The organism is Enterobacter sp. 01-M-02-SI-ECC (assembly GCF_047530595.1).
Lineage (GTDB): Bacteria > Pseudomonadota > Gammaproteobacteria > Enterobacterales > Enterobacteriaceae > Enterobacter > Enterobacter cloacae_M.
Genome location: NZ_JBLKCZ010000002.1, coordinates 344921 through 401360 on the forward strand (window position 1 = coordinate 344921; position 56440 = coordinate 401360).

Below are 56440 nucleotides of genomic sequence, written 5' to 3' on the forward strand. Positions count from 1 at the left end.
ACAACCCGGAACTGCTGCGTCGCTTCGTCGAAAACGCGCCGCAGGCAATTGAGTGGCTGGCAACGCGTGGCATCATGCTGAACGACATCACCACCACCGGCGGGATGAGCATCGACCGTACTCACCGTCCAAAAGACGGTTCTGCGGTGGGCGGCTATCTGATCAGCGGCCTGGTGCGTAACGTCAACAAACGCAACATCGAGGTGATGCTGGATACCTCCGTCAGCGACATTATCTTCGAGAACGGCGAAGTGACCGGCGTACGTCTGACCACCGAAGAGAACGAAACCGTCACCGTGGCAACCAAAAGCGTGATTGTCGCCACCGGTGGTTTCAGCGCCAACAGCCAGATGGTGGTGAAATACCGTCCGGATCTGGAAGGGTTCGTCACCACCAACCACAAAGGGGCAACCGGCGGCGGCATCGCGCTGCTGGAGCGCATCGGGGCGGGTACCGTGGATATGGGCGAAATTCAGATTCACCCAACCGTTGAGCAGAACACCTCGTACCTGATTTCCGAATCCATTCGCGGCGGTGGGGCGATTCTGGTCAATCAGAAAGGGGAACGCTTCTACAACGAAATGTCGACCCGCGATAAGGTCTCGGCGTCAATCATCGCGCTGCCGGAGAAATACGCATACATCGTCTTTGACGAGCACGTACGTGCCAAAAACAAAGCCGCGGATGAGTACATCGCAAAAGGTTTCGTGACCAGCGCCAGCTCGCCAAAAGCCCTGGCTGAAGCGCTGGGTATGGATTACCACGCTTTCCTCGCGACGCTGGAACGTTACAACGGCTTCGTTGAAAAACAGCATGATGACGATTTTGGTCGTACCACCGCGCTGCGCGCGCCTATCAATGAAGGGCCGTTCTACGCCATTCAGATTGCACCGGGCGTGCACCACACCATGGGCGGCGTGACCATAAACACCGAAACCTGCGTGCTGGACAGCAAGCACAACGTGCTGCCAGGCGCGTTTGCGGCCGGTGAAGTGGTCGGCGGGATCCACGGCGGTAACCGTATCGGCGGTAACGCAGTGGCAGATATCATTATTTTTGGTACGCTTGCAGGACATCAGGCGGCTATGCGTTCGAAAAAGCAGTAAGGCCCCTGTGTTGTAGGCCGGATACGTGCAGCGTTATCCGGCATTTTCCCCGGCGGCGCGGTGCCTGCCGGGGCTACATCTGAGGACTCCAGTCATGCCTGATGACCATCGCGTTTACAGTTATTCCGCCGTCCTGATGGGCTCACCCATTCTCCTGAAACTCTTCTCCCACGATGAAGCCCTCGCGTCCCGCGTGTTTCGCCTGATCAAACAGTACGAAGATCTGCTCACCGTTAATCGCGCGCACTCGCAGGTGATGGACATCAACCATGCGGCTGGCCAGCATCCGGTTACCGTCAGCCGGCCGGTGTTTGAGCTGATCCGCTGTGCAAAAGCGGCAAGCCTGTTCAGGGACAGCGCCTTTAACCTGGCGATAGGTCCGCTGGTGAAGCGCTGGAAAATTGGCTTTCAGGGGGACAGCGTTCCGCCTGCGGAGGAAATTGCGTCGCTGCTGGCGATAACCCGTCCTGAAGATGTCCTTCTTGATGAGGCCAGCAGCAGCGTGTTTCTGACCAGAGCGGGGATGGAGATCGATCTGGGGGCCATTGCCAAAGGCTATATCGCCGACAGGGTGCGTGATTACCTGCATAAAGAGGGCGCTGAGCTGGGGCTGATCAACCTCGGTGGAAACATTCAGACGTTAGGCTCGCCGGAAGGGGGCTGGAGCGTGGGGCTGAAAAAACCGTTCGCCGGGGATGCGCTGATCGGCACGATGACCGTAGAGAACCTGTCCGTCGTGACGTCTGGAACCTACGAGCGCTACTTTGAGCAAAACGGCAAGCGCTATCACCATATTCTCGATCCGCGCACCGGCTATCCGCTGGACAACGAGCTGGACAGCGTGACGATTGTTTCGAAAGACTCTATTGACGGCGATATCTGGACTACGCTGATGTACGGCATGGGGGTAGAGAAGGGCTGCGCTGTGCTGCGCTCTCGTCCTGATATCGAAGCGATTTTTGTGACCAAAACAAAAGAAGTGGTGATCTCATCGATGCACCACTTCCGTTTTACCCTGCTGGATAATGACTACCGCGTTACTGACAGTATTGCTTGAGCAGGCCGGTCTGCTCCGGCTGGAGACGATAGCGATACACCGGACGCCCGGTGGCACCGTAATGAATGCTGGTGAACAGAATGTTGATTTGCGCGAGCCAAATCAGGTATTTACGGCAGGATACGCGGGAGATATTGACGGCGTTAGCCAGGTCATCGGTAGAAAATTCCGTCTCCGGGTGAGCGTCAATCCACTGGCAAATCGTGCGCAGCGTTTGCGGCGTTAACCCCTTCGGCAGCTTTTTACTGTCCGCCAGTTCCGGCGCCCCACCGTGGATCAGCCGGTCGACGTCGGCCTGCTCATAATACTGGTGCGAACCCATCAGGCTGTGCTTTGCCTTCCAGCCGTTCAGCGCCTCTTCAAAGCGCGGGAACTGGAACGGCTTGATCAGATAATCCACCACCCCGTAATGGATAGAGGTCTGGATCGTGGCGGCGTCGGCAGCCGACGAGATCATAATCACATCGATTGGGCGCCCGGATGCGCGAATAACGGGCAGCAGATCCAGCCCGTTATCCTGCTGCATATAGACATCCAGCAGCACCAGATCGACAGGGTGCCCGGGGTTATTAATGATGGCCTCGGCCTGGTTTAGCGTGGAGGCGACGCCGCAGCAGCTAAAACCTTCAACACGGTTGACATACAGACGGTTGAGGTCGGCTACCATGGCGTCATCATCGACAATTAATACATTTATCACGCGATATTCCTCTCGCTATCCCAGGGGATGTGAACAAAAAATTGGGTAAAAACGCCGGGCTCAGACTCGACGGTGATATCACCGCCGAGGTTCTGGATTTGCTGGCGCGCAAGGAACAGCCCAACGCCGCGGTTTTCACCTTTTGTTGAGAAGCCCTTTGTAAAAATAGCCTCCAGCTGAGCGGGATCAATGCCGGGGCCATCGTCGCTCACTTCGCAGCTGAGCCAGCCGTTCTGATAATGCAGCAGCAGGCCGATCTCACCTTCCTGCTGTCCTTCCATCGCGTCGAGCGCGTTTTCAATGAGGTTACCCAGCACGGTGATCAGCACCGCGACCTGCTCTTCGCTCGCGGTATCCGGTATCTGGCATTCATCCGCCAGCGTCAGGGTGACGCCCGCTTCTTTCGCCCGATTGATTTTACCCAGCAGGAACCCGGCAATAACCGGGGATTTTACCTTGCTCTGTATCGTACCGATATCCGTCTGGTAATTATGTGCCGTCTGGATGATGTACTCTTCCAGCTTGTCGTAGCGCTTCATGTGCAGCAGGCCCAGGATCACATGCAGTTTATTCATAAACTCGTGCGTATGGCTGCGCAGGGCATCGACGTAGTTAACCATGCCATCAATACGCTGCATCAACTGGCTGATTTCCGTTTTATCACGGAAGGTGGTGATGGCGCCGATCACCCGATCCTGGCTTTTAACGGGCACCATATTGCACAGCAATAGACGCCCGTTACAGCTGATCTCCTGATCCTGGCGCGCGGCGCCCGTCTTTGAGACTTCGCGCAGGCTGGCCAGCAGGGGGGCGCTGGCGTTTTCGGTCTGCTTGCCGGAGGGGAGAAGCAATATTTCTCTGGCGGTCTGGTTGATCATCGTCACGCGCCCGTGAATATCGACGGCCAGCACCCCCTCGCGAAGCGACTGCAGCATCGCCTGACGCTGTTCGAACAAGGCGGAAATTTCGTAAGGTTCGAGCCCGAACAGGATGCGTTTCAGTACCCGCACCAGACCCCAAATCGCCATGGAGCTCATAAATATACTGAACAAAATGGTCCAGACGGCGTTGAGCCGTCCGCGGGCAATCTGATCTTCCACTTTTTTGAGGGAGATACCGACTACCACCACGCCGATCTGGTCGTGCTGGCTGTCGTAAACGGGGGTGAAGACGCGAAGCGCTTCGGCGAGGGCGCCACGGTTTACGGAGACATTCTCTTTACCTTCCAGCGCAGGTTCCAGGTCGTTGCCAATAAAGTGCAGGCCGATGAGGGCTTCGTTCGGGTGCGAGTAGCGAATTCCCCGCATGTCGGTCACCACGGTGAGCAGCAGATCGTTGCGTTGGGTGACGGCTTTGGCGATGGGCTGAATGATGTCCGCCTGGGGTGGCTGCATCAGGCCGCGCTGGATCTCCGGGCTGTTGGCCAGCGTTCTGGCGATACCCAGAGCCGTATCTTTAACATCATCGCGGGTCGCCCGGGTGATTTGTACGGAGTAGAGCGCAAAGACCACCAGCAGCACAGAGGCAATAATCGCGCACACCATCAGCGTGACCAGGGTGTTCAGCTTCATGGGTCGCTTGCGCGTCGTAAGGAAAGGCTGCAAATCGCTCATTAACACTCCGCGATAATTAAGAAAGGGGTAATTATCGCCGATGACGCGCTTTTCTTAAAGCCATGTAAAGGCGTGGATTTGGTCCCCTTTTCGTGACCCTCCTCGCAGGTCGTCTATATAAAACACTTTATAGTGTGTGGGTACTCATAATAAGGAGGCTGTTTATGAGCATTATGCTTACCGGTTCGGTCAAGGAAAGACGGCACGCCAGCACGATGAATATTGATAGATTGTCCACGCTGGACATGCTGAAAGTCATTCACCAGGATGATGCACTCATTTCTGCTGCTATTACCCCCTGTCTAGATGCTATTGCCCGCGTGGTGGACAACGCCGCCGCGACGCTCAGCCACGGCGGTCGCCTGATTGTTGTTGGCGCGGGGCCGTCAGGGCGCGTAGCGCAACAGGTTGCCGATGAATATGCGCCGGGCAAAACTCCTGTTATGGCCGTTACGGCACAAGATGGGGAAGGGAGCTACGAGCGCGGCGTTGCCGATCTGCAGGCCATCAAGTTTGGTGAACACGATATGATGCTGGCCGTGACCGTCAGCGGAAAAACGCCGTGGGTCTGGGGGGCAATGCGTCATGCGTGGTCGCTGGGTTCACCGGTCGCCATTGTTACCGGTGATGCGCAAAGCGAAGCCGCGCAGCTGGCAAGCATGGTTATCGCTCCGGAGCTGGGGGCCGATGTCGTCGCAGGCTATATCAACACTAAAGCGGGGATCGCGCAAAAAATGATCCTCGCGATGATCGCCACCGGGCTGGCCGTCCGCACCGGACGGGTTTACAGCAACCTGCGCGTGGATCTTGAGGCAAGCGCGACCAAATGGGCTGAACGGCAAATTGCGATTGTAATGGAAGCGGGGGGATGCACACGGGCCGAGGCAAAAGCCGCGCTGGCGAGCTGTAACCATAACTGTAAAACGGCGGTATTGATGGTGCTGACAGGGCTGGATGCATGGAAAGCCCATGAGCTGCTGGCGCAGAATAACGGGTTTATTCGCGTGGCGCTGCAGGAAGCGCCGTAATTTAAAGTGAAGATATAAAAAAGGCCGCAGTTGCGGCCTTTGGTATTTTGGGGATTAGAACTGGTAGGTCATGCCTACGCCAACGATGTCGTCGGTGGAAATACCGTATGCATCATATAGCGCTTCGTCCTGATCCAGCATGTTGATTTTGTAGTCAACATAGGTGGAGAAGTTCTTGTTGAAGCTGTACGTCATGCCCAGGTCGATGTAGTTAACCAGATCCGGATTGAATCCTTTACCGTCCAGGTCTTTACCTTTTGAGTAGACCCATGCCAGGGAAGGGCGCAGACCGAAGTCGAACTGGTACTGGGCTACCGCTTCAAAGTTCTGGGTCTGGTTGGCGATACCAAAGTTACCGATTGGCGTCATGTTGCGGGTTTCCGCATACATCATCGCCAGGTAAACGCTGTTTGCATCGTATTTTGCGCCCACGGTCCAGGCTTCAGCTTTATCGCCACCCGCATAACCTATGCCTTTCGCGGCTTTGCCGTAAGCAACCTGCTCGTTAGTACGGTCAGAAGACGAGTACGCCGCACCCAGACTCAGGCCTGAGAGATCGCCAGCAAAGTCATAGGAGGTAGACATACCGAAGCCGTCGCCGTTCTGGAAACGAACATCGTCATGGCCGTTTTTCGTGCCTTCCTGATCTTCTGTTGCATCCTGGCCTTCGTTCGTACCCTGATACTGCAGCGCGAAATTCAGACCCTCAACCAGACCGAAGAAATCCTGGTTACGGTAGGTGGCCAGACCGTTAGCACGACCGTTCATAAAGTTATCGGTCCAGGTGTAAGAGTCACCGCCAAATACAGGCAGCATATCGGTCCAGGCTTCTACGTCGTACATGACGCCGTAATTACGACCATAATCAAATGAGCCGTATTCGCCATATTTCAGGCCAGCATACGCCAGGCGGTTGAACGATTTGTTACCCGCGCCTTCGGTATCGTTAGCGAAGGTTTTGTATTCCCACTGACCGTAACCGATCAGGTCGTTAGCGATCCGGGTTTCGCCTTTGAAGCCAACCTGCACATAGGTTTCGTCGCCGTCGTCGCCGGGGTTGTCAGAGAAGGTATGACGCGCGTCGACTTTGCCGTACAGGTCAACTTTGTTGCCGTTTTTGTTGTACATTTCAGCCGCATTGGCTGCGCCTGCCATTAATAATGCGGGTACCAGAATTGCCAGAACTTTTCTTTTCATTATATATTCCCTTTAAATATAATTTACATGAATATATGTAATCAACCTCCGTAATTACAGGCTTGATACTATTCCAGGGAATGTTATTTAGTTTCGAAAATAAATGTAATTAAATTCTAATAAACATTTCCAGATATTTCTATTAATCTCTTTATTTTTCCTGTGAATTAATTCATTGAATTTATATGGTGTAATTATTATTAAGTATTTCGTGATTCTATTTTTAAATTGATTTAATTCGTCTATGTTATAATTCATGCACTTTTAAACAACAGGATATGACGATGGAACTTGTCCGGTGGCAGCAGCGATTTGAGCGCTGGCTCGAGGAAAACCACAGCACCGACGATACCGCACATGATATTTCGCATTTTCGTCGGGTCTGGATGACGGCGCAAAAAATCATGGCTGACCAGGCGGTGGAGCCGCTGGTGATCCTGACCGTATGCTATTTCCACGATATTGTCAGCCTGCCGAAAAACCATCCCGAACGCGGCCGGTCATCCCAGATGGCAGCGCGCAGGACGTGTGACATTCTGCGCCGCGACTTCCCTGATTTTCCGCCAGAGCACGCAGCCAGCGTCGCGCACGCGATTGAGGCGCACAGCTTCAGCGCCGGAATTGCGCCGCAGAGCATGGAAGCCAAAATTGCGCAGGACGCAGACCGGCTGGAAGCGTTAGGCGCTATAGGTCTGGCGCGCGTCTTTGCCGTCTCGGGCGCGCTGGGCGTGCCGCTTTTTGATGCTGACGATCCCTTTGCCGATGCGCGTATCCTTGACGATCGTGCGTTTGCCCTGGACCATTTTCAGACCAAGCTGCTGCGATTGCCTGATACAATGCAAACGGAAATGGGCCGCGAGCTGGCACGTCACAATGCCGATTTCCTGATCCAGTTTATGGCGAAACTCAGTGCCGAATTACACGGTGACTGCATCGGGCTGGATAGCCAGGTGTTGAGCCGCTTCCGTCGCAGTTTGCGCAACTGAACTGTGGTAATCTGTTCCCAGTCTTTACTCTCCGGTTAAAAGAATGCAGGAAAATCTATCAGTGACAGAGCCCGCGCCCGAGCAGGCTGAGAAATCAACGGCAACGGTGCAGGCGTTGCTGCACCAGCTGTTGGATATCTATGATGCTAAAACGCTGGCCAATATGCTGGTGGCGCACGGCGAGAGCCACTGGAGCCCGGCGATCCTTAAGCGTCTGCTGACCAGCGAACGCGCAGGGCGTCGCCTGAGTGAAGGCGAGTTTCGTTATCTGCAAAACCTGCTTCCGCGTCCTCCTGCCGCGCATCCGAACTATGCCTTCCGCTTTATCGATCTGTTTGCCGGTATCGGCGGTATCCGACACGGTTTTGAAGCTATCGGCGGACAGTGCGTGTTTACCAGCGAGTGGAACAAGCATGCCGTCCGGACCTACAAGGCCAACTGGTACTGCGATCCGCACGAGCATCATTTCAACGCGGATATCCGCGATGTGACCCTGAGCCATAAAAGCGGCGTGAGCGATGAACAGGCCGCCGAGCATATTCGCCAGACGATCCCGGCGCATGACGTGCTGCTGGCCGGCTTCCCTTGTCAGCCCTTCTCGCTGGCCGGTGTCTCCAAAAAGAATGCACTCGGACGCGCCCACGGTTTTGCCTGCGATACCCAGGGAACGCTGTTTTTTGATGTGGCGCGCATCATCGATGCCTGCCGCCCGGCCATCTTTGTGCTGGAAAACGTCAAAAATCTAAAGAGCCACGACGGCGGAAAAACCTTCCGCATTATCATGCAGACCCTGGATGAGCTGGGTTATGACGTGGCCGACTCGCAGGACATGGGCGCGGACGATCCCAAAATCATTGATGGGAAACATTTTCTGCCCCAGCATCGCGAACGTATCGTGCTGGTGGGGTTCCGCCGCGACCTCAATCTCAAGGGTGATTTCACCCTGCGGGATATCCCGTCTCTGTATCCAGAGCGTCGTCCTACCGTGGCCGACCTGCTGGAACCTGTCGTTGACGCGAAATTTATTCTTACCCCGGTGCTGTGGAAATACCTCTACCGCTATGCCAAGAAACATCAGGCGAAGGGCAACGGCTTCGGTTTTGGAATGGTAAACCCCAACGATCCGCACAGCGTGACCCGCACGTTGTCCGCTCGATACTATAAGGACGGGGCAGAGATCCTGATCGACCGAGGCTGGGACAAGGCGCTGGGTGAAAAAGATTTCGACGATCCGCACAACCAGCGTCACCGTCCGCGACGCTTAACGCCGCGGGAATGCGCCCGGTTAATGGGATTTGAGACCCCGCAGGGCTACCGCTTCCGCATTCCGGTTTCGGATACTCAGGCGTACCGCCAGTTTGGTAATTCGGTGGTGGTTCCCGCGTTCGCGGCCGTGGCAAAACTGCTGGCCTCGCGCATCAGACAGGCGGTGGCACTCCGTCAGGGTGAGGCCGTCAATGACGGATGTTCACGATAAGGCCACGCGCAGCAAAAATATGCGTGCCATCGGCACGCGTGACACCGCCATCGAAAAGCGCCTGGCCGGGCTGCTGACGCAGGCGGGGTTTGATTTCCGCGTGCAGGATCCCGCGCTTGCGGGTCGCCCCGATTTCGTCATCGACGCCTGGCAGGCATCATCTTTACCCACGGCTGTTTCTGGCATCACCACGACTGCTACCTGTTTAAAGTCCCCGCGACGCGCACCGATTTCTGGCTGGATAAAATTGGCAAGAACGTCGAGCGCGACCGCCGGGATCTCAGCGCGCTGATTGCGCAGGGCTGGCGGGTGCTGATCGTCTGGGAGTGCGCGCTGAGAGGCAGATTAAAACTGAACGATACCGATCTGACCGAACGGCTGGAAGAGTGGATCTGCGGCGGCGGCCAGACCGCGCAGATCGACACGCAGGGTATTCACCTGCTTACGGTTTCTCCACCTCGCAAGGCGTGACCACAGGTTTTGCGGGCAGTAAATATTTGCCCAGGGTGACCAGCACGACGGCAAACACGATGATCCCTAAAGCAATCCATTCCACAGGTGAGAGCGTTTCTCCCCCCAATCCCGTTCCGAGCAGCACGGCCACGACCGGGTTGACGTAGGCATAGCTGGTCGCGACAGCCGGGGAGACGTTGCGGATCAGGAACATATAGGCGTTAATGGCGATGATGGAACCAAACAGCGCCAGGTAGCCTACCGCCAGAAAGCCCGACAGAGGCGGCAGGGTCGTCAGCTTTTCTCCCGTCAGCGTGGAGGCGAGCAGCAGCACAATTCCGGCGGCAAGCATTTCAATCGCCCCCGCCATCATGCCGGTCGGCAGTTCGATACGCGAACCGTAGACGGAACCAAACGCCCAGCTCATCGAGCCAATCAGGATGATGATTGCGCCCCACGGATTCCCGCTCAGGTTACCGCCGCTGTTCAGCAGAATGATACCGGCAAGGCCAATACCAATCCCCAGCCATTCCAGCTTGCGGGTGCGGATACCAAAAAGGCGGCTAAAGCAGAGGGTAAATAGCGGTACGGTGGCAACGACCACGGCGGCGATCCCGGACGGTACGTTCTGGTGCTCGGCAATCGTTACAAACCCATTTCCCACCGCCAGCAGCAGCAGGCCGATCAGGGCGGCATTCATCATCGGGCGCAGCGGGGGAAGTTTATGCCCGCGCAGCAGCAGGAAGGCCAGCAGCAGCACGCCAGCCGAGAGAAAGCGGATGCCAGCCATCATCAGTGGCGGCCAGCTTTTCACGCCGATGCGAATGACAAAGTAGGTTGAGCCCCAGATGATGTACAGCGAAAAGAGTGCCCCAATGAGCGGTAGCAATTGCCGGAAACGCATAATCCCTCACGACGAAATAAAAAGGTCGCTGATAGTAAACGCGAAAACTATCGCGCTGGCGAGCCCTTTAATTGTGTAGCTGATGTGAATTTTTTGTTGACGCGAGGTGGGTGTTTCCGGGTTTGCGCTTTTGCTCCATACTATTCACTTAATTACCAAAAAATGAAGGATTAAGATTTTGGCAGGAAGTAGCTTATTAACATTGCTGGATGATATTGCGACCTTACTGGATGACATTTCAGTGATGGGTAAACTGGCGGCGAAAAAAACTGCAGGCGTGCTGGGAGATGATTTATCGCTTAACGCCCAACAGGTGAGTGGGGTAAGGGCTAACCGTGAACTCCCGGTGGTGTGGGGCGTGGCAAAAGGCTCCTTCCTGAATAAGGTGATTCTGGTGCCGCTGGCGCTGCTGATCAGCGCGTTTATTCCCTGGGCCATCACGCCGCTGCTGATGATTGGCGGGGCGTTTCTCTGCTTCGAGGGCGTAGAGAAGGTCCTGCACTCCTTTAGCGCGCGCAAGCAGAGCGATACGCCGGAGATGCGCCAGCAGCGTCTTGAAGCGCTGGCCGCTCAGGATCCGAAAACCTTCGAGCGCGATAAGGTCAAAGGCGCTATTCGGACCGACTTTATCCTCTCCGCGGAGATTGTCGCCATTACGCTGGGTATCGTGTCTGACGCGCCGCTCCTGAATCAGGTTCTGATCCTCTCCGGCATCGCCATTCTGGTCACCGTCGGCGTCTACGGCCTGGTGGGACTGATCGTCAAGCTGGACGATATTGGCTACTGGCTGGAAGAGAAAACGAGCGCGGTGGCAAGAGGCATCGGCAAAAGCCTGCTGGTGCTGGCCCCGTGGCTGATGAAGAGTTTGTCGGTGGTAGGCACGCTGGCGATGTTCCTCGTGGGTGGCGGGATCGTGGTTCACGGTATCGCGCCGCTGCACCATGCTATCGAACATTTTTCCTCGGCGCAGGGGGCCGTGGTCGCGGCAATTCTGCCCACGCTGCTGAATCTGGTGCTGGGCTTTATCATTGGCGCTATCGTGGTTGCGGCAGTTAAGCTGGTTGAAAAAATACGCGGCACGTCGCACTAATTGTTACCCGTTGTGGGATGCAAAAAGACCATTCCTCGTCTAAATTGAAACAGTTTCACCCTGATACAGGAGGCAGGTATGGTCTTTTTGGTCAGTGATGAAGTTAAGCCTAAGAAGGGCGGCCCACGTATGATTGTGACCGGCTATTCCAGCGGAATGGTGGAATGTCGGTGGCACGATGGCTATGGCATCAAGCGGGAAGCATTTCGTGAAGATGAGCTTCAGCCGGGGGACGGGCAGCACCAGCGGGACAAGGCTTAATCACATAACGCCCGGCTTTGCCGGGCGTTTTTATCTCCAGTACCGGGTGTAAGGCAGCGATCAGGGAGTGTGTGTGCAGCGCGATACCTTTGTTGTAAGAGAATCCTTTTTGCAATGGCTGCATAAGCGTAGCAATCCGGGGTTGATTGTTAATCTCTGTTTTCTGGTGGTTCTGGTATTTTCCACCCTACTGACCTGGCGTGAAGTGGTGGTACTGGAAGAGGCCTACATCTCCAGCCAGCGCAATCATCTGGATACGGTGGCCAGTTCTCTGGACCGGCAGCTGCAGAACAGCGTGGACAGGATGCTGTTTTTCCGTCAGGGCATGCATGATGCGATCGAGACGCCGCTGGCCTTTGAAGTCTTACAGGATGCGGTATCACGCTTTAATACCGTCCGCATGCTCCCAACCTGGCAGATTGCCGTTGATAAAAAGCGCACGCTTCCCATAAACGGGGTCTCGGATGTGTTCGTGGATAAAACCACGCTTCTGAATCGGGATGCTGAGCGCATCAGTCATGAAATTTCTGCCGCGCTCGAAGTGGGGTATCTGCTCAGGCTGGCGTCGTCGAGAGCGCAAACGGAAGCGCGCGTGATCTACGTCTCCCGCGCGGGATTTTTCATTTCCACGGATACGCCGGACCAGGCGGGCGACATTACCTCCCGCTATTACCATCTTGTCACGCAGTCCTGGTTTACCCAGCAGTCAGAGCGGAACAATCGCGCGCGCGCGGTGCGCTGGTTTATCTCTACCCCGTCATCCTGGACCAATGATGAACGTACGATTACCGCCAGCGTCCCCATCTATTTCGATCATTACTGGTATGGCGTTGTGGCGATGGATTTTACGTTGGGCACCATGCAGCGTCTGCTGGCCGATGCGACGGAAGACCGAACGGAAGGGGAGTATCAGCTGTACGATACCCGGCTCAATATGATTGCCACCTCTGCCCATACGGAAAACGCGGTTAACCATTTTGACGAACGCGAAACGGCGCAGATTGCGCAGGCGATTGAGCACGCTACCGGCGGCGGGATCCGCCTCGGAAGCCGTTTTGTGAGCTGGGAGCGGCTCGATCACTTCGACGGCGTTGTCCTGCGGATCCACACCCTGCACGAAGGGGTACAGGACGACTTCGGCAGCATCAGTATCGTGCTGGCGCTGATGTGGGCGCTCTTTACCGCCATGCTGTTGATCTCGTGGCTGGTGATCCGCCGCATGGTGAGTAACATGTACACGCTTCAGCACTCGCTCCAGTGGCAGGCCTGGCATGACCCGCTTACCCGGCTGAATAATCGCGGCGCGCTGTTCGACCGCGCAAAATTGCTGGCGGAAACCTGTCGCCAGCAGTCGCTGCCGTTCTCGGTGATTCAGATCGATCTCGACCATTTTAAAAACATCAACGACCGCTTCGGCCATCAGGCCGGGGATAAGGTGCTCTCCCACACGGCAGGGCTGATTGCCAGCGCGTTACGCAAGAATGATGTGGCAGGGCGCGTAGGCGGGGAAGAGTTTTGCGTCGTCCTGCCGGGGATCGGCCTGGAGGAGGCGAGAAGCGTCGCGGACCGTATTCGCTGCCGCATCAACAGTAAGGAGATCCTGGTGAAGAAGAGCACGACCCTGCGCGTCAGCGCGTCGCTGGGGGTCAGCAGCGCGGATGAAGCGGGAAACTACGAGTTTGAACAGCTGCAGTCCGTGGCGGACATCCGGCTGTATCAGGCCAAACAGAGCGGGCGTAACCGGGTCGTCTGGCGGGATTAAGAAAGGAAATGATCCAGCCCCTCCTGCCAGCCCTCCGGGCCGGGCTGTCGGGTGTGATAAACCCGGGCGGGGTTATCGTCCCGTAGCGTGATGCCCTCACGGTTAATGCCCTTAATCACTACCGCGAAGTCAACGCTGTCGAGCAGCGGCGCATCATTGGGACCGTCGCCGAGCCCCAGCGTGGTGGGTTCAATCTCTTCCAGCTCGCGGTATTGCTCAATTAGCCAGTTTACCGCAACGTCTTTGCCGCAGCGGGCGTCCAGCACATGCCAGAAGCGCGCGCCCTGCAGGCATTTCAGTCCGACATTCGCCAGCTCCTCTTCAAACTGAACCATTTTCTCGTCGGTATCGCGCCAGATGAGCGTGACGGACGCTTCATGCTTGCGGGCAAGCGCCGAACGGTAGCGCGTCAGTCCGGTCCACTCGCTGATAACGTGCTCATCCACGTCGTCAAAGGTAGTGAATTTATAGCCCGTCTGCAGGCGAATTTGCTCGATTCGCGGGCGAATATCCCGGTGCGTCATCCCCCTGATCTGGCGCTGAATCTTATCCCAGCGTACGTCAGGCTGAATCACCGCGCCGTTCTCGGCAATAAAAGGCAAGCCTTCAAGCCCCAGATCCAGCTGGAGATCCAGCATCTCTGCCGCGGTCTTGCTGCTGCAAAGAATGACCGGAACCTGATTATCCAGCAGCCTGTCCAGCCAGGGCATGGCGGGTTGCCACTCATAGGTGTGAATATCCAGCAGTGAACCATCCAGGTCAGAGAAAATCAGCAATGTATCCCGCAGTGAAGGCATAGCGACTCCTGGTAACAGATGCGTTTCGTCCTAAGAAAATTCCTAAAAAATGATTGAGGCGAAAACCGCAGATAAGAGGGATTCCCCTGGCAAACCCGCATTCGGCGTGTGTTATTGCTCATAACTAAAAGCATTATGTTAAAAATATTATATTCATCGTAAGAATATATGCTTGTCAGCCAAATTCGTTGGGGATAGTGTGGCATGTACATCAGATTTCCTGGTGTAACGAATTTTCAAGTGCTTCTTGCATAAGCAAGTTTTGATCCCGGTCATCCCCATGACCGGGATTTTTTTCGCCCTACCGATTGGCTTCAGACACGCTAAAGTCGTGAATATCAAGCTCGAAGGCCTCCGCCAGCTCGCGATAGGTGTGATAATCCCTTCCGTTGACAATGACGCGGTCCGAATTGTCGTCCGACCGGCGGACTTCTGACTCACTGATCTCATTGATGGCGGCCAGCAGGGCATCGACATCCACCTCGACTTCGCGCTTGATGGTGTCGCTGTACTCTTTATCGGTCTTCATTACGGGGTTCCTCATTCAACCGTGTCCAACGGTAAGTATAGACTGTGCATAAAAACGCCATTCACACCGGGCGGCGATGTGCGTTTTTGCGTTTTGTTCTACACTGGCTCAAAACCAGAGGAGGAATGTATGAAGGTCAACGATCGGGTAACCGTTAAAACGGACGGTGGGCCGCGCCGCCCGGGTGTGGTGCTGGCAATTGAAGAGTTTAGCGAAGGCACAATGTACCTGGTATCGCTTGAAGACTACCCGCTCGGCATCTGGTTTTTTAACGAACTGGGGCATCCGGACGGTATTTTTGTCGAGAAGGCGGAGTAGCACGGCGTCGGGTAGCACATCGCGTGCCCGACAACCTCTCCAGAAGCAAAAATCTCTGGCCAGGCCAGAGATCAAAGGTAGGGTGCACAGGTCTTAAGCGACTAACGCATGTTAACGAAAATCCCGTTCGTCACATTATCGGTCAGGCGTACCACGTGGTAAATCACTTGCTTATTATGCGTTTTAATTTTCCTTTTAATATTTCCTTTGTGTGACGAAACGGTTTTCGCTTTAATATTCATCTGGTCAGAGATCTGAATAGTTCCTTGTCCCGCCATCCACATTCGCAGCATACTTGATTCAGTCCTGCTTAATGATAGGGTGGGTAAGTTAACCGCTCCTACATTTTTAACTTCTTTATTCAAATAATCACCCAGAATGTCATCCAGCGACTCGGGTTTAATCGATTTAGAACTGATCAATAAATTTTTACGGACCAACAAATACTCATCGAAATGGATATTCGCGATCGCCATAAAAACAATAAACAGGGTTTTTGGATGCTGATTAATGATTTGCTTAATGTGCTGACTGTTGGCTGGATCGTGAATGAAACAGTCCTCATTAATAAACACCACGCCTGGTTTTAGTTCGTCACAAGCGGCTGCGAGTTCGTCAACGGTGTGTGCATCGTTGATGTCTCTCTTTCTTACCCCTCTGCTTGCCAGGTACCCGGTTAACCCTAGCCGGGTGTAGCTGCATAAATCCATAATGATCGTTGACATGGCATACCCTCACTCAATGCGTAACGATAATTCACCATCTGCCTGAGAGCTCAAAACAGCCATACGGGATGGAAAAAAATAATAAACCTGTGAGCATGACAAAGACTTTCAGGCGGACTCACTATCCCGTAAAGTTACGTATAATTTGCCAGGAATCTTCTTAAAGTAAAGTAAATATTAAGTATTGTGAGATGGTTAGAAACAATTAAACCGCGTCAGATATATCCTGGAAGATGTTTTACGTGTTTTATTTTAGGAATATCCTCAGAAAGACAATAGCAACAGTGAGGGCTATTATTTGCGTGGCAGCTCGCTGACAATATCCGCTAACAGGTTGAATATCTCGCCGAATAAATGTTCACAGAAGGGAGCGATAAGTGGCATCAGTAATGACATTAATAAAATCCCAACCGTCAGCGTCAGCGGAAAACCAATGACAAACACTGAAAGCTGCGGCGCCATTCGGTTGAGTAAACCTAACGCCAGGTTGACGGTCAGCAGCAGGGTGATGATCGGCAGCGCCAGCATCAGCCCGTTGAGGAAAATCAGCCCCGCAGCGCGAGTAAGCGCGAGAAAAGCGTTGCTGTTCACCGGATTTTCGCCAATCGGTAGCGTATGGAACGTATCTACCAGCATGGAGATAAGCCACAGATGGCCGTTGAACGACAGGAACAGCAGCATGGCGAGCAGATCGATAATGCGCGCCAGCACGGGCATGTTGAGATGACTGCCGGGATCGACAAACGTGGCGAACGATAGCCCCATCTGCAGGCCGATCAGTTCCCCAGCGGTACGCACCGCGGCAAAGGCGAGCTGCATGGTAAAGCCGACGGCGACGCCAATCATCACCTGCTGCAGGGCCACCCACACCGCATTCGCTGAGAAGATCGGAATATCCACGGGGGGAAGAGAGGGCGCAACGATAATGGAGATGATGATGCCCAGCCCCACCTTGACCCGCTTGGGTATCGATTTCTCACTGAGAATGGGGGCGGTGGATATCAGCGCCATGATGCGCAGCATCGGCCAGAAATAGACGCCGAGCCACTGAACCCACTGGTCGCTGGTGAAGTGCAGCATCGTCAGGTCAGCCGATGATGTACGGCAGATTGGTAAACAGGTTGCGCATATAGTCCAGCAACAGGTTCAGCATCCACGGCCCGGCCACGATAATCGCCACGAACACGGCGATGATTTTCGGGATGAACGACAGCGTCATTTCGTTAATCTGCGTGGCGGCCTGCAGGATACTGATAATCAGACCGGTAACCAGCGCAACAAGCAGCAGGGGCGCGGCAACGGCAATCGCGATTTTCATCGCTTCCGTGCCCATCATCATGACCGATTCGGGTGTCATTGCCGTTCCTTAACTGTAGAAACTCTGCGCCAGCGAACTGACCAGCAGCTGCCAGCCGTCGACCAGTACAAAGAGCATGATCTTAAAGGGCAGGGCAATGGTCGCGGGCGGCACCATCATCATCCCGAGCGCCATCAGGACGCTGGCGATCACCAGGTCGATAATCAGGAACGGAATAAAGATGGTAAAGCCGATCTGGAACGCGGTTTTCAGCTCGCTGGTGACATAGGCAGGCAGAAGAATACGCATTGGCACCGCTTCCGGTCCCTGCAGCTCGCCGGTGTTGGACAGGCGGGCAAAGAGGGCCAGGTCGGCTTCGCGCGTCTGGCGCAGCATAAACTCTCGCAGCGGCTGAGCGCCTTTATCCAGCGCCTCCTGCATGGAGATTTTGTCTTCGCTGAACGGCTGATAGGCGTCGGTATAAATCTTGTCGATAACCGGCGACATAATGAAAAAGGTCAAAAACAGCGCCAGCCCAAGCAGAACCTGGTTTGGCGGTGCGGAAGGAGTTCCAAGCGCGTTTCGCAGCAGACCAAAGACGATGATGATGCGGGTGAAGCTGGTCATCATCAGCAGGATGGCCGGAATAAACGTCAGCGAGGTGATGAACACCAGCGTCTGCACCGGAAGCGACCAGCTTTGTCCGCCGCCCGCGAGAGGGGTGGAGACCAGACCGGGCAGCTGTGCATAAACCGCGGGAGCAAACAGGCCAACGCCCGCAAGCGTCAGGGATAACAAACGGCGCATCAGGATCTCCCGGAACGCTTAAGCAAACTCTTCATGACGGACTGAAAATCCGCAGGGGCGTCTGCGCGCTCGTCCACCACAACAGGGGCGGGCGGCAGCTTGTGTAATACGCTGATGTTTGAGGCCGTGACGCCCAGGACCAGGCGCGCGTCATCCACCTCTACGATGACCACGCGCTCGCGTGGACCCAGCGTGGTGCTGGCGCTGACCTTCAGGCCGCGGGCACCGGCGGTTTTACCCGCCAGGCCAAAGCGCTTAGCCAGCCATGCGGCGATAAGAATAAAGGCAATAATACCGAACAATGCCCCGCTCACCTGGAGCAGAGGCGAGCCGGGAACGGCAGAAGGCTGTGATATTGTTGCCTGGGTTTTCATGCTTAACGGCTCAGACGACGCATACGTTCAGACGGGGTGATGATATCGGTGATGCGTACGCCGTATTTATCGGCAACCACCACCACTTCACCCTGGGCAATCAGATAACCGTTGATCAGAATATCCAGCGGCTCGCCGGCCAGACCGTCAAGAGCCACCACGGAACCCTGCGTCAGGCGCAGCAGTTCTTTGATGGTCATGCGGGTGCGTCCCAGCTCAACGGTCAGCTTAACCGGGATATCCATAATCAGGTCGATATCCTGCAGCGTGCCGCTGACGTCACCGCCGCCGAGCTGCTGGAATACGGCATCCGCTGCACTTTTGGCCGGGGGTGCTTTTTGCTCGTTTAACGCGTCAGCCCACAGATCGTCCAGTGCTCCGCTGTTCTCATCGGACGGATTGTTCATGTCACTCATTTGGGCTGTTCCTCATTCAGCGAATTCAAAATCGGGTTGATCAAGTGCTCAACGCGTAACGCATACTGACCGTTAATCGTGCCGTACTGGCTTGTCAGCACGGGGACACCATCCACATGGGCAATAATGCGGTCGGGTTTTTCTATCGGCAAAACATCACCGGGTTGTAATTTCAGGATCTGAGATAACCGCAGCGGGATATCGGCGAAGCTCGCTACCAGCTCAAGCTGCGAATGCTGGACCTGGCGGACCAGGTTTTCACGCCAGTTCTGGTCTTCGTTGCGGGAGTTCTCCAGCGGCGGGTTAACCAGCAGCTCGCGCAGCGGTTCGATCATGCTGAACGGCAGGCAGATGTTGAACTCGCCGGTCAGGTTACCGATCTCCACGTGGAACGGCGTGTTAACGACGATATCGTTCGGGGAGGTGGTGATATTGGTAAATTTCACCTGCATCTCAGAACGGACGTACTCCACTTCCAGCGGGTTAATCGCTTTCCACGCGTCGCTGTAAGATTCCAGCGCCAGCTTCAGCATGCGGTTAATGACGCGCTGTTCGGTGTGGGTGAATTCACGACCTTCTACTTTGGTCGGGAAACGCCCGTCGCCGCCGAACAGGTTATCCACCGCTATAAACACCAGGCTTGGCGAAAACACCACCAGGCCGGTGCCGCGCAGCGGCTTCAGATGAATCAGGTTAAGGTTGGTCGGCACCGGCAGGTTGCGGGCAAACTCATGATACGGCTGAATGCGGATCGCACCGACCGTGATATCCGGGCTACGACGCAGCAGGTTAAACAGCCCCATACGGAACTGACGTGCAAAACGTTCGTTAATGATCTCCAGCGCCTGCAGACGTTCACGTACCACGCGACGCTGGGTATTCGGGTCATAGGGACGAATATCGCTATCGCCGCCAATACCCGGTTGCGGATCATCATTGTTATCGCTGTCGCCGTTGAGCAGCGCATCGATTTCTGCCTGAGAAAGAATACTGTCGCCCATGTCGTTACCGCAGAATGAATGCTGTATACAGAACGTCAGTGACTTCCTGCTTAGGTTGGCCGTTTACCAGCGGGGCCGCCAGCGTTTGTTTAATGGCGTCGACCAGCTTTTGCTTACCCACATCGGTAGCCAGCGCCGAAGCGTCCTGACGAGAGAACAGCAGCAGAAGGCGGCTACGCACTTCAGGAAGGTAATCGTTCAGACGTGAACGGGTGGCTTCATCTTTCAGGCGCAGCGTAATGCCAACGTAAAGCACGCGATCCGCATCACCCAGATTGACGGTGAAGGTATCCAGCGGGAAGAACACTGGAGCCGGCGGAGGAGGTGCTTCAGCTTTGGCTGCAGCGGTGGTCGGTTCCTGCTGCATACGCCAGTAACTATAGCCCGCGGTAGCGCAGGCGGCGAGCGTGATCAACACCAGCAGCGGGATCCAGATGGAACGCTTACTTTTTTTGGTGATAGCGGAGTCAGTCATCTGATACGAGCTTCCTGTTTCGGTACAGCTTAATAAGGTGATTATCCCGTGTCCTGCTGTCGTCAAAGCGTGGAAAAGACGGGGATAATCACGCTACCTCTGGCGTTTAGGCGAAGATGTCTACGGCACTGTTACCGCGCGCTGCGGACTGCAGGGCGGCAGGAACAGGCAGTAACTCATCGCTCTCTTCATTAAAACTGCCGGTGTTGCCGGAACGCGAAGCCTGGTGCTGCTGCTGGGATGAGGACTGCTGCTGCCCGGCGAAGGTCTCGCTGCTGACGCTGCTCTGGGCAAGCTGAATGCCGTTTTCCGCCAGTGAGGTCCGCAGTACCGGCAGCGCGGCTTCCAGCGCCGCACGAACGTGGCTGTGTGCAGAGACCATCTGCAGCTGGGCCTGATTGTCATCCAGCTTAAGCGAAATTTGCACCTGACCCAGATCTTCCGGATGCAGGCGCAGCTCTGCCGTCTGCTGGCCCTGCTTAGTGAACAGGGTGATGTGCTGGCTCAGGGACTGCTGCCATTCGTGGGTCCCCAGAGGCTGGCTTAACACCGGCGCGGGGGCGACGGTGGCAGCCGTCTGACTGGTCGCATGGCTGGACATAATCGGTGCCAGGGTAGCCGTCGGCGATGATGATGAGGAGGCGCTGGCGAGCTCCTGCTTCTCTGCGGTTGCGGCCACGGCCGGTGTGGCCGGCGCGTTGCCCGACAGGGCAGGGTCGCTGTTTTTCGCCTGGCTCTGATAAGGCGTAGAACTTTGCGCTTTATCATGGCTACCCGGAGGCGCGTTCAGGGACGGTTGGCCCGCGCCGTTTTGCGAAAGCGTCGCGGAATTCAGCGTTGAGGTGGCGGATACGCTCTCGTTGCCTGCCACGCGAGAGGCGGTAGTTTGCTGCTGGTGCGGCAGCATCGCCATCAGCGCGCTTAATCCGGCCAGCTCTTCTTCGCTCAGGTCGCTCTTACCGTCATCTTTGCCGTTTGCCGCATTGAGCGTCTTCAGCGCGTCGCCCTTAGACAGCGGCACCAGCCCGGAAACCAGCGTATCAAGCGACGCGATCGGCGACGTTTCATCGCCTTTCAGCGCGGGCTGGCGCGAGAGCAGGTCGGCAATTTTTGCCTGCAGGGTGGTATCCCCTTTGGCGTCCTGAGCCACTTTCGACAGCTTACTGCCGGCGGCTTTCAGATCGGCCAGGGTCAGCGGCGCATCTTTGCCCTTGCCCGTTGCGTCCGAGAGGGCGCCCGCCAGCAGAGAAAGAAAATCCTGTGCACCGTCGGCGCCTTTCCCCGTTTGCGTGCCGCCTGACAGGTCGCTGTCGCTCATCAGCAGTTGTTGCAGTGTGATCATTCCGGTTTCCTCATTGATGCGCGCTGGGCAAACTCATCCATTTTCTTCTGATCCAGACGGTTTTCCGCCAGGGTCGTTGCCGCGATCTGTCGGTCCTGTAAAGTCTGCCAGGCCTGCAGCCGCTGCTTCTTCTCGCGCCAGAAATTGAGCGCGGTATCGACTTTCTGGGTCCACTGGTTAAGCTGCTGGCGATGCTGATCTATCGCCTTCTCCAGCGTCTGGATAAACTGCTGATAGTTAATCCAGCGCTGGCTGCCAATGCCCTGTGTCATATCGGTATTGAGGTTGGTGCGATATTCATGCTGATAGTCGATCAACATCTTCAACTGTTCTTCAGCCTGCTGGCACCCGCGTCGCATTGCGCCTAGCTGCAATGCGGCATCATCAACTTCTTTTTCAGCCAGATCTTTCAGCGTTGATAACGCGCTGTTTTGCGCCATGACCTTCGCCCTCCACCTGTGTTACACCTGCGGGAAAATCAGCTCCAGTGCCTGAATTGAATCTTCCCAGTCGGCGCGTTCAAAAATGCCTTGTTGCAAAAATGCCTCCAGCTGTGGCCACAGGCTAATCGCCTTGTCGAGCATCGGGTCGCTGCCTTTGGCATACGCCCCCACGCTGACCAGATCGCGGTTGCGCTGGAAGCTGGAAAGCAGTTGTTTGAAGTTACGCACGCGGGCGTAGTGCTTCTCGGTTATCAGCGCCGTCATTGCGCGGCTGATAGAGGCTTCAATATCGATGGCCGGATAGTGTCCGGCTTCGGCCAGACGACGCGACAGCACAATATGACCGTCAAGGATCGCGCGCGCGGAGTCGGCAATCGGGTCCTGCTGGTCATCGCCTTCCGTCAGTACCGTATAGAACGCGGTGATGGAGCCGCCGCCGCTGATGCCGTTCCCCGCGCGTTCCACCAGCGCAGGGAGTTTGGCGAAGACCGAAGGCGGGTAGCCTTTGGTCGCCGGTGGCTCACCGATGGCCAGCGCGATTTCACGCTGCGCCATCGCGTAACGGGTCAGGGAATCCATGATCAGCAGCACGTGCTTGCCGCGGTCTCGAAAATCTTCGGCGATACGGGTGGCATACGCGGCACCCTGCATGCGCAGCAGCGGCGACACGTCTGCCGGTGCGGCGATCACCACCGAGCGGGCGCGGCCTTCCGCACCCAGAATGTTTTCAATAAAGTCTTTTACTTCACGACCACGTTCGCCGATCAGCCCCACGACGATCACGTCGGCCTGGGTATAGCGCGCCATCATGCCGAGCAGGACGGATTTGCCTACGCCTGAGCCGGCGAACAGGCCCATACGCTGTCCACGTCCCACGGTCAGCAGGGCGTTAATCGGGCGCACGCCGGTGTCCAGCACATGCTCGATAGGGGTACGCTGCAGGGGGTTGAACGGCTGGGTGATCAGCGCGCCGGTTTCGGTGGTGTCCGGGGAGGGCAGTCCGTCGAGCGGTTTCCCGCTGCCGTCCAGCACGCGGCCCAGCAGGGCAGGGCCAAGCGGCAGCTGTTTCCCGCTTTGCAGCCCGTCGCCAGAAATATTTTTGGCATACACGCGCGCGCCGGGCAGAATGCCTTCCACCTCTTCAAGCGGCATCAGGAACAGGCGCTGGCCGTTAAATCCGACCACTTCGCTTTCAACTTCACGCGTTTCCAGACCATCCTGACGCTCAATGACGCAGGTCGCGCCCAGCGGAAGCTGCAGGCCGGTGGCTTCGAGAACCAGGCCGGTGGCGCGCGTCAGTCGCCCATAACGACGAACGGATGGCAGTAGCGCCATCTTCGTCTCAAAGTTGTCGAGCGTGGTGAGCCAGCGGGTGAGGCGCGCAGTCATCAGACGACTCCCGGTGCCGCCAGGCGGCACAGCTCCTGCCAGCGGGTGGCGACGCTGGCATCCAGATCGCCTTCATCGGCAGAGACTTTGCAGCCGCCGTGATGTAGCGACGGATCGCCGCGCAGACGCCAGCCGTGCAGGTTAAGCGTCGCGCCCAGGCTCTCTTCAACGCGCTGCAGGTCGTCCGGATGGACGCGCAGCTGAGGTTTCCCGCTGAACAGCGGCTCCTGCTGAAGCAGACCCTGAATTTGTTTGATAAGCGCGGTGTTATCCACCACGGGCGTCTGGCCGATGACCTGACGCGCGGCTTCCAGCGCCATCTGCATCAGTCGCGAGGCAATCACGCTGTCCAGCGCGTCCAGCGTGTGCTGAAACTCGCTGACCAGCTGCTGCATGCGGGCATGGATCGGCGCCTGCTGCTGGCGCGCCTGATCGATACCGTGCTCTAACCCTTTCGCCAGACCTTCCTGATACCCCTGCTCGTGGCCTTTCTGGCGGCCTTCGTTCAGACCGGCGTTATAGCCCTGCTCGTGCGCCTGCATTTGCAGCTGCGCCAGCATCTGGGCCTGCTGCTCCTCTTCGGTCAGCTCGGGCTGCTCGACGTCCGGGTCAAGCTCTTCGGTTGCGATGACGGCCGGCGTGAACTCGGAGAGGGGAGGCGCCAGATCGTCCGGCGTCCAGCGCTTCCAGGGCAGCTCATTAGACATAGGTGTCGTCTCCGCTGCCAATCACCATCTCGCCGGTTTCCGCCAGACGACGAACAATAAGCAGAATGGCTTTCTGTTCGTTTTCCACCTGAGACAGACGAACCGGGCCGCGGTTGGCAAGGTCGTCGCGCAGGATATCGGCCGCACGCTGAGACATGTTGCGCAGGAACTTCTCGCGCAGCGGCTGCTCGGCACCTTTGAGGGCGATAAGCAGCGACTCGGAATCCACTTCCTGGAGCAGGCGCTGGATGCTGCGGTCGTCCACTTCGACAAGGTTTTCGAACAGGAACATCTCGTCGATGATTTTCTGTGCCAGCTCGCCGTCGAATTCGCGAACCGCCGTAATGACGGCCTCTTCCTGCTGCGTTTTCATCAGGTTGATAATTTCCGCCGCCGTTCTCACGCCGCCCATTTTGCTGCGCTTGAGGTTCTGGCCGTCGAGCAGGTTGTTCAGCACTTCGGTCAGCTCCGCCAGCGCGGCCGGCTGGACGCCGCCGAAGGTCGCGATACGCAGCATCACATCGTGACGCAGGCGCTCTTCGAACAGTGCCAGAATATCGGCCGCCTGGCCACGCTTGAGGTGGACAAGGATGGTGGCGATAATCTGCGGGTGCTCGTCGCGGATAAGGTCGGCGGCACTCTGCGGTTCCATAAAGTTGAGCGTTTCGATACCGCTGGCGGTATCGCGCGTTTCCAGAATATCTTCCAGCAGGCTGGAGGCACGCTCTTCGCCCAGCGCCTTGACCAGCACGGAGCGCAGGTAGTCGTTGGCGTTGATGTTCAGCGCGGCAAACTGTTCAGCTTCCTGTTCAAACTCTGCCAGCACTTCGGTCAGCTGCTTGTTGGAGATCTGACGCACGTTGGCCATGGCCGCACTGAGAATTTGCACTTCTCGCTGGGAGAGGTGTTTAAACACCTCTGCCGCGCGATCTTCGCCAATGGTCATCAGCAGGATGACGCTTTTATCGGTGCCCGTAAGCGTATTACTCATGTTCGTTACCCATCCACTGGCGGATGACCAGCGCCACGACGCGCGGATCGTTATCTGACATTTCGCGAATGCGCTGGCTCATCACCTCAGCGCCCATGCGCTGGTTAGCACGGCGCTGCTGAATCTGTTCATCTTTGCTGAGGCGCACTTCAACCGCTTCTTCCGTTTCCTGACGCGCAGACATCTGCTCGCGAGCCGCTTTTTCGGCTTCAGCACGGCGCTGGAGCTGCGGACGAACGCCCTTACGCCACAGCAGCCATGCGACAATCAGCACCAGCAGCCAGCGTCCTGCGGACATCAGCTGGTCGATAAACGCCTGCTGTTGCCAGAACGGCAGTTCACCGCCGGTCTCATCAACCGAGTTGAACGGTGAGTTCACCACGTTGAGGGTATCGCCGCGCTTCTCGGAGTAACCCATCGCTTCACGGGTCAGGTTTTCAATCTGCTTCATCTGCTCGGCGGTCAACGGCAGCGGTTTGCCGTCCGCCAGCGTTTTGTAGTTCACCACTACCGCAACGGAAAGACGCTGAATATCGCCAACGTTCAGTTTAGTGTGGCGAATCGTTCTATCCACTTCGTAGTTCGTGGTTTCGTTACGGCTGCTGCTACGCGGACCGGCGTTACTGGTCGTTGAGGTGGTCTGCTGATTATTTTGCTGACCGTTCTGCTGATTGGCCGGCGGCGTAGAGATCGGTGCCGCGTTAGCCGGGGCAGGCTGGTTAGACAGCGCGCCCGGCACGCCGCCCGGGTAGGCACCGCCGATCTGTTCGTTCGAATTGATCTGGCGTGAACGCATCACCGCCTGAGCCGCATCGCCGTTCGGGCTGTATTGTTCTTCAGTTTGTTCTTTATTCGCGAAGTCGATCTGCGCGGTAACCTGCGCGTGCACGTTGCTGTTACCCACCACCGGGCCGAGGATGGCTTCAATACGCCGCTGGAGACGGTTTTCGACATCGGCGGCATACTTCAGCTGCGCATCATTCAGATCGCGACCGGCGGTATTGGATTGCGTCAGCAGGTGACCGCTCTGGTCAACCAGCGTCACGTTACCCGGCGGCAGGCCGGCGACGGCGCTGGAAACGAGGTGCGTCACCGCGCTGATTTGCCCTTCGTCCAGCGCGCGGCCGGGTTCGAGGTTCACGGTAACGGAAGCTGAAGGTGATTTCTGTTCGCGGACAAATAAGGAAGGCTTAGGCATCGCCAGATGCACGCGGGCACTCTTCACCGGGCCTAATGTTTCAATGGTGCGGGCCAGTTCACCTTCCAGCGCACGCTGGTAGTTCACCTGCTCGCTGAACTGGCTGATACCGAATTTTTCCTGATCCAGCAGCTCAAAGCCCACCGCGCCGCCTTTCGGCAACCCCTGCTGAGCCAGACGCAGACGCAGTTCGTGTACCTTATCTGCCGGTACCTCAAGCGCACCGCCATTATCGGCAAAGCGATAAGGGATGTTCATCTGGGTAAGCTGGGTGACGATGGCGCCGCCATCCTGATCGGAAAGGTTGCTGTAGAGCGTCCGGTAATCAGGGCTTTTCGCCCACAGGACCATCGCTACAAGGATCGCAATTGCGGCAGCGCCTGCCACGATCAACGGGATTTTAGGATTCGCGCGAAGGCGGTTCATCCACTCGAGTGATTTATTCTGCGGCGCTGTCGATGCTGTTGCACTCATTGCGCACCTCTTAAATCCTGGTGGTTTACGTTATTCGTGTAGAGAAACAAAACTGACTCCCGGGTCGGCAAACACGACAAAAGTTCCATATTGATGGCCCTGCCATTATTTGATGATTCGTGATTTTCTATGCGTCAAATAACCTGGTTTTTTCATGCTATTTACCGCCATTATCTTATTGACAAGCTGTTAGTCTTGACCGCGTAAAAAACCATCCAGGGGAGAGTCATGGCTATACAGGGCATTGAAGGGGTAATCAGTCAGTTGCAGGCAACGGCGATGACGGCCCGTAATCAGAATGTGGCAGATCAGCAGCCGAGCATCAGCTTCGCGGGGCAACTGCATGCCGCTCTTGACCGTATCAGTGATACCCAGACCGCCGCGCGCACTCAGGCCGAAAAGTTCACCCTCGGTGAGCCGGGCGTGGCGCTGAATGATGTGATGACCGATTTGCAAAAAGCCTCGGTTTCCCTGCAGATGGGGATCCAGGTGCGTAACAAGCTGGTGTCTGCGTATCAGGAAGTGATGGGGATGCAGGTTTAGGCAGTGAAATGTCTTACCGAGATTTCAGACGTAGTTTCTTTTTACAAAGAAAGTTTACAGGATTACTTATGTTACCAAGAGTTCACGTCGTTAACTCATCACAAGGTAGCTTTCTGACCTTTGGCAATGATGTCATTTCCAATCACCTCTTTACCCAGGACAACTGGGAAAACTGGCTTTTTGCTATTACAGGTGAATTCACCAGAGGTTTTGATAAGCCTATAGTGTTCGATCTCGGGGCAAATCTGGGGGCGTATACCATACCTACAGCACTCATGCTGAATGAGCAAAATGGCCATATTTATTCTTTCGAACCACAAAAGGTTGTGTATTATCAGCTCTGCGGAAATATTTTCCTCAATCGTCTCAATAATGTAACAGCCCTGAACAAAGGGGTTGGTGCGGCAAATGGGATACTTGAGTTGCCAGTACCTGACTACCATAAAATGTATAACGTTGGTGGTTTTTCCATGATTGAGCAATATCGTTCAAACACGGGAGTAGAGGCGGCGATGAGCGGAGAAAAAGATGTCGTTCAAATTATCAAACTTGATGATGTTCTGTTTGAACAGAAAACGCGATTTTTGAAGATTGATGTCGAAGGCCTGGAACTGGAAGTTTTAAAAGGTGCCGTCGGATTCCTTGAGCATAATAATTTCCCTCCCTTTTCTTTCGAAGCATGGGATTTACCCTGGTTTAAGGAACAGCGTGAGGCATTGATGACCTTTATTCTTGAGCTGGGATACACAGTAGAACATATTCAGTTTGATGATTATCTGGCTCACCATCCTAAAAATGAGGCGAAAGTTGATTTCCTTCGCGATCAAAATGATCAACTGACTCGCGTCGTACGTGTGGCATAAAGTCTATGAGTCATCTGCAATAGGTAATTCTTATTTCATAAAGGGTTCTGACTAGAGTTGCGCGCGTTTTAATGCCAAAATGAATTTTTTCATTAACCTGGATTTTTCATGAAAAAGTTAGCAGTCACAGGCGCTCTGATAATCCTTGCCGGGTGTGTCCAGGTGGATAACTATCAAGATGTGATCAAACATCCTGTCCCGGCAAATCTGGCCGGATACTGGCAGTCGAAAGGGCTGCAGAGCAACATGGTCAGCCCGAAGGCGATTGCCACGCTGGTGGTGACGGAAGAGGGCGATACGCTGGACTGCCGTCAGTGGCAGCGCGTGATTGCCGTGCCGGGTAAAATCATGCTGCGTTCAGACAGTTATTACAACGTGACGCGTAAGCTGGATATCTATCCGCTGGAGCGCGACGGCTCGACGCTTGAGTATGACGGGCTGGAGCTGCAGAAGGTCGACCGCCCAACGGTTGAGTGTGCCGATTACCTGAGCAAGAATCCGCTCGAGAGTAAACTACCGTAGCCGTTTGTTGCCGGGTGGCGCTGACGCTTACCCTGCGGTTAAAAGCAAAACGGCAACCTCGTTGCCGTTTTTGGTGTTTGCGCCCTCTCCCCATGGGAGAGGGACGGGGTGAGGGCATCAGGCCGCACTTTGCCAGTACTACAACGCATCCTCTATCACCCAAACGCTGACGCTTCCCCCATTACAGGTAAACGTCCCTTCGCCATCCGCCGCCGTGGTGATGGTTTCTTCGCGATTGCCGAGAAAATCCCGCCACGTTTTGTTGCCGTAGTTTTCCCCAAGACAAATCACTTTTTCACCATCATCCCCGTTCGACAGCACCACCACGCAGCCGGGATCGTCTTCCGTACCGCTGCGGCTGAAGGCGATGCAGTTTGGATGGTCGAAAAACAGCGTCTGCACGCCGTGGGCAAAACGCTGGCGTGCGAGGATCAGCTCGTGAAGCTGCTCAATGACCGGCATATCAATATGGTACGTTTCACCGTCTCCTCCCGCGTCGTCATAGCTGGCGCCGAAAAGATCCGGATAAAAGACGCTCGGCACGCCATTTTCCCGCAGCAGGATCAGCGCGTACGCCAGCGGTTTAAACCAGGCTTCGACCGGTGCTTCAAGCGCCTGCAGAGGCTGGGTGTCATGGTTCGCGACGAGGGTGACCGCATGAAACGGATCGGCTTCTACCAGGGTGCCGGTGAAGATTTGGCTCATGTCGTAATCCCGGCCCTGACGTGACGCCTCGTGGAATTTCATCTGCAGAGGGGCATCAAACAGCATGGTTTTGCCTTCGACCTGGTCAATATAGGCCTGAAGTTTATCCACCTCATGGGACCAGTATTCCGCCACGATAAACAGCGGCTGGTCGGCGACTTCCTGGACGTGCTCAATCCACTCTTTGTAAAACCAGGCGGGAATATGCTTAACGGCGTCCAGACGAAAACCGTCGCAGCGCGTCTGTTCCATGACCCAGCGGGCCCAGTATTTGATCTCCTCGGTCACGGCGTGGTTGCGAAAGTCGATATTTTCGCCCATCAGGTAATCGAAGTTGCCCATCTCATCATCAACCTGATCGTTCCAGCCTTCGCCGGTGTAGTCGTTGACGATTTTAAAGATGCCGTCTTCATCGGGGTTTTCAATATGGTCGACGCCGCTGAAGCATTTGTAGTCCCAGATAAACTGTGAGTACTGCCCGGCCCGGGCAGGGAAGGTGTAGCGAGTCCAGGCTTCGCATTCAATGACCTCGTCATCGATTTGCGTGCGGTCCTGTTCGTTCACGCGCTGAACGCGCACGGGCTCTTTTTCATCGGCGCCCATTTTGTGGTTGACCACCACGTCCAGCAGCACGGCAATGTCGTTGCTTTTGAGGGCATCAATGGCCTCCAGCAGCTGCGCCTTGTCGCCGTATTTCGTGGCGATACTGCCTTTCTGGTCAAACTCGCCAAGATCGAACAGGTCATAGGTGTCATAGCCGACAGAATACCCGCCGGATGCCCCTTTACAGGCGGGCGGCAGCCAGATCATGTTGATGCCGATTTCGTTAAGATTGGGAGCTAACGCCGTGACCTCTCGCCACAATTCACCGCCAGCAGGGTAGTACCAGTGAAAACATTGTAACAGGGTGGGGTTTTTCATCATCCTTGCTCCAGAAGCCATTGGCAGACTTCTGGAGTATGGATGAAGAAATCATAGTTGTGTGTCGCGGGTAAAACTTTCTGGATAAAGAATATTCCCTGACAGCTTTCCATAGGTAGACGTGATGGATTGCTGTTTGCCGGTTTGATCAATAAGAATGCGGAGCTCTTCCATACGCATAGCCAGTAACTCTTTGAGTTCGCTTTCATTTTTAAGCACATTTTCAAGCAACAATCTGGCCTGTTCGATGTGAGGCCGCGGAGCTGATGTTATTGGATTCTGCGATATATGTTCAATAAGTTGAACATAAGTAATTTCATGTGTGATTAGATCGTCCCATTGACCGGCTTTAGCCAGCTTAAGCATGGAAAGGCTGAGATTATGTAGCGCCTGCCAGGCGCTAAGTACAGAGTTGGGGGTGTTCATTAAAGATTATCCTGGTTAGAGGAGACATTAGAGCCAATTTGTTTCCACGCGTCAGCAATGTTATTCAATAATTCCTCAACTTCGAGGATAGCCCCTTCGTCATTACGTAAATTAGCATGTAACAGACGACGAATCATATAGTCATACAGTGCAGCAAGGTTCGCGGAAAGCGGACCTTCGATCTCCATATTCAAGCCAGCCTTTAAACCATTGTCGATGATATTTATTGCTTTCGACAGTGCTTCCCCTTTCTCGGCAATACGACCTTCGTTGAGGAAAAGCCGGGCACGGACAAGGGCACTGAGTGCCCCGTCAAATAGCATGGTCACAAGTTGATGCGGATTTGCACTCATTACCGCACTTTCAAGACCAATTTGTTGATATGCACGTGCACCAATTTGTGAGTACATGATTATTCCTTAACTGCTAGAGGAACTAAATTGCTGTTTCAGATAGGTGGATGTATTGTTCATTTTGCTCATCAACGTATCCAGATTCGTGAATTGCGCCTTATATCGCGCCATTGTGGCTTCTATATTGGCTTCCATCGCATCATAGCGTTTGTCAAGCGTTTTCAGTGTCGTGTTAATACCATCAGTAGCATTCTTGATAATCCCTTCTTTGCCCGCTGTTGTGCTCAACATATTCGTGAGCATCGTACCCATTTGTGTCGCGAGTCCGGTTGTCTTGCCATCACCGGCAAAATATTCCTGTACCGCTTCTGGATTATCCGTTAACGCCTTGCTCAATTTGCTGGAATCAACCTTAAGATTGCCTAATGAACCGTCTGCTCCCGTTGCGGTATCCTGCGTCACGCCAAGCTGAGCCAGGATTGCATAAGAGCCTGACTGCACCTCAGTTAATAATCCACGTAACTGCGACTGCACCGAACGTACCGTACTATCACCAATTAACGCGCCATTATTTGCGGACTGGCTCTCACCGGCATCAACCTTTACATATTTTGTGACGGACGTAATGGTGGACTGTAAAGCGTTGTAGGCCGTTACCCAGTCAGTAATGGCTTTCTGTGTGGTGTCAGCAGCACGGGTGATATTTAGATTTTCACTGCTCGTGCTTTCATTTTTAAGGCTCAGGGTAATACCCGGTAGGGCATCAGTAATCGTGTTAGTTGAACGCTCAATCGTAATGTCGTTGATAATGACTTGCGAATTTTGGGATGCCGTCTGTTGATTCATCACCCCTGTGTGAGTCGATGAATCATAGCCAATGACGTTTTGTAATGTGCTGTCACCTGAGACGCTCACCGTCATATCATTTGCTGTACCAGATGTTTTTGATGTCAGCATTAAAGTATAGTCACCGTCTTTCGCTTTAACGACGGTAGCAGTAACGTTACCGTTCGCTTTGTTAATCGCGCTGGCAATTCCATTTAATGAGGTATCGGAATCGCCGAGTGTAACGGTCAGCGGCGTTGTTGAGCCGGCTTGTGCAATGGTTATTGTACGGGTTGCACCCGTTGTCGCGCCTAACGGTGAAGTCGCGCTAGTCTGGCTGGCAGTGGTCAGTACCTGCGCTTTTGCCAGCGCTTTGACCTGAACGGTATAGCTACCGACGGTAGCGCCCGTGGCTGTGGTTGCCGTGAAGGAGTTATTGGTCGATCCTACGGCTGTTGCGTTCCATGTATCAGTTTTAGAAAGCGCTGCAGTGGCGGTATTGAGCGTTTGCATCGCACTTTGCAGCTTACTGAACGCACTGAGTTGCGCGTTATAAGAGGTTTGCTGATTCGTTATTGTCGTTAATTTTGTTTTTTCAGCATTTTCAAGATTCGTGTAGAGCGTCTGTAGATCCAAACCTGAGCCTACGCCAAGACTACTGATTGTTGCACTTGCCATTAGATTGTTTCCTTTAGTCAATGGTAGTTTCAGCTAGTTATCGGCGGCTTGAGAAAATAGTTTAACCATTAGCTAAGAAAATTATCGGTTGAATAAGCGGTATTCTCCTCGGCATATACCCTCTTCGTTAACGGTATGAAGGATGCAGCCCTAGGGTATTGCGTATAGCCCGACAAAGATGAACGCCATAAATAATTCTGTTTTTGGTATGGTGATTTAAATTTTTTCCTTACAAATTAACTCGTTAAAAAAAATTCAATGAAAATTCTAAAGTCTTCAAAACGTTCGTCGATAACCTTTTTGACGGTGAGAGACGCCGTGAGTGTTAAGCACCGACCCTAGAATCCAATTTGAAGGAATTAAATTATGTCAGTAATCAATACTAACCTGTTATCCCTGTCTACTCAGAACAACCTGAACAAATCTCAGTCTGCTCTGGGTACCGCGATTGAGCGTCTGTCTTCTGGCCTGCGTATCAACAGCGCTAAAGACGATGCTGCTGGTCAGGCGATTGCTAACCGCATGAATTCTCAGATCAAGGGCATGACTCAGGCTGCTCGTAATGCCAACGATGGCATCTCTATGATTCAGACTGCTGAAGGCAACCTGAACGAAATTAACACCAACTTGCAGCGTATCCGTGAACTGTCCGTACAGGCAGCAAACGGCACTAACCAAGACACTGACATGACCTCCATCAACACCGAGATCAACCAGCGTCTGTCTGAAATCGACCGTATCGCAGGTGCTGCAAACTTCAACGGTAAAAACCTGCTGGATGGTTCTCAGAGCGGCGGCGTAACCATTCAGGTTGGTGCAAACACCAAAGCTGGCGATACCATCAGCATCGGTTCTGACTCTCTGATCAATGCTAAGCTCAGCTCTCTGGCATCTGGTACTGCCCTGTCCGGCGGCACGGCATCTATCAGCGACAACACCACTGCAAAAGCGGTTATTGACGCAGTTGATACTGCACTTAAAGGTATCGACGGTGCGCGTAGCAACCTGGGTGCAATGCAGAACCGTTTCGAATCTACCGTTAACAACCTGAACAACTCAGTAACTAACTTGTCTGCAGCACAGTCTCGTATCCAGGATGCTGACTACGCAACCGAAGTGTCTAACATGTCACGTGCACAGATCCTGCAACAGGCTGGTACTTCTGTTCTGTCTCAGGCAAACCAGGTTCCACAGTCTATGCTGTCTCTGCTGCGTTAATTCTTACGTCCTTAATATTCAAAAACCCGGCGTTGCCGGGTTTTTGTTATATTCTCCAACTCCAATTAAATGTTGATAGACTTGAAAATATTATGCGCAAAATTTTACTTACCATTGACAGGTTTGAACACTATGGTCAACACGAGAGTATCTTTTTTGATTTGATAGAATATTTTCATCGTCACAACTGGCAGGTCGATGTTTTTGCCAAAACCACGGGTCGGTATTGGCTCAACAATTTGAATGTTATAAACGAAAATAAAACCATTCGCTTGTTGGAACAACCCGATGGTCAGTTGCACGCTTTCTATGACCTGATGTGGATATTTAACGGCTATATACCCGCCGAGCTGAACACGATTTTTATGCAAGGAGACTGGGTTTCCAGAGTCTTCTTCCATCACTTTTACAGTTACGCTGATTATGATTTACCCTACGGCGCTGATGTGGAAAATGCGCTTTCCTGCAACAGTTTTGCCTGCTCTACCGCTAGCTATGTCCGCTTAGTTGAAAAGGGAATTAAACAACCTCGAATCAAGATTTTCCCGCTCACCGTTAATAATCAATTTGCGTCTGCCTCAGGTGTATTCACTGATAAACTCGAAAAAGCACTGCTGATCTCCAGTGGGTATAATAAAAATTTAGTTGAGCTCACCGAGTCATTCCAGACCAGAAATATTGAACTGGATTACTATAATCTCGACTCTGCGCCAGGTCCTGTAACGCCAGCGTTGCTGTCACAATATCAGCTTATTATTGGTGATGAAGCCCGAGTTGTACTTGCCATGGGCATGGGTTTACCAGTTGTGATATCAGACGGTATTTCCTCACACGGTTATCTAACAGAAGCAAATCTGCTGGAACGCAGTGATTATCACTTTGCACTGACAGGTGCTCCCAAAATCGCTAACCAAAACCGTTGGATAAAAGAGATCCTTGACGGTTACTCTCAGGCAGCCCAATGGGCTTGGGAATACCGGGCTGAAGCAAACGCGCAGCTTTCTTTAGACGCCTGTGTTGGACGGATACTCGAACGTCTGCCTGCGCCAAAAGTATTAAAAATTTCGCAAGAACAGTACCGCAATCTCGAGTTTCACCGCAAGGTTATGGACAGTTTCGGGGAAGAAACAACGCGGTCAGTCGGTAGCTGGATGAATGATAGAAAACCGACATCATTGCGTTCCGCAATTATAGGTACGTTGCTTCAGTCTTTCCCTGCCTGCGCCAGTATTTCGGTCATAATCATCGATCGTGAAGGCGAACGAGATAAGCTGCGTGCGAGTTTACGCTCTGTTAATAACCAGACATTAACTGCCGATTCACTCATCGTCGTAGGTAAGCAACCATCGCATTCTATTACTGACGATTCGACAATACGCTTCGTGGGTGATCTGAATCTGGCGGTGGACGGGATCGCATCCGCTAATTTGCTCATTATAGAGGCAGGCGATATCCTGGAAGAGCATGCACTACTTACCTGTGCCGAGTTTACGATGCGGGATCCGCAGAAGGCGTTTTGGTATTTTGATGAACTCATTATCCGTGATGATAAGGAAGATGGCTTAATTCTTAAGCCGGAATGCGATATAGATATGTTGCGTGCGCATCCTTATATCGGCTCCAGTGCCTTTATTTCGACAGATGCATTACGTCGGCGCAATGGATTTAATCCAGACTGCCTGTATCTCAGTCATATCGATCTTTGCTGGAAATTAATTGAAGAAGAAGGACCGTTCGCGGTCGGTCATATTCCTGAGGCGCTGGTCGCCAGAACCATCAGTATGAGCGAATGGTGTAAAAAACCCGCTATCATTGATGAAATGAAAATTATCACCGCCGCACATCTCTCACGCTGCGGCATACGTGCAACGATCGCATTCGGCGAAGAGCCTGGCGTCCAGTTCGTGACGTATCAACTTCCCGCTATCGCGAAGGTGTCGGTGATTATTCCGACCAGGGACCGTCTGGTGTTGCTCCAGCGCTGTATTGATTCTTTGATGGAGAAAACTGCTTACCATCAGTATGAAATCATCATTGTTGATAATGGTTCAACTGATGAGGATGCGAGAAGGTATCTGGATCAGCTAGAGTCGATGCAACTGACTCAAATTAGAGTTCTGCGCTGGGAAACTGCATTCAACTTTGCTGCTATCAACAACTACGCTAGCCGTTATGCAACAGGTGAGTACCTGTTGTTCATGAACAATGATATTGAAATTCACGATGGCAACTGGATGGGGGCTTTAGTCGAACTCACTCAACGCCCGGAAGTCGCTATTGTCGGGAGTAAACTTGAATATCCGGATGGTACGCTGGAGCATGGTGGGTATATTACAGGCATCAATGACGGCGTGGTTGTCTGTGGGAAAGGGAGCTCACCGGATGACACTGGCTTCCTTAGCCGGCTGAAGATCCCTCGGGGCGCTCATGCAGTAAGTGCAGCATGCATGATGGTGCGTAAAGACGTATTTGATGAGCTTGGCGGATTCGATGAGGAGAATTTCCCGATCTACTATGCTGACGTTGATTTGGCATTAAAAGCGAAAGCGCAAGGGTATATAACCCTGTGGACACCGTTTAGCCGAGTTAAGCACCTTGGCGGAGCTTCGCGTTTGTTCCCTGAAAAATTTGCAGTCGCTACTCATGCGGATGAAGCATGCAATGATGTGCTGTTGGAGAAGTGGGGAGCAGAACTGGCACGTGATCCTTATTACAATCCAAATATGAATCGTCTCGGGTCGACATTCAGCCTGAACACACGCATGTCGCGCTTACCGCATGCGCTGCCCGGAAAGCCGTTACCTGTGATCATGGGGACCCACATTAACTGGACAGGATGCGGAAATTATCGCGTCATTAAACCTCTTCACGCGCTTCAGCAAGAGTTGAAGGCTGATGGAGGTTTGATCCTCGGCCTGCCTACGGTGATGGAAGTAGCGCAGTTCCAGCCCGATCGCCTGATCCTTGAAGTGCCTATCGCCGATGATATTCCCCAGACAGTACAACGCTATCGTCAGGTCTGTAATGCCAAAATTATTATGGAATTTGATGATTACTATTTAGACGTCCCTGAGAAAAATATCTTCAGGGAAAATGTACCAAAAGACATCCAGAATCGACTGACCTCGGCTCTGGCCCAGGCTGACTGGGTTGTCGTATCAACTGAGCCGCTGGCTGAAGCCTATTCTCGTTTTCATTCGGATATCCGCGTGGCCAAAAATCGCTTGGATATAGAACTGTGGGGGAACCTCAAGTCCGCTAAACGCCGCGGTAAAAAACCGCGTGTAGGTTGGGCGGGGGGGGCGAGCCATACGGGCGATCTCGAAATATTATTACCGATCATTTCTGAATTAAAAGATGAAGTGGAATGGGTGTTTATGGGGATGAAGCCTGAAGGCGTCGCGTGCGAGTTCCATTTACCTGTGCCTTTTGAGCATTATCCGCAAAAGCTGAGTGAACTTGATCTTGATCTGGCATTGGTCCCGCTCGAACAGAATCTGTTTAACGAATGTAAAAGTAATCTACGTCTCTTAGAACTGGGAAGTTGCGGATTCCCCATTATCTGCACGGATATCGAGCCTTATCGCTGTGGCCTGCCCGTTCATCGGGTAAAAAATACCCCTAATGCGTGGATTGCTGCAGTTCGTGAATACATTCACGACTGGAACGCGCTTGAGAAGGCTGGTGAAGAACTGCGCAAAGCAGTGCATCGCGACTGGATGTTAAGAGATGGCGGTCTGGATGATTGGCAGCGTGCATGGATAGGCTAATGCTTGTACCCAGGGGAAGAGCGCCAGAAACTGGCGGTGTCTGAAACGAAGAATAGGTAAATGATGTATGTATCAAGGTGAAAAAATTGGAGTGGGGATCGTCACTTATAATCGTAAAGACGGTTTGCTTAAATTATTAAACTCTCTTCCGCGCCAATGTATTGATGAACTGGTCATTATTAATGATGGACAACATTTTCCTGAGTATTCCGGTCTGGATTGCCACTATATATTGAATGAAGAGAATCTTGGGGTAGGATGCAGCAAAAATCGGGCGCTATCTTACCTGCGAGAGAAGGGCGTTGATCACTATTTCCTCATTGAGGATGACGTGTTTGTCAAACGGAATGATGTTTTTCATCGCTACATTGAAATGTCCCGCCTCACGGGGGTACAACACTTCAATTTCAGTCAGCATGGGTTACTGAATGTTAATCAGCAGGGGCAGCCACTCTTACGGATGCGCTGCGATTATGCCGGAGAAAAACTATTTATGTTCCCTTCCTGTGTCGGGGCATTTAGCTACTACACCGCGCTGGCGCTTGATACAGTGGGGCTCATGGATGAACGTTTCTATAATGCGCTTGAACATGTAGACCATACCATTGCGGTCATAGATGCTGGCATGCATCCTCCGTTTGGTTATTTTGCAGATATAGCAGATTCACAAGACTATATTGGCGATGAGGGATGGAGCATTAAGCAATCTACAATTTCAGGCGAGCTCACTTTCAGAGCAATAGTTACAGTTGCTTTGCAACGGTTTAAACAAAAGCGTGGTTTCGTGCCTGCAGATATTACTATTGAGAACACAAAGAAAGTTACCCGGATGCTGGAAAAAATCCATAGCAAATATACAGTTAAACACTAAATGGTACAATAAAATGTTCAGCAAGCCAGTAGAGGAAAAACGACTGGCTGCAGAATTTCCTGTTCTAATCTCAAAATAACCCCCCATTTCACCCATTATTCATCCAATTGAACGCCCTGCAGAATCGGATAATCATGCCGATAACTCAACTAACGCAGGGCTGTTTATCGTGAATTCACTCTATACCGCTGAAGGTGTAATGGATAAACACTCGCTGTGGCAGCGTTATGTCCCGCTGGTGCGTCACGAAGCATTGCGCCTCCAGGTGCGCTTGCCGGCGAGCGTGGAACTCGACGATCTGCTACAGGCGGGCGGTATCGGGTTATTGAATGCAGTTGACCGATACGACGCTCTGCAAGGAACGGCATTTACGACTTACGCAGTTCAGCGTATTCGTGGTGCGATGCTGGACGAGCTGCGCAGCCGAGACTGGGTGCCGCGCAGCGTTCGCCGCAACGCGCGCGAAGTGGCGCATGCGATGGGGCAGCTGGAACAGGAACTGGGACGTAACGCAACGGAAACCGAAGTGGCGGAACGTCTTGGCATTGCTGTTGAAGAGTATCGTCAGATGTTGCTCGATACCAATAATAGCCAACTCTTCTCTTATGACGAGTGGCGAGAAGAGCATGGCGATAGCATCGAGCTGGTGACGGACGAGCACCAGCAGGAGAACCCGTTACACCATTTAATGGAAGGGAATTTACGCCAGCGCGTCATGGAGGCTATTGAAGCTCTGCCTGAACGCGAACAGCTGGTATTGACCCTTTATTACCAGGAAGAGCTTAACCTCAAAGAGATTGGCGCTGTTCTGGAGGTGGGAGAGTCGCGGGTGAGCCAGCTGCACAGCCAGGCCATTAAACGCTTACGAACCAAGCTGGGTAAGTTATAGGTGATTGATTCACCTTAAAAATGCCGCACAACGTATTGACAACCAGGAGTTATCATGACGGTGCAGCAATCTAAAAGACGGCCTTTAAGCCGCTACCTGAAAGACTTTAAACACAGCCAGACGCATTGCGCCCACTGTAACAAGTTACTCGATCGTATCACGCTGGTTCGCCGGGGCGAAATCGTCAATAAGATTGCGATTTCGCGTCTCGACACGTTGATGGACGAAGCAGCATGGCTCGAAGAGCAAAAAGAGTGGGTGGCGCTTTGCCGTTTCTGTGGGGATCTCCACTGCAAAGAGCAAAGCGACTTCTTCGATATTATCGGCTTCAAGCAGTTCCTGTTTGAACAAACGGAGATGAGCCACGGCACCGTTCGCGAATATGTCGTTCGCCTGCGCCGCCTTGGGCAACATCTGACCGTAAACAATATTTCTCGCGATCTGCTGAAAACCGGTTATCTGGATGAAAATCTGGAGCCGTGGCTGCCTGCGACCAGCACCAATAACTACCGAATTGCGCTGCGCAAGTATGCGCAATACAAGGTGCAAATGCCGGGTGCCATAAAGCAGAAAGCCCACGCCGGAACAACTTCTGATATATATTAAAAAAGAATAAGATGTAGCGCAGTCGCCTTTGACGTGGCAGGCGATTTCTCTACACTACGTAAAAATTCCACTATATCGGGGTATTTATGAAATTTGCACTTCTGGGTCGTCAGGCGCTGATGGGTGTTATGGCCGTTGCGCTGGTTGCGGGCATGAGCGTGAAAACGTTCGCCGCAGAAAACCTGCTGAATAAAGTAAAAGAGCGCGGTACGCTGCTGGTCGGGCTGGAAGGAACCTATCCTCCGTTCAGCTTCCAGGGCGATGACGGTAAGCTGACCGGTTTTGAAGTGGAGTTTGCTGAAGAACTGGCGAAGCACCTCGGCGTTAAAGCGTCACTGAAACCGACCAAATGGGACGGTATGCTGGCGTCGCTGGATTCCAAACGTATTGATGTGGTGATTAATCAGGTGACCATTTCTGACGAGCGTAAGAAGAAATATGACTTCTCTACGCCGTACACCGTGTCCGGTATTCAGGCGCTGGTGAAGAAAGGCAACGAAGGCGGAATTAAAACTGCCGCGGACCTGAAAGGGAAGAAAGTCGGTGTCGGTCTGGGTACCAACTACGAAGAGTGGCTGCGCCAGAACGTGCAGGGCGTGGATATCCGCACTTATGATGATGATCCAACGAAATACCAGGATCTGCGCGTGGGCCGTATCGACGCCATTCTGGTTGACCGCCTGGCCGCGCTGGATCTGGTGAAGAAAACCAACAATACCCTGGCGGTAGCGGGTGATGCGTTCTCTCGTCAGGAATCAGGCGTTGCCGTTCGTAAAGGTAACGAAGACCTGGTCAAAGCGATTGATTCCGCGATTGCCGACATGCAAAAAGACGGCAGCCTGAAGGCGCTCTCCGAGAAGTGGTTCGGTGCAGACGTCACGAAATAAGCTTCTGCCGTAAAAAAAGGCGCTTTTAAAAGCGCCTTTTTTATTTCTTTCGCGTCTGCGTGCATAATGAAAAATATCACATTTTGTCAGAGTTACCGGAGAACCCATGTCACTACAGAATTTAACGCGCTTTCCCCGCCTGGAGTTCATCGGCGCGCCGACGCCGCTGGAGTACTTGCCGCGATTTTCTGATTATTTAGGGCGCGATATTTTTATCAAGCGTGACGACGTGACGCCGATGGCGATGGGGGGCAATAAGCTGCGCAAGCTGGAGTTTCTGGCGGCTGATGCACTGCGCGAAGGCGCGGATACGCTCATTACCGCCGGGGCTATCCAGTCCAACCACGTTCGTCAGACGGCGGCAGTGGCGGCAAAGCTCGGGCTCCACTGCGTGGCATTGCTGGAAAACCCGATTGGCACGCGGGCAGAAAACTATCTCACCAACGGCAACCGTCTGCTACTGGACCTGTTTAACGTGCAGGTCGAAATGGTGGATGCGTTGACTGACCCGACCGCCCAGCTCGACGAGCTGGCGACGCGTCTGGAAGCGCAGGGGTTCCGCCCCTACGTTGTCCCCGTCGGCGGTTCGAACGCGCTGGGCGCGCTGGGATATGTGGAGAGTGCGCTGGAAATTGCGCAGCAGTGCGAAGGCGCGGTAAGCCTCTCCTCCGTGGTTGTCGCGTCCGGAAGCGCGGGCACGCATGCCGGGCTGGCGGTGGGGCTGGAACAACTGCTGCCGGACGTCGAGCTGGTTGGCGTGACGGTGTCCCGCAGCGTCGCCGAGCAGAAGCCGAAAGTGGTCACCTTACAGCAGGCGGTAGCCGAGCAGCTGGAGCTGAAGGCCAAGGCCGACATTCTGCTCTGGGACGACTATTTTGCGCCGGGTTACGGCACGCCTAACGAAGAGGGCATGGAGGCGGTGAAGCTGCTGGCGCGCCTCGAGGGGATACTGCTCGATCCGGTTTATACCGGCAAAGCGATGGCCGGACTGATTGACGGTATTGCGCAGAAACGCTTTAAGGATGAAGGGCCGATTTTATTTGTCCATACCGGCGGGGCGCCTGCGCTGTTTGCCTACCATCCTCATGTCTAAAAATCAGGTCGAAAAATAATAATGCAAGAAAGTATTCAACTGGTTATTGATTCTCTGCCGTATCTGCTGAAAGGTGCGGTATTTACGTTACAGCTCAGTATCGGCGGGATGTTCTTCGGCCTGGTGCTGGGATTTGTGCTGGCATTAATGCGCATGTCACCCATCCTGCCGGTGCGCTGGCTGGCGCGCTTTTATATCTCCGTATTTCGCGGCACGCCGCTTATCGCCCAGCTCTTTATGATCTACTACGGCTTGCCGCAGTTTGGTATCGAGCTGGATCCGATCCCCGCAGCGATGATTGGTCTGTCGCTCAATACCGCGGCGTACACGTCAGAAACCCTGCGAGCGGCGATCTCCTCCATTGACAAAGGGCAGTGGGAGGCAGCTGCCAGTATCGGGATGACGCCATGGCAGACGCTGCGTCGGGCCATTCTGCCGCAGGCGGCGCGCGTGGCGCTTCCACCGCTGAGCAACAGCTTCATTAGCCTGGTGAAAGATACCTCCCTGGCGGCAACGATTCAGGTACCGGAACTGTTCCGTCAGGCGCAGCTCATTACTTCGCGCACGCTTGAAGTCTTTACCATGTATCTGGCCGCCTCGCTGATTTACTGGGTGATGGCGACGGTGCTTTCTGCTCTGCAAAACTACTTCGAAAACCAGCTTAACCGCCAGGAGCGTGATCCAAAATGAGTGCTATCGACGTCAAAAACCTGGTGAAAAAATTCCACGGTCAAACGGTGCTCCACGGGATCGATCTTGAAGTAGAGCAGGGTGAAGTGGTGGCAATTATCGGACCAAGCGGTTCGGGAAAAACGACGCTGCTGCGCAGTATTAACCTGCTTGAACAGCCGGAAGGCGGCACCATTCGGGTTGGGGATATCACGATTGATACCGGGAAATCCATCAGCCAGCAGAAAGGGTTAATTCGCCGCCTGCGCCAGCATGTCGGCTTTGTATTCCAGAACTTCAATCTCTTCCCTCACCGTACGGTTCTGGAGAACATTATTGAAGGGCCGGTGATTGTAAAAGGTGAATCGAAAGAGGAAGCGACGGTACGCGCGCGCGAACTGCTCGCTAAAGTCGGGCTGGCGGGGAAAGAGACCAGCTATCCTCGCCGTCTGTCGGGAGGGCAGCAGCAGCGCGTAGCGATAGCGCGCGCGCTGGCGATGCGCCCTGACGTGATCCTTTTTGATGAACCGACCTCTGCACTCGATCCGGAACTGGTGGGTGAGGTGCTGAACACCATTCGCCAGCTGGCGCAGGAGAAACGGACGATGGTGATCGTGACGCATGAAATGAGCTTTGCACGCGATGTTGCTGACAGAGCCATCTTCATGGATCAGGGGCGGATTGTGGAGCAGGGGCCAGCGAAAAGCCTGTTCGCTAACCCTCAACAGCCCCGAACCCGTCAGTTCCTTGAAAAATTCCTTATGCAGTAGAATTTTTGCACTAATTTGCTCCAGAAAGTTAGGCTGGAGCAAATTATTCTCCCTTCGGGGGCAGTCGTTTGTTTTTTTATTCCATCCGGCCCGGATAAACCTTATCAATAGTAAAGTTAATTGTGCTAATGCCGATATTTTGTAGTTAGAAAAAAGTTTTATGTGTTAGGTTATATTCACCATAATAATGATTATCTTTTAGAGGCTTCATTTAGTAAGTATGAAGGATTCAGACTTTTTCACCTGGCGACGGGATTGCTCCCTCCGGTTTCAGGAATTGACGAATACCGATGAGGTATATCGGGAGCTAGAGCGGCAAACTCAGGCGCTGGAATTCGATTATTACGCGCTCTGCGTGCGACATCCCGTGCCCTTTACGCGCCCTAAAATCTCTTTGCAGACCACTTATCCAAAGCCGTGGATGGCGCAATATCAATCCGCGAACTATTTCGCTATCGATCCTGTTTTAAAAGCGGAAAATTTCATCCAGGGTCATTTGCCCTGGACAGACGCATTATTTGCCGAGGCTCAGGAATTATGGCATAGCGCCCAGGACCACGGTTTACGCGCGGGAATAACGCAGTGCCTGATGCTGCCTAATCATGCGCTTGGCTTCCTGTCTGTTTCTCGTACTAGTGTACAGGAAGGGCCTTTTTCCCGTGAGGAAATAGAACTGCGGCTGCAAATGCTGGTGCAAATGGCCTTAACTTCTCTGATGCGTTTCGAAGATGGGATGGTAATGCCACCCGAAATGAAATTCAGCAAACGCGAGCGCGAAATTCTGAAATGGACTGCGGAAGGGAAGACGTCAGCGGAAATAGCGATCATTCTCTCTATCTCTGAGAATACCGTTAACTTCCATCAGAAAAATATGCAGAAGAAATTCAACGCGCCCAACAAAACCCAGATTGCTTGCTACGCGGCGGCAACGGGACTGATCTGACAGGATAATACGTTCTGCGTGACAGACGAACAAACGGCTGAATGCACTGCATCCAGCCGTTTTTTGTTACTGGCGGTAGGCTTGTTTGATTTGCTTAACGGTGTTAGCAAATACCGCAGATTCAGCCTGGTCTTCCATCTCCGCGATTTGTTTTTCCATTTTAATGATCACACGACCGGCATCCGCCTGGCCCATCGCCTGCAGCATCAGCGTCAGCAGTGCTTTCAGGCAGTTTACTTCCTGTGCCAGTTCCTGGTTATTCTCCGCAGTGGCAAATTCAGGTGTGCTCATTTATTTTCCTCATTATTTAACGGCGCTAAAGCGCGACGACGAAAGTCAAGGCGGCGGAGTATACCACAAGCTGAAGCAAAAAATGCAGCGGTTGTTTTTTGTACTTTTACGTGGATGTTTAATTGCGTAAACAGAACGTACAGGTAAACTGTACCGTCGTCAAAGGCTATTAATTGTTTATGCCCGGTTCGCTTGCCGTTAATTATTGTTACAAAAATTTGAGATCTGTTTTTTTGCAGGAAAAGCCTGCAAGTTTTTTGTAACTTTTTGAATACAGATGCTTAAAAAAAGCTGCAAAAGCCCTGAATGCATGGTCTCTCTTTCCACGGACTGTACAGCCTAATTTCCAAAAACGAGAGCAAAATCGAATAGCCGGTTTTTTAACGTTTTAATCTTGTGAGGAAAACCGTTAATATAAACCAAATTATCACTCAGTAGCGTTATCCCTATTCTGGAGACATTTCCTTTGATCAACGTCCTTCTTGTTGATGACCACGAACTGGTGCGCGCAGGGATACGACGCATTCTTGAAGATATTAAAGGTATTAAAGTTGCCGGTGAGGCGTGCTGCGGCGAAGATGCGGTAAAATGGTGCCGCACAAACTCGGCCGATGTGGTATTGATGGATATGAATATGCCCGGTATCGGTGGTCTTGAAGCAACACGCAAAATCGCGCGTACCTTTGTTGATACCAAAGTCATCATGCTGACCGTGCATACCGAAAACCCACTGCCCGCGAAAGTGATGCAGGCGGGCGCAGCGGGCTACCTGAGTAAAGGTGCTGCGCCGCAGGAAGTCGTCAATGCAATCCGTTCCGTGTTTGCCGGACAGCGCTACATTGCTTCCGACATTGCCCAGCAGATGGCGCTGAGTCAGATCGAGCCCGAGAAAACCGAATCACCGTTTGCCAGTTTGTCCGAGCGTGAATTGCAGATTATGCTGATGATCACCAAAGGTCAGAAGGTGAATGAGATCTCGGAACAGCTGAATCTCAGCCCGAAAACGGTGAACAGCTATCGTTACCGGATGTTCAGTAAACTGAACATTCATGGTGACGTCGAACTGACGCACCTGGCCATCCGGCACGGTTTGTGTAATGCGGAGACGTTGTTAAGTCAGTGAGTGATGTGTTCGATTCAACAGCATTTCTGAAAACCGTTACCAGCCAGCCTGGCGTCTATCGCATGTATGACGCTGGCGGTACGGTTATCTACGTGGGGAAGGCAAAAGATCTAAAAAAACGCCTCTCCAGCTATTTTCGCAGTAACCTGGCCTCCCGTAAGACCGAAGCGCTGGTCTCACTCATTCAGAATATTGATGTCACCGTCACGCACACCGAGACAGAAGCGCTGCTGCTAGAGCACAACTATATTAAGCTCTACCAGCCGCGCTATAACGTCCTGTTGCGTGATGATAAATCCTACCCGTTTATTTTTCTGAGCGGCGACACCCATCCGCGCCTCGCCATGCACCGCGGTGCAAAACACGCCAAGGGCGAATATTTCGGGCCGTTCCCTAACGGCTATGCCGTGCGAGAAACGCTGGCGCTGCTGCAAAAAATCTTCCCGATCCGCCAGTGTGAAAACAGCGTTTACCGTAACCGCTCGCGCCCGTGCCTGCAGTACCAGATTGGGCGCTGCCTGGGGCCGTGTGTGGCCGGGCTGGTGAGTGAAGAAGAGTATGCCCAGCAGGTGGAGTATGTGCGCCTGTTCTTAGCCGGAAAAGACGATCAGGTCTTAACGCAGCTGATTGCGCGCATGGAAAAAGCCAGTGCCGCACTTGAGTTTGAAGAGGCCGCACGGATCCGCGACCAAATCCAGGCGGTGCGCAGAGTCACTGAGAAACAGTTTGTCTCGAATACCGGTGACGATCTCGACGTTATCGGCGTAGCCTTTGACGCCGGGATGGCCTGCGTGCACGTGCTGTTTATTCGCCAGGGCAAAGTGCTCGGCAGCCGCAGCTATTTCCCGAAAGTGCCTGGCGGTACCGAACTGGGTGAAGTGGTGGAAACCTTTGTCGGCCAGTTCTATCTGCAGGGGAGCCAGATGCGTACGCTGCCTTCTGAGATCCTGCTCGATTTCAGTCTTGACGATAAAACCCTGCTGGCCGATTCGCTCTCTGAACTGGCGGGGCGTCGGGTCAATGTACAAACCAAACCGCGCGGCGATCGTGCGCGTTATCTGAAGCTGGCACGCACCAACGCGGCGACGGCGCTCACCACTAAGCTGTCGCAGCAGTCGACGGTGAACCAGCGCTTAGCGGCTCTGGCGACGCTGCTGAAGCTGCCGGAAGTGAAACGGATGGAGTGTTTCGACATCAGCCATACGATGGGGGAACAGACGGTGGCGTCGTGCGTGGTATTTGATGCGAATGGCCCACTGCGCGCCGAGTATCGCCGCTATAACATTACCGGGATCACGCCGGGCGATGACTATGCGGCCATGAATCAGGTGCTGCGGCGTCGCTACAGCAAAGCCATTGAAGAGAGCAAGATCCCGGATGTGATCCTGATTGACGGCGGGAAAGGGCAGCTCGGCCAGGCGAAAGCGGTATTTGAGTCGCTTGATGTCAGCTGGGACAAAAACCATCCGCTGCTGCTGGGTGTTGCAAAAGGGGCCGATCGTAAGGCCGGTCTGGAGACATTGTTCTTCGAGCCGGAAGGCGAGGGCTTCAGCCTGCCGCCGGACTCCCCGGCGCTGCACGTCATCCAGCACATTCGCGATGAATCACACGATCATGCCATCAGCGGTCACCGCAAAAAAAGGGCGAAGGTAAAAAACACCAGTAGCCTGGAAACGATCGAAGGAGTGGGGCCAAAACGTCGGCAGATGCTGCTGAAATATATGGGCGGATTGCAAGGATTACTCAACGCCAGCATCGAGGAAATTGCAAAAGTGCCGGGTATTTCGCAAGGGCTGGCAGAAAAGATCTACTACTCGTTGAAACATTGAGGGCTCTGTAGCAACATAGAGCTAAATTTTACTGACAACAAACAGTTACCGTCATTATGCAATTTAATATCCCTACGTTGCTCACTCTCTTTCGTGTTGTACTCATCCCGTTCTTTGTACTGGCGTTTTACCTGCCGGTCGTCTGGGCACCTTTCGCCTGCGCATTGCTCTTTCTGATCGCGGCGGTCACCGACTGGTTTGATGGATATCTGGCACGCCGCTGGAATCAAAGCACCCGTTTCGGCGCCTTCCTCGATCCGGTGGCAGATAAAGTGATGGTCGCGATTGCGATGGTGCTGGTGGCCGAGCACTATCATACCTGGTGGGTGACGCTGCCTGCGGCCACCATGATCGGCCGTGAGATCATTATCTCTGCGCTGCGCGAGTGGATGGCGGAACTGGGTAAACGCAGCAGCGTGGCGGTCTCGTGGATTGGTAAAGTCAAAACGACGGCGCAGATGGCGGCGCTGGTCTGGATGCTCTGGCGCCCGAACGCCTGGGTTGAATGGGCGGGGATTGGTCTCCTGTGGGTCGCGGCAGTACTGACGCTGTGGTCCATGCTGCAATATTTGAACGCGGCGCGCGGGGATTTGCTTGATCAGTGATCGTTTCGCCGTAATTTTCAGCAAACGATCCGGGGATGCAAAAAATAACGTTGACTCATAACGTCATATCAGTAGAATGCAACGCATCGAACGGCGGCACAGCAAGCCGGACGATAATGAAATCAAGTGGTTAGACGTTTGCTTGATGACATGCGGGAATAGCTCAGTTGGTAGAGCACGACCTTGCCAAGGTCGGGGTCGCGAGTTCGAGTCTCGTTTCCCGCTCCAGATTAAAGACATGCGCAGTAGCGGGTGTCACTTTAAAAAGTTTTACGGCGCGTTAGCAAAGCGGTTATGTAGCGGATTGCAAATCCGTCTAGTCCGGTTCGACTCCGGAACGCGCCTCCACTTTCTTCCCGAGCCCGGATGGTGGAATCGGTAGACACAAGGGATTTAAAATCCCTCGGCGTTCGCGCTGTGTGGGTTCAAGTCCCACTCCGGGTACCATGGGAAACATCAGAATAATCAAAGCAATAAGCAGTGTCGTGAAACCACCTCCGGGTGGTTTTTTTGTGCCTGAAATTCATGTCCTGTGCATATCCTGTGCTCACGGGGTGCAATGAGCTGCAATCTCCGGCCTGGCAATGCCGAATCGAACGTGTCGCCTCCAGCATAGAGAACCAGGCCGCTTTGCCTGTTTTCCGGAACTCTTCCGGGAAGGGGGCCTGCTGAGCAAGCTGTAATGCTCTAGCCGCCCTTACTACAAAGTTGCTTAATTCGTGCAATCACCTCATCTCTGTACTTCTGGTGTCCGCGCATAGCCCTTGGATGGGCAATTCTGAAACAGATTGTATTACCTGTTTTGAACTCCCACAGCTTCCCCGGAGTGACTGAAGAAGTCTCATAGCCGCCTAGCTCAGTAAGCACCTGTTTTATGATGTAGTCTGTTCTCCGGGCTCCAGATGCAAAGATGATGAAATCAGGCTCAAGGTGTTTAATTTGTACCGCCAGTAGCTTCAGCGAGGCTAATATGACTTCCTGCACTTCATTTTGAGGGCGATTGAGAGGGGTCAGTCCGTCGTAATCCCACGCGAGTAGATTGGCATACACGATAGCCTGAGGAGGGATATTAAGCTCCCGGGCCAGCCTGAAATGATATTGCGTGAAGCGGCTACGTGATTTGAGGTTGGCGGTGCCATAATTTTGTACCGGAAGATGTTTCCTGTAACGATCTACAGCTTCTTCAACCACCTGCCCGATGGTGACGTCAGGTATAAGTCCCAACACCCGTGATATCGTATTCTTACCATTCAGTGTATTCCAGCCAGCGGTTTCACGTCCAACCAGCATGATTTTTACCGGTGAATGCCAGTATTCTTCAAACGGCACGGGTAAAAAGACGCCTGAGTATTTATCTTCATTCAGGTTAAATGACTGGGCGTCAACTTCCTGTAATATCCGTTTGTACGCGTCTAATAGCCTTTCCATTCTTCAATCCTGCCCCGTAATAAAAACACCTTCAGATATATATTATTTTCATGATATCAATCAGATATATGAGGATAAATATGCAAAAATCCTTCCGATTCACCAATTCATCCATCAAAGCCCTTCCGGCAAACACAGATACCCGATCTACAGAGCTTGAGGTATCTGATACCGAGGTCATTGGCCTCAAATGCCTCTCAGGTCGAACGGGTAACAAACGTTTCCTCCTGCGCTACACATTCCACGGTACCAAAAAAAGTATCAGTATTGGCAGATTCCCTGAAATTGATGTGGGGACAGCCCGTCAGATAGCTCGTCGTCACAAGGAGGCGATTGCACTGGGAAATGACCCTAAAGCAGAACGCGATAATTATCGTGCGATGCCAACACTTAGTGAGTTTTTTCACCAGACCTATGTTCCGTTCATCAAGCGCCATAAAAAGTCCTGGGATAAGGATGTTCAGCGTTTCACGCAATACATTGAACCTCGTCTGGGGAAGATACGTTACTGCGACCTTCGGGCCCGGGAAATCCAGCAGGTGCTTTTCGACATGCTTGAGGGTCGTATTCACGGCCAGCAGTATGCACCGTCTACCTGTAACAGGGCACTGGCTGTTCTGAAAACTATGGGGCGTTATGCGCTACGACAGGATGTCCTGGAGAAGAATGAAGCCGATAAGATCCCTTTGCTGAAGGAGAATAATCAGCGGACGCGCTTTTTTGACGCCGATGAGATCAGAAGGATCCTCGACGCTGCAGCACGATATCCTAATAAGGCTGCGGGGGGACTGATAGCAATGCTGTTGTTAACCGGTACCCGCAAATCAGAAATGCTTAACGTCATGCACAAACATATTGATCGGGATAACAGGTCGTTATTCATTCCTTATACTAAGAATGGTCGCAGCAGAACTGTGTATCTCAGTGATGTTGCATTATCTATTATTGATTCGATCCCACGGGCTGGCAGCAACCCCTATCTGTTTGCCGTAAAAGATAATGGAAAACCAATATCAGAACCCCGGTGGGCCTATGAAAAAATACTGGCAGAGTGCGGGATAGATAAAAGTGAAGTCTGTTTCCACACTACGCGCCATTCCGTCGCATCATTACTTGTCTCCAGCGGACAGTACAGTCTGTATGACGTTAAAGCCCAGCTTGCGCATGCCAGTATTCAGAGTACGGAGCGCTACGCAAAACTGACACCAGAGCGAATGCGTCAGACCGGGCAGGGTGTTACCGACCTTCTTTTACCCCCCGTAGCTACCAGTAAAGAACAGTGATTTTTGCATCTCTTAAACGTGGAGAATGATTATGCCGTTAAAGTGCCCTAAGTGCGGTAGTCGGAATACAGTCACAGAAACTGCCGGAAATATAGCAAAGGTGACTCGCGATGACCGGTTTCTGACATCGACATCCGGTTATATTAGCCCGGAGCAATTACCAGAATTGCTTAAAGAAATCATCAGGGCGATACAGCGTCTATTTGGATTCCTTGAACAGCGTGAAAGGAATAATGCGCCAGTGCTTATCTGCAAGGATTGTGGATATTATGAAAGAATATAGATGACCACTGAAGGCAATTCCAGATTCTTTACCCTGTCTGTGTAACCCCGATACTTAAAACGTATCGGGTTTTTTGTTTATGAGGATTATTCAATGAAATTTATCTCAAACTGGCAAGACCTGCCGTCGCTCCTTCTTCCGGAGTCAGTAATGAGTCTGTTGAAAACAGAGCTGGTACTCCCATTTGAAGATGAATACTCTGCAATGAGTTTCTGGGATGAAGTCGGGGTGACATTAATATATGTCGAGCCCGATGATGTACCTGAAGATATTAAAGCGCAGGTATTAAATGTGATTCATCAGTTAATTGAAAATCCAGAATTTGTAGTCCGTCTGACAGATGACTATTACCTGATGCTTTCTGTTACGGAAGATAACGGGAACGGTATTTATCTGTTATTTCACCCCGATTGCCCTCTGAAGGGTATTGATTTATTAATTTCTATGGCCGAATCACGCTATTAAAAACAAGCAAAACCAGGAACGCAAAATGAGTAAATCAAAATTAGTTAAAAATAATGTTGAGTCAGTTTCGAAGGAGATTAAAAATGAGGCAGAGGTTATTCATGAAAATCTCAGTGCAGATGAACAAACATTATCTGATGTAAAAGACTATCAGTTGCTCATTGAAACAGGCCAGGCAGAAAAAATCAGTCCTAAGGCAAGTGGTATTCTGACATGGCAACTGGCGATATCAGAGGTGGACAATGAACTTTATCTTCGTCTGGTGGCAAATGGCTGTGGAGGGTTGTTCTCTAAGGACTGGATCTCACTTTCTAAGATTGCAACTGTTCTGGAAACACAACCTGCTACCGGCTTCTCATCCGGAGTATTCAGGCCGCTATTCAAAGGGGCAAGCGCCAACAATGCAGGTTTTCTGGCTGCTGTTTTACGCTCCCCGGATATATGTCTGCTGGAGGCACATCCAGAGAAGTTATTTACTCATGTATTATACCCGGACTGGAGGGAGCGGTTGAATAAACTTAATACGATCAGTAGCCAGGGAAAGATTACAGAGGATTAATTTATTTCCTGCACTGTTATACAACCAGAAATCACCACACACCACTATTTACTTTCTAAAGGAAAATTTATTATGCAAACCCAATATGCCTTAAAACAGGCAGGATTAACTCTGCCTGTTACTAAAGAATTTCAGCAGCATATTACTACTCTTCTGGCAAATCAGGTTTTACAAAAAATAACTGAGGCAGTGGTTATTAATTTCCGCGATCCGGACTACAGTGCAGAATCCGGGGGCTTTCATCCCGTTGAAATACGGTTTATCCGTAAGAATAATGAATGGTATTTTGATTATGTCACAGATTTTAGTTATATGGGGCGTGTCTACCCTGAGCTGGAAAAAGAAATTGATTTTTGCTGGTCGGGGAATTATGTCTTCCATTATCTGATTGGGGATATTTCACTGGCAGCAGAGAGGAATGAACTCTGGTCCCTGTGGGAGCGTAATTTTATGGAGTATCTCTCTATGGGGATTTACCGGGTAACGGTAACTGTGGAAAGTTGTTGACCCGTTATGAACAGGAAGAAAGCGGGCGGCTTTGTAATCTACTGCATGTTGCGTGCATCACAGCATGGAGATGATGTCTCTTTTTCCTGGCTGTTCGCATAAACAAGTGCAGACACGGGGGATCTCAGATCCCTCGTGGTTTTACCAACATTCCCCCTAAATGACCAATCAGGGGGATGTCTGTTAATCATTACCCCAACGGACGTTTTACACCCTTAAAATTATGTCGATATTACAGTTGGTTAGACGCAATTGTGAGTGAGGGTTCTTAATTTCAAATCCATAAAGGTACGGACTATGCACCGAACACGAGGCGAGAAAATAGCCGAGAGACTGGGATGGATCTTACTTCAGCTTTATACGGGCAATACCCTGTCAGTCGATGACATTTGCCAGCAGTTTTCCGTGTGCCATCGCACAGGGCAGCGTGACTTATTGAGAGTGGAAACCGTAACAGAGGTGATTGCACCCGGCAAAGTGCGACTGGCCCCTCTGATAAGAGAGCGCGTCAGACAGGGTATCTGAGGGTTTTTTATTAATGCCAGATAATACAAACCGGCTGAAAGCAGATATTTTTGGAACCCCCTAAGAACGAGGTATCGAAATATTTTTATCAACCAGGACATAACCTGTCCCTCCCTCATATTACCCTTCTCCTGAAATATATATCACACGCATAATTTACCGAGGCTTCATATCATGAAAAAGATTGTTATTACATTTTTTGTTATAGGATTTTCTACCACCTCGTTTGCAGCCAAAATATCGCTTGAAACGGCAGGGCTCTGCTATGAAGCGACCCGACAATCAACAAAAATGGCCATGCTATTAGACCCGGACGCTGCTGAATATAAACATCTCAATAACAATACGAAAGAGTTATTCGGAACGCTGTCGGGGGGCGTGGGAGAAAAGGATTCAAAGAAAATACGGGATGCCTGGAAAACCGTCCTGGATAATGCCGGAATGGAAGGTCGCATGGCTAAATCTGATGGATATCGGGAAATGAACCGATATCCACAGGAGGTGATTATGCAGGAAGCCAATAAATGTGTCCGTCTGGCTCTTAAAGCAGGACTTGTTAAACTCTGAGTCCTTAAGAATAATATCGGGAGCATAAGCTCCCGTATTCTTCAGGCACAATATAATGCCAGTCAGATTTTTCGTTTTTCCAGATGACACTGATAAGATGTTCCACCTTGGTCGGCGATAAACCAGTCTACCGCTTCTCCCGTAAGTCTGTTAATCGAGACATGTGATACACCCCCCCAATTTTTTTTATCTCTTGAACCCTCGATCACATACTCTATTTTTTCATCAGTGATTATGGGATGTACAACCCGGAACCAGGTATCATCCCGTCCTTGTGGTTCGCCATCAATATCAACAATTACGGCTTCAGTAAACCAGGAAGTACTTTTCCCGTTAGCAACACACGTACTACCTGAATTGGCACTTATGTTGAAACAGAGTTTGTTTTGTGACAAATAGGGGCTCGGCCAAATACTTGCAGAGTCATCCCCACTTTTGTCTTTAGGGCTGCACGCAATAAGGGATGATTCAGCCAGGGCAGGCAAGCTTACGAGTAGGGATAACGCAAGATATTTAAATTTCATGGGGGGAGATGTCCTTATAGGTGGTTCTGCTTCCAGGTGCAAAGCTAAACCACCATTCTTAGCTTTACAGATATAATTTGAAAACCTTGTGGGATCTTCGGGTTAGGTTGTGTCTCTTAACCTGAGATAACTTACACGGGAGCCATCGCCCCCGCTATGTTTTTATATATTCAGCCGAAAATCCAGTTCCAGGCCTTTTTTAATCCACTGACTACGGCCTTTTTGGCGGCTTTTACGACCACGCGCAAAGGCACTGGCAGGGTATTATCAATAATATCATCAAGAACGCGATCAACGGTATCACCAAATCCTTCCGTTGCCTCTTCTGTAACTGTACGGGTTTTGTGCTCGTCTCTCACCTGAGAAGCGACGCCGCTTTGAGCGTGCTTTGGGAGCGCACGAACCATTGCCTCCACCAAATGGGTCACATTGTATCCCTCACTGGCGGCGACAGCGATCACCGGATGGTCAGTAAACCCAAATCGCTGTGTGATATATGCTTCTTTATCGAGGATATTTTGCATCTGGGATGGAGAAGGCCGGGCGTTGACAACATCCCACTCACGGAATGGCTCAATTTTGTCGACCTGATTAAGCACAAACAGTGTTTTAGCCTCACCGCCAGCAGGGGCCAGCACATTTTTGTAGAAATGTTCATCCGCAGAAAAGGCGCGATCATCGCCTTTAATCACCCAGAGAACCAGATCCAGCTGTGGTAACAGATCACGATAAAGTTGTTCATATTCAGCGTCACGCTCAGCATTTTCGCCCACACCCGGAATATCAATCAACCGCACTGAGCGTTTGCCAAACTGGATGCGCATTTCCTGCGTTTCACGGGTACAGGCGGCGACATCGCTGACTGCACAAATATCACCCTTAAAAATCGCATTACATAAGCTGGACTTCCCGGCTCCGGTCTTTCCCATAATGCCAATGACCGGCTCATAACTGATAACGTCATTGATGCGTCGGGCAATACTGTCCCTGATATTTTCAGGTAATATTTCAAGAGCATCCTTCACAGGATTTCGATTTTTAGTTTCTGTATTATTCATCTTGAGCACCATTCTCCATTCTCGCTTTAATTAACGCACACTCGTAATAAGAAATAATTACTTTTAGCAAGGCATTCACTTTTTCCAGATCACGGGGTGCCGCGTAACCGACGATCCCTTTTTTCATAGGGCTGAAGCGTTCCTTGCGGGAAAGGTTCATTGCGGCCAGTTGATCATCAATACCGTGCATTAACAAATGACCGTCTTCACCAGCACTGAAGTGATTGCAAATCATCTCGGCATGTCGGAGAAGGTTTTCGGGAACCACATTGAATGGCGCGTCAAGCCAGGCTTTAAGATGCGCATTCTGTTCATTATCATTGGCGTCAAGAAGACCGCTGAGTAAGTCCGTTGCTATGTTTTCGAAAAAATTCTCGAGCGCTTTTTCATCTTTATTCATTAGAGGTATCTCCGGTTGATTCCGTACTTTCATTCTGCTCGTATCGTTTCAGGGCAAGGCGTATGTCTTGCGTAACCTGATTACGAATCGATGCTGGTTTTAGAACTTCAACCTCGGGCATCCAGTATTTGATGAGAGGGATAATTTGGCCGAAGTGAGCCACCCGTGAAATCACGAGCAAATCACCGCTTGCGGAAGTGTGAATAATTTCCTGACCCGGTAACAGCGCACGGCGCAAGAACCACGGGGCTACACGTGCAGAAACTGACATCAGTACTTCAGTAAGCTCTGCGCCATACCAGATACTTTCAGCATTCTCGATTTGCAGATGAATTTCCGGCGACATGGAAAATGACATGTTACTGGGGAGAACCTGTTTCATCGCTGAAATGACGAAACTTTTCAGCACACCTCCCTTAATAGCAGCGAGATACCAGATCCCTCGGTCACTGACGAGACGATAGGGTTCAATAGCGCTGTAACGTTTCGCTTTATACATAAAGCTTATTTTTTTGCTGCCGCGA

60 protein-coding genes, 3 tRNA genes and 2 pseudogenes (2 of these 65 cut by a window edge) are annotated in these 56440 nt (G+C 52.5%); 35 read left to right on the plus strand and 30 right to left on the minus strand.

From position 1 onward, the window contains the following. Both ACMWLG_RS04725 and ACMWLG_RS04730 read left to right on the plus strand, forming a co-directional pair. Positions 1-1106: the final stretch of a flavocytochrome c gene (locus tag ACMWLG_RS04725; RefSeq protein WP_045403170.1), read on the plus strand. 1675 nt of this gene lie to the left of the window's left edge; the window shows 1106 of its 2781 coding nt (coding positions 1676-2781); its start codon lies beyond the left edge, outside the window; it ends in the stop codon at positions 1104-1106. Between the two features lie 94 nt (positions 1107-1200). Next, entirely contained in the window at positions 1201-2163 is a 963-nt protein-coding gene (locus tag ACMWLG_RS04730) for an FAD:protein FMN transferase (protein WP_023312325.1), read from the plus strand. Here the strand turns inward: ACMWLG_RS04730 and dcuR are convergent. Next, a complete protein-coding gene (gene dcuR, locus ACMWLG_RS04735; RefSeq protein WP_023312324.1) occupies positions 2144-2863 on the minus strand; it encodes a two-component system response regulator DcuR in 720 nt (239 codons plus the stop codon). The two genes, ACMWLG_RS04730 and dcuR, sit on opposite strands and share 20 nt — an antisense overlap. Beyond that, positions 2860-4476: a sensor histidine kinase gene (locus ACMWLG_RS04740; RefSeq protein WP_045403177.1), complete on the minus strand. Its 1617-nt coding sequence runs from the start codon at positions 4474-4476 to the stop codon at positions 2860-2862. The genes dcuR and ACMWLG_RS04740 overlap by 4 nt, the downstream gene beginning before the upstream one ends. 164 nt (positions 4477-4640) lie before the next feature. Here ACMWLG_RS04740 and ACMWLG_RS04745 point away from each other — a divergent pair, with 164 nt between their 5' ends. Further along, entirely contained in the window at positions 4641-5504 is an 864-nt protein-coding gene (locus ACMWLG_RS04745; protein WP_045403180.1) for an N-acetylmuramic acid 6-phosphate etherase, read from the plus strand. 54 nt (positions 5505-5558) lie between these two features. Here ACMWLG_RS04745 and ompC read toward each other — a convergent pair whose 3' ends face one another. Continuing rightward, positions 5559-6701: a porin OmpC gene (gene ompC, locus ACMWLG_RS04750; RefSeq protein WP_045403184.1), complete on the minus strand. Its 1143-nt coding sequence runs from the start codon at positions 6699-6701 to the stop codon at positions 5559-5561. A gap of 284 nt (positions 6702-6985) precedes the next feature. On the opposite strand from ompC, the gene ACMWLG_RS04755 reads away from it, so the two are divergent. From ACMWLG_RS04755 to ACMWLG_RS04770, 4 genes and pseudogenes are all read left to right on the plus strand, one after another. Beyond that, positions 6986-7687, plus strand: a complete 702-nt coding sequence (locus ACMWLG_RS04755) for a phosphohydrolase (RefSeq protein ID WP_045403187.1) — start codon at positions 6986-6988, stop codon at positions 7685-7687. Between the two features lie 61 nt (positions 7688-7748). Next, positions 7749-9164, plus strand: a complete 1416-nt coding sequence (locus tag ACMWLG_RS04760; protein WP_045403190.1) for a DNA cytosine methyltransferase — start codon at positions 7749-7751, stop codon at positions 9162-9164. 19 nt (positions 9165-9183) lie between these two features. Beyond that, positions 9184-9305: pseudogene (locus tag ACMWLG_RS04765) on the plus strand (very short patch repair endonuclease); the annotation flags it as partial. Between the two features lie 168 nt (positions 9306-9473). After that, positions 9474-9635, plus strand: coding sequence for a hypothetical protein (locus ACMWLG_RS04770; RefSeq protein ID WP_406943461.1), 162 nt, complete (start codon positions 9474-9476; stop codon positions 9633-9635). On the opposite strand, the gene yedA is transcribed toward ACMWLG_RS04770, so the two are convergent. Continuing rightward, positions 9607-10521, minus strand: coding sequence for a drug/metabolite exporter YedA (gene yedA, locus ACMWLG_RS04775; RefSeq protein ID WP_045403193.1), 915 nt, complete (start codon positions 10519-10521; stop codon positions 9607-9609). The genes ACMWLG_RS04770 and yedA overlap by 29 nt on opposite strands. Before the next feature lie 178 nt (positions 10522-10699). Here yedA and ACMWLG_RS04780 point away from each other — a divergent pair, with 178 nt between their 5' ends. The 3 genes from ACMWLG_RS04780 (at position 10700) to dgcQ (ending at position 13634) form a co-directional block, all read left to right on the plus strand. Continuing rightward, positions 10700-11611, plus strand: coding sequence for a DUF808 domain-containing protein (locus ACMWLG_RS04780; protein ID WP_023312316.1), 912 nt, complete (start codon positions 10700-10702; stop codon positions 11609-11611). 78 nt (positions 11612-11689) lie between these two features. Next, positions 11690-11872: a YodC family protein gene (locus tag ACMWLG_RS04785; protein WP_023312315.1), complete on the plus strand. Its 183-nt coding sequence runs from the start codon at positions 11690-11692 to the stop codon at positions 11870-11872. Positions 11873-11945: 73 nt separating this feature from the next. Then, positions 11946-13634: a cellulose biosynthesis regulator diguanylate cyclase DgcQ gene (gene dgcQ / locus ACMWLG_RS04790; RefSeq protein WP_045403196.1), complete on the plus strand. Its 1689-nt coding sequence runs from the start codon at positions 11946-11948 to the stop codon at positions 13632-13634. Here dgcQ and ACMWLG_RS04795 read toward each other — a convergent pair. After that, entirely contained in the window at positions 13631-14431 is an 801-nt protein-coding gene (locus ACMWLG_RS04795) for a mannosyl-3-phosphoglycerate phosphatase-related protein (RefSeq protein WP_023312313.1), read from the minus strand. The two genes, dgcQ and ACMWLG_RS04795, sit on opposite strands and share 4 nt — an antisense overlap. Before the next feature lie 301 nt (positions 14432-14732). Continuing rightward, positions 14733-14960 carry a YodD family peroxide/acid resistance protein gene (gene yodD / locus ACMWLG_RS04800; RefSeq protein WP_008500310.1) on the minus strand — a complete coding sequence of 76 codons (228 nt, stop codon included), beginning with the start codon at positions 14958-14960 and terminating at the stop codon, positions 14733-14735. 129 nt (positions 14961-15089) lie between these two features. Between yodD and dsrB the strand changes: the two genes are divergently transcribed. Then, complete coding sequence (gene dsrB / locus ACMWLG_RS04805; protein WP_013097741.1) at positions 15090-15278, plus strand: protein DsrB; 189 nt, start codon at positions 15090-15092, stop codon at positions 15276-15278. 101 nt (positions 15279-15379) lie between these two features. Here the strand turns inward: dsrB and rcsA are convergent, their stop codons facing one another. The 14 genes and pseudogenes from rcsA to fliF form a co-directional block, all read right to left on the minus strand. Continuing rightward, on the minus strand, positions 15380-16003 hold the full coding sequence (gene rcsA / locus ACMWLG_RS04810; protein WP_008500313.1) for a transcriptional regulator RcsA: 624 nt from the start codon (positions 16001-16003) through the stop codon (positions 15380-15382). 287 nt (positions 16004-16290) lie between these two features. After that, positions 16291-17083, minus strand: a pseudogene (gene fliR / locus ACMWLG_RS04815) (flagellar biosynthetic protein FliR); the annotation flags it as partial. A gap of 7 nt (positions 17084-17090) precedes the next feature. Then, positions 17091-17360: a flagellar biosynthesis protein FliQ gene (gene fliQ / locus ACMWLG_RS04820; protein WP_008500315.1), complete on the minus strand. Its 270-nt coding sequence runs from the start codon at positions 17358-17360 to the stop codon at positions 17091-17093. Between the two features lie 9 nt (positions 17361-17369). Further along, complete coding sequence (fliP, locus tag ACMWLG_RS04825; protein ID WP_008500316.1) at positions 17370-18107, minus strand: flagellar type III secretion system pore protein FliP; 738 nt, start codon at positions 18105-18107, stop codon at positions 17370-17372. After that, positions 18107-18481 carry a flagellar biosynthetic protein FliO gene (gene fliO / locus ACMWLG_RS04830; RefSeq protein WP_023312309.1) on the minus strand — a complete coding sequence of 125 codons (375 nt, stop codon included), beginning with the start codon at positions 18479-18481 and terminating at the stop codon, positions 18107-18109. Before fliO ends, fliP begins: the two co-directional genes overlap by 1 nt. Positions 18482-18483: 2 nt before the next feature. Next, positions 18484-18897, minus strand: coding sequence for a flagellar motor switch protein FliN (gene fliN / locus ACMWLG_RS04835; RefSeq protein WP_023312308.1), 414 nt, complete (start codon positions 18895-18897; stop codon positions 18484-18486). Further along, complete coding sequence (fliM, locus tag ACMWLG_RS04840) at positions 18894-19898, minus strand: flagellar motor switch protein FliM (protein WP_023312307.1); 1005 nt, start codon at positions 19896-19898, stop codon at positions 18894-18896. Before fliM ends, fliN begins: the two co-directional genes overlap by 4 nt. A gap of 4 nt (positions 19899-19902) precedes the next feature. Next, positions 19903-20373, minus strand: a complete 471-nt coding sequence (gene fliL / locus ACMWLG_RS04845) for a flagellar basal body-associated protein FliL (protein ID WP_045403200.1) — start codon at positions 20371-20373, stop codon at positions 19903-19905. A gap of 106 nt (positions 20374-20479) precedes the next feature. Next, a complete protein-coding gene (gene fliK / locus ACMWLG_RS04850) occupies positions 20480-21715 on the minus strand; it encodes a flagellar hook length control protein FliK (RefSeq protein WP_045403203.1) in 1236 nt (411 codons plus the stop codon). After that, positions 21712-22155 carry a flagellar export protein FliJ gene (gene fliJ, locus ACMWLG_RS04855; protein WP_023312304.1) on the minus strand — a complete coding sequence of 148 codons (444 nt, stop codon included), beginning with the start codon at positions 22153-22155 and terminating at the stop codon, positions 21712-21714. Before fliJ ends, fliK begins: the two co-directional genes overlap by 4 nt. A 21-nt stretch (positions 22156-22176) precedes the next feature. Then, complete coding sequence (fliI, locus tag ACMWLG_RS04860) at positions 22177-23547, minus strand: flagellar protein export ATPase FliI (protein ID WP_023312303.1); 1371 nt, start codon at positions 23545-23547, stop codon at positions 22177-22179. Beyond that, positions 23547-24254, minus strand: a complete 708-nt coding sequence (gene fliH, locus ACMWLG_RS04865; protein WP_023312302.1) for a flagellar assembly protein FliH — start codon at positions 24252-24254, stop codon at positions 23547-23549. The genes fliI and fliH overlap by 1 nt, the downstream gene beginning before the upstream one ends. After that, a complete protein-coding gene (gene fliG, locus ACMWLG_RS04870; RefSeq protein WP_023312301.1) occupies positions 24247-25245 on the minus strand; it encodes a flagellar motor switch protein FliG in 999 nt (332 codons plus the stop codon). The genes fliH and fliG overlap by 8 nt, the downstream gene beginning before the upstream one ends. After that, a complete protein-coding gene (gene fliF / locus ACMWLG_RS04875; RefSeq protein WP_045403208.1) occupies positions 25238-26917 on the minus strand; it encodes a flagellar basal-body MS-ring/collar protein FliF in 1680 nt (559 codons plus the stop codon). Before fliF ends, fliG begins: the two co-directional genes overlap by 8 nt. 228 nt (positions 26918-27145) lie before the next feature. Here fliF and fliE point away from each other — a divergent pair, with 228 nt between their 5' ends. The 3 genes from fliE to yedD all read left to right on the plus strand — a co-directional run bounded on the left by fliE (position 27146) and on the right by yedD (position 28845). Further along, positions 27146-27460, plus strand: coding sequence for a flagellar hook-basal body complex protein FliE (gene fliE, locus ACMWLG_RS04880; RefSeq protein WP_008500329.1), 315 nt, complete (start codon positions 27146-27148; stop codon positions 27458-27460). A gap of 68 nt (positions 27461-27528) precedes the next feature. Next, positions 27529-28323 (plus strand): FkbM family methyltransferase, encoded by a 795-nt coding sequence (locus tag ACMWLG_RS04885; RefSeq protein ID WP_045403211.1) that lies wholly within the window; start codon positions 27529-27531, stop codon positions 28321-28323. Between the two features lie 108 nt (positions 28324-28431). Next, positions 28432-28845 carry a lipoprotein YedD gene (gene yedD / locus ACMWLG_RS04890; protein WP_414762952.1) on the plus strand — a complete coding sequence of 138 codons (414 nt, stop codon included), beginning with the start codon at positions 28432-28434 and terminating at the stop codon, positions 28843-28845. A gap of 138 nt (positions 28846-28983) precedes the next feature. Here yedD and amyA read toward each other — a convergent pair whose 3' ends face one another. From amyA to fliD, 4 genes are read right to left on the minus strand one after another with little or no spacing between them, the layout of a single operon-like run. Further along, positions 28984-30471, minus strand: coding sequence for an alpha-amylase (gene amyA / locus ACMWLG_RS04895; protein ID WP_045356878.1), 1488 nt, complete (start codon positions 30469-30471; stop codon positions 28984-28986). A 51-nt stretch (positions 30472-30522) separates the two neighbouring features. Next, complete coding sequence (gene fliT / locus ACMWLG_RS04900) at positions 30523-30897, minus strand: flagella biosynthesis regulatory protein FliT (RefSeq protein ID WP_045403218.1); 375 nt, start codon at positions 30895-30897, stop codon at positions 30523-30525. Beyond that, positions 30897-31307, minus strand: coding sequence for a flagellar export chaperone FliS (gene fliS / locus ACMWLG_RS04905; RefSeq protein WP_045356867.1), 411 nt, complete (start codon positions 31305-31307; stop codon positions 30897-30899). The genes fliT and fliS overlap by 1 nt, the downstream gene beginning before the upstream one ends. A gap of 9 nt (positions 31308-31316) precedes the next feature. Then, positions 31317-32753: a flagellar filament capping protein FliD gene (gene fliD, locus ACMWLG_RS04910; protein WP_045356865.1), complete on the minus strand. Its 1437-nt coding sequence runs from the start codon at positions 32751-32753 to the stop codon at positions 31317-31319. 366 nt (positions 32754-33119) lie between these two features. Between fliD and ACMWLG_RS04915 the strand changes: the two genes are divergently transcribed. The 10 genes from ACMWLG_RS04915 (at position 33120) to sdiA (ending at position 44469) form a co-directional block, all read left to right on the plus strand. Then, positions 33120-33971 carry a flagellin domain-containing protein gene (locus ACMWLG_RS04915; RefSeq protein WP_045356863.1) on the plus strand — a complete coding sequence of 284 codons (852 nt, stop codon included), beginning with the start codon at positions 33120-33122 and terminating at the stop codon, positions 33969-33971. Between the two features lie 92 nt (positions 33972-34063). Beyond that, on the plus strand, positions 34064-37741 hold the full coding sequence (locus ACMWLG_RS04920; protein WP_045403222.1) for a glycosyltransferase: 3678 nt from the start codon (positions 34064-34066) through the stop codon (positions 37739-37741). Between the two features lie 67 nt (positions 37742-37808). Then, positions 37809-38612 carry a glycosyltransferase gene (locus tag ACMWLG_RS04925; RefSeq protein WP_052768332.1) on the plus strand — a complete coding sequence of 268 codons (804 nt, stop codon included), beginning with the start codon at positions 37809-37811 and terminating at the stop codon, positions 38610-38612. Between the two features lie 169 nt (positions 38613-38781). Continuing rightward, on the plus strand, positions 38782-39501 hold the full coding sequence (locus tag ACMWLG_RS04930) for an RNA polymerase sigma factor FliA (RefSeq protein WP_014170714.1): 720 nt from the start codon (positions 38782-38784) through the stop codon (positions 39499-39501). A gap of 54 nt (positions 39502-39555) precedes the next feature. Then, on the plus strand, positions 39556-40107 hold the full coding sequence (gene fliZ, locus ACMWLG_RS04935; RefSeq protein ID WP_008500339.1) for a flagella biosynthesis regulatory protein FliZ: 552 nt from the start codon (positions 39556-39558) through the stop codon (positions 40105-40107). A gap of 86 nt (positions 40108-40193) precedes the next feature. Continuing rightward, the gene (gene tcyJ / locus ACMWLG_RS04940; protein WP_023336163.1) at positions 40194-40994 is read left to right on the plus strand and encodes a cystine ABC transporter substrate-binding protein; all 801 of its coding nucleotides are present in this window, start codon (positions 40194-40196) and stop codon (positions 40992-40994) included. Between the two features lie 106 nt (positions 40995-41100). After that, on the plus strand, positions 41101-42087 hold the full coding sequence (dcyD, locus tag ACMWLG_RS04945; RefSeq protein ID WP_045404394.1) for a D-cysteine desulfhydrase: 987 nt from the start codon (positions 41101-41103) through the stop codon (positions 42085-42087). A gap of 21 nt (positions 42088-42108) precedes the next feature. Beyond that, complete coding sequence (gene tcyL / locus ACMWLG_RS04950) at positions 42109-42777, plus strand: cystine ABC transporter permease (RefSeq protein WP_014884380.1); 669 nt, start codon at positions 42109-42111, stop codon at positions 42775-42777. Continuing rightward, complete coding sequence (gene tcyN / locus ACMWLG_RS04955) at positions 42774-43526, plus strand: L-cystine ABC transporter ATP-binding protein TcyN (protein WP_023312288.1); 753 nt, start codon at positions 42774-42776, stop codon at positions 43524-43526. The genes tcyL and tcyN overlap by 4 nt, the downstream gene beginning before the upstream one ends. 220 nt (positions 43527-43746) lie before the next feature. Next, positions 43747-44469, plus strand: coding sequence for a transcriptional regulator SdiA (sdiA, locus tag ACMWLG_RS04960; RefSeq protein WP_045404396.1), 723 nt, complete (start codon positions 43747-43749; stop codon positions 44467-44469). Between the two features lie 66 nt (positions 44470-44535). Here sdiA and ACMWLG_RS04965 read toward each other — a convergent pair whose 3' ends face one another. Continuing rightward, a complete protein-coding gene (locus tag ACMWLG_RS04965) occupies positions 44536-44760 on the minus strand; it encodes a DUF2594 family protein (RefSeq protein WP_008500345.1) in 225 nt (74 codons plus the stop codon). Positions 44761-45226: 466 nt separating this feature from the next. Here ACMWLG_RS04965 and uvrY point away from each other — a divergent pair, with 466 nt between their 5' ends. The 6 genes from uvrY to ACMWLG_RS04995 all read left to right on the plus strand — a co-directional run bounded on the left by uvrY (position 45227) and on the right by ACMWLG_RS04995 (position 48764). After that, positions 45227-45883, plus strand: coding sequence for a UvrY/SirA/GacA family response regulator transcription factor (gene uvrY / locus ACMWLG_RS04970; protein WP_013096026.1), 657 nt, complete (start codon positions 45227-45229; stop codon positions 45881-45883). Continuing rightward, the gene (gene uvrC / locus ACMWLG_RS04975; protein WP_045404399.1) at positions 45880-47712 is read left to right on the plus strand and encodes an excinuclease ABC subunit UvrC; all 1833 of its coding nucleotides are present in this window, start codon (positions 45880-45882) and stop codon (positions 47710-47712) included. The genes uvrY and uvrC overlap by 4 nt, the downstream gene beginning before the upstream one ends. Before the next feature lie 56 nt (positions 47713-47768). Continuing rightward, positions 47769-48317 (plus strand): CDP-diacylglycerol--glycerol-3-phosphate 3-phosphatidyltransferase, encoded by a 549-nt coding sequence (gene pgsA / locus ACMWLG_RS04980; protein ID WP_023312285.1) that lies wholly within the window; start codon positions 47769-47771, stop codon positions 48315-48317. 152 nt (positions 48318-48469) lie between these two features. Further along, a tRNA-Gly gene (locus ACMWLG_RS04985) sits at positions 48470-48545 on the plus strand. Between the two features lie 46 nt (positions 48546-48591). Continuing rightward, positions 48592-48665, plus strand: a tRNA-Cys gene (locus ACMWLG_RS04990). 12 nt (positions 48666-48677) lie between these two features. Next, positions 48678-48764, plus strand: a tRNA-Leu gene (locus ACMWLG_RS04995). A gap of 240 nt (positions 48765-49004) precedes the next feature. Here ACMWLG_RS04995 and ACMWLG_RS05000 read toward each other — a convergent pair. Further along, positions 49005-49745 carry a hypothetical protein gene (locus tag ACMWLG_RS05000; protein WP_021536916.1) on the minus strand — a complete coding sequence of 247 codons (741 nt, stop codon included), beginning with the start codon at positions 49743-49745 and terminating at the stop codon, positions 49005-49007. Between the two features lie 80 nt (positions 49746-49825). Between ACMWLG_RS05000 and ACMWLG_RS05005 the strand changes: the two genes are divergently transcribed. The 5 genes from ACMWLG_RS05005 (at position 49826) to ACMWLG_RS05025 (ending at position 53934) form a co-directional block, all read left to right on the plus strand. Then, the gene (locus ACMWLG_RS05005) at positions 49826-51028 is read left to right on the plus strand and encodes a site-specific integrase (RefSeq protein ID WP_045619615.1); all 1203 of its coding nucleotides are present in this window, start codon (positions 49826-49828) and stop codon (positions 51026-51028) included. A 376-nt stretch (positions 51029-51404) separates the two neighbouring features. Next, a complete protein-coding gene (locus ACMWLG_RS05010; RefSeq protein WP_229218499.1) occupies positions 51405-51776 on the plus strand; it encodes a hypothetical protein in 372 nt (123 codons plus the stop codon). 25 nt (positions 51777-51801) lie between these two features. Continuing rightward, the gene (locus ACMWLG_RS05015; protein WP_045619618.1) at positions 51802-52335 is read left to right on the plus strand and encodes a hypothetical protein; all 534 of its coding nucleotides are present in this window, start codon (positions 51802-51804) and stop codon (positions 52333-52335) included. Positions 52336-52407: 72 nt separating this feature from the next. Further along, positions 52408-52842 (plus strand): DUF2787 family protein, encoded by a 435-nt coding sequence (locus tag ACMWLG_RS05020; protein ID WP_001194747.1) that lies wholly within the window; start codon positions 52408-52410, stop codon positions 52840-52842. Positions 52843-53541: 699 nt separating this feature from the next. After that, the gene (locus ACMWLG_RS05025) at positions 53542-53934 is read left to right on the plus strand and encodes a hypothetical protein (RefSeq protein ID WP_021536923.1); all 393 of its coding nucleotides are present in this window, start codon (positions 53542-53544) and stop codon (positions 53932-53934) included. A gap of 62 nt (positions 53935-53996) precedes the next feature. Here ACMWLG_RS05025 and ACMWLG_RS05030 read toward each other — a convergent pair whose 3' ends face one another. The 4 genes from ACMWLG_RS05030 to ACMWLG_RS05045 form a co-directional block, all read right to left on the minus strand. Further along, on the minus strand, positions 53997-54458 hold the full coding sequence (locus ACMWLG_RS05030; protein WP_021536924.1) for a hypothetical protein: 462 nt from the start codon (positions 54456-54458) through the stop codon (positions 53997-53999). A gap of 170 nt (positions 54459-54628) precedes the next feature. After that, entirely contained in the window at positions 54629-55516 is an 888-nt protein-coding gene (locus ACMWLG_RS05035) for a GTPase family protein (protein ID WP_032634193.1), read from the minus strand. Further along, complete coding sequence (locus ACMWLG_RS05040; protein ID WP_045619621.1) at positions 55509-55916, minus strand: hypothetical protein; 408 nt, start codon at positions 55914-55916, stop codon at positions 55509-55511. The genes ACMWLG_RS05035 and ACMWLG_RS05040 overlap by 8 nt, the downstream gene beginning before the upstream one ends. Next, positions 55909-56440, minus strand: the 3' portion of a protein-coding gene (locus ACMWLG_RS05045; protein ID WP_045619623.1) for a helix-turn-helix transcriptional regulator. The gene runs 395 nt beyond the window's last position; the window shows 532 of its 927 coding nt (coding positions 396-927); the start codon falls outside the window, past its right edge — the gene reads right to left on this strand; it ends in the stop codon at positions 55909-55911. Before ACMWLG_RS05045 ends, ACMWLG_RS05040 begins: the two co-directional genes overlap by 8 nt.

Coding starts and splice junctions, on each gene's coding strand:
- ACMWLG_RS04730 (WP_023312325.1), top strand. CDS start 1,201: ATGCCTGATGACCATCGCGTTTACAGTTATTCCGCCGTCCTGATGGGC.
- ACMWLG_RS04740 (WP_045403177.1), bottom strand. CDS start 4,476: ATGAGCGATTTGCAGCCTTTCCTTACGACGCGCAAGCGACCCATGAAG.
- ACMWLG_RS04745 (WP_045403180.1), top strand. CDS start 4,641: ATGAGCATTATGCTTACCGGTTCGGTCAAGGAAAGACGGCACGCCAGC.
- ompC (WP_045403184.1), bottom strand. CDS start 6,701: ATGAAAAGAAAAGTTCTGGCAATTCTGGTACCCGCATTATTAATGGCA.
- ACMWLG_RS04755 (WP_045403187.1), top strand. CDS start 6,986: ATGGAACTTGTCCGGTGGCAGCAGCGATTTGAGCGCTGGCTCGAGGAA.
- yedA (WP_045403193.1), bottom strand. CDS start 10,521: ATGCGTTTCCGGCAATTGCTACCGCTCATTGGGGCACTCTTTTCGCTG.
- ACMWLG_RS04785 (WP_023312315.1), top strand. CDS start 11,690: ATGGTCTTTTTGGTCAGTGATGAAGTTAAGCCTAAGAAGGGCGGCCCA.
- ACMWLG_RS04795 (WP_023312313.1), bottom strand. CDS start 14,431: ATGCCTTCACTGCGGGATACATTGCTGATTTTCTCTGACCTGGATGGT.
- yodD (WP_008500310.1), bottom strand. CDS start 14,960: ATGAAGACCGATAAAGAGTACAGCGACACCATCAAGCGCGAAGTCGAG.
- dsrB (WP_013097741.1), top strand. CDS start 15,090: ATGAAGGTCAACGATCGGGTAACCGTTAAAACGGACGGTGGGCCGCGC.
- rcsA (WP_008500313.1), bottom strand. CDS start 16,003: ATGTCAACGATCATTATGGATTTATGCAGCTACACCCGGCTAGGGTTA.
- fliQ (WP_008500315.1), bottom strand. CDS start 17,360: ATGACACCCGAATCGGTCATGATGATGGGCACGGAAGCGATGAAAATC.
- fliP (WP_008500316.1), bottom strand. CDS start 18,107: ATGCGCCGTTTGTTATCCCTGACGCTTGCGGGCGTTGGCCTGTTTGCT.
- fliO (WP_023312309.1), bottom strand. CDS start 18,481: ATGAAAACCCAGGCAACAATATCACAGCCTTCTGCCGTTCCCGGCTCG.
- fliN (WP_023312308.1), bottom strand. CDS start 18,897: ATGAGTGACATGAACAATCCGTCCGATGAGAACAGCGGAGCACTGGAC.
- fliM (WP_023312307.1), bottom strand. CDS start 19,898: ATGGGCGACAGTATTCTTTCTCAGGCAGAAATCGATGCGCTGCTCAAC.
- fliL (WP_045403200.1), bottom strand. CDS start 20,373: ATGACTGACTCCGCTATCACCAAAAAAAGTAAGCGTTCCATCTGGATC.
- fliK (WP_045403203.1), bottom strand. CDS start 21,715: ATGATCACACTGCAACAACTGCTGATGAGCGACAGCGACCTGTCAGGC.
- fliJ (WP_023312304.1), bottom strand. CDS start 22,155: ATGGCGCAAAACAGCGCGTTATCAACGCTGAAAGATCTGGCTGAAAAA.
- fliI (WP_023312303.1), bottom strand. CDS start 23,547: ATGACTGCGCGCCTCACCCGCTGGCTCACCACGCTCGACAACTTTGAG.
- fliH (WP_023312302.1), bottom strand. CDS start 24,254: ATGTCTAATGAGCTGCCCTGGAAGCGCTGGACGCCGGACGATCTGGCG.
- fliG (WP_023312301.1), bottom strand. CDS start 25,245: ATGAGTAATACGCTTACGGGCACCGATAAAAGCGTCATCCTGCTGATG.
- fliF (WP_045403208.1), bottom strand. CDS start 26,917: ATGAGTGCAACAGCATCGACAGCGCCGCAGAATAAATCACTCGAGTGG.
- fliE (WP_008500329.1), top strand. CDS start 27,146: ATGGCTATACAGGGCATTGAAGGGGTAATCAGTCAGTTGCAGGCAACG.
- ACMWLG_RS04885 (WP_045403211.1), top strand. CDS start 27,529: ATGTTACCAAGAGTTCACGTCGTTAACTCATCACAAGGTAGCTTTCTG.
- yedD (WP_414762952.1), top strand. CDS start 28,432: ATGAAAAAGTTAGCAGTCACAGGCGCTCTGATAATCCTTGCCGGGTGT.
- amyA (WP_045356878.1), bottom strand. CDS start 30,471: ATGAAAAACCCCACCCTGTTACAATGTTTTCACTGGTACTACCCTGCT.
- fliT (WP_045403218.1), bottom strand. CDS start 30,897: ATGAACACCCCCAACTCTGTACTTAGCGCCTGGCAGGCGCTACATAAT.
- fliS (WP_045356867.1), bottom strand. CDS start 31,307: ATGTACTCACAAATTGGTGCACGTGCATATCAACAAATTGGTCTTGAA.
- fliD (WP_045356865.1), bottom strand. CDS start 32,753: ATGGCAAGTGCAACAATCAGTAGTCTTGGCGTAGGCTCAGGTTTGGAT.
- ACMWLG_RS04915 (WP_045356863.1), top strand. CDS start 33,120: ATGTCAGTAATCAATACTAACCTGTTATCCCTGTCTACTCAGAACAAC.
- ACMWLG_RS04920 (WP_045403222.1), top strand. CDS start 34,064: ATGCGCAAAATTTTACTTACCATTGACAGGTTTGAACACTATGGTCAA.
- ACMWLG_RS04925 (WP_052768332.1), top strand. CDS start 37,809: ATGTATCAAGGTGAAAAAATTGGAGTGGGGATCGTCACTTATAATCGT.
- fliZ (WP_008500339.1), top strand. CDS start 39,556: ATGACGGTGCAGCAATCTAAAAGACGGCCTTTAAGCCGCTACCTGAAA.
- tcyJ (WP_023336163.1), top strand. CDS start 40,194: ATGAAATTTGCACTTCTGGGTCGTCAGGCGCTGATGGGTGTTATGGCC.
- dcyD (WP_045404394.1), top strand. CDS start 41,101: ATGTCACTACAGAATTTAACGCGCTTTCCCCGCCTGGAGTTCATCGGC.
- tcyL (WP_014884380.1), top strand. CDS start 42,109: ATGCAAGAAAGTATTCAACTGGTTATTGATTCTCTGCCGTATCTGCTG.
- tcyN (WP_023312288.1), top strand. CDS start 42,774: ATGAGTGCTATCGACGTCAAAAACCTGGTGAAAAAATTCCACGGTCAA.
- sdiA (WP_045404396.1), top strand. CDS start 43,747: ATGAAGGATTCAGACTTTTTCACCTGGCGACGGGATTGCTCCCTCCGG.
- ACMWLG_RS04965 (WP_008500345.1), bottom strand. CDS start 44,760: ATGAGCACACCTGAATTTGCCACTGCGGAGAATAACCAGGAACTGGCA.
- pgsA (WP_023312285.1), top strand. CDS start 47,769: ATGCAATTTAATATCCCTACGTTGCTCACTCTCTTTCGTGTTGTACTC.
- ACMWLG_RS05000 (WP_021536916.1), bottom strand. CDS start 49,745: ATGGAAAGGCTATTAGACGCGTACAAACGGATATTACAGGAAGTTGAC.
- ACMWLG_RS05005 (WP_045619615.1), top strand. CDS start 49,826: ATGCAAAAATCCTTCCGATTCACCAATTCATCCATCAAAGCCCTTCCG.
- ACMWLG_RS05010 (WP_229218499.1), top strand. CDS start 51,405: ATGAAATTTATCTCAAACTGGCAAGACCTGCCGTCGCTCCTTCTTCCG.
- ACMWLG_RS05015 (WP_045619618.1), top strand. CDS start 51,802: ATGAGTAAATCAAAATTAGTTAAAAATAATGTTGAGTCAGTTTCGAAG.
- ACMWLG_RS05020 (WP_001194747.1), top strand. CDS start 52,408: ATGCAAACCCAATATGCCTTAAAACAGGCAGGATTAACTCTGCCTGTT.
- ACMWLG_RS05025 (WP_021536923.1), top strand. CDS start 53,542: ATGAAAAAGATTGTTATTACATTTTTTGTTATAGGATTTTCTACCACC.
- ACMWLG_RS05030 (WP_021536924.1), bottom strand. CDS start 54,458: ATGAAATTTAAATATCTTGCGTTATCCCTACTCGTAAGCTTGCCTGCC.
- ACMWLG_RS05035 (WP_032634193.1), bottom strand. CDS start 55,516: ATGAATAATACAGAAACTAAAAATCGAAATCCTGTGAAGGATGCTCTT.
- ACMWLG_RS05040 (WP_045619621.1), bottom strand. CDS start 55,916: ATGAATAAAGATGAAAAAGCGCTCGAGAATTTTTTCGAAAACATAGCA.